Below are 57,286 nucleotides of genomic sequence, written 5' to 3' on the forward strand. Positions count from 1 at the left end.
CCTCTCGGCGGCCTTGCGAAAAACAAATCCAAGTTAGACCATTTCAAATGGTTCGATGTCTGCCCGGATGCGACACTGAAGTGAGTGTCCATCCTCGCAGTATCCGGTTCTCAAGGTGCACGCCCCGCGGCTGATCCGGTCCGACCGGGCCGCGCGGCAAGGAGATATATTGCCAGACCGGAGGGGCCCCGCGGGCGGGAATCTGGCACTCCATATTTTGTTCACAAATGAATATGTCCCTCAGTCGCGTCCCTGAGGTTATAACTGAAGCATTGGCTTCTGATATTGGCGATGACCAGCTGGTTTATAGGTGTTAAGGCATCGGTCATCTCTGGAGCGCCACTTTACTCCAAAAGCATCAGCTATTTGTTTCCCGTCGGTAAAAGGCAGGTTTTGTTCGCCAAGCGTTCTTATATATAGAGAAGTTCGGGTTCGAACCCATGCACCGGCAACAAAAAAGCGATCAACCGGAGTTGACCGTCTCAACAATCTTTGGGTGGGCCGTCAGGGGTTCAGCCTGCTTCGCAGGCGGCCGCTGCGGCGCTTTCGCGCCTTGCGCGCTGCGCTGGCAAACGCTCACGCGTTTACTCAGCTCCGCGCCCCGACGGGTTCGAACCCATGAAAGGGCGACAAAAAAGACGGCCAACCGAAGTTGACCGTCTCAACAATCTTTGGGTGGGCCGTCAGGGGTTCGAACCCTGGACCTTGGGATTAAAAGTCCCCTGCTCTGCCAGCTGAGCTAACGGCCCGCGGGTGGCATTGTACCACGGTCTGGGACTATTCCCAACTCCATTGGCCGTTCTGAAAAATCACAACTTCACGTCCATCAGGCGTAATGCCCACAATATCGATGTCGTCCGTGCCGATCATAAAATCGACGTGCGTGCTCGAGACGTTAACGCCATGCTCCAGGAGCTCCTCCTTGGACATGTCATACCCACCCTCGATGCATTCGGGGAAACCGACACCTAGCGCGAGATGGCAGCTAGCGTTCTCGTCATAGAGCGTGTCATAGAACAGAACGCCGCTTTCGCGGATCGGAGTGTTCTTGGAAATGAGCGCGACCTCGCCCAGATGAGCGGCACCTTCATCGGTGTCAATAATGCTCGCAAGCGTTGCCTTGCCCACGCGGGCGTCGTAGTCCACCACGCGGCCGCCCTCGAACTTAATCCAAAAATCTTCGACTTTATTGCCGTGGTGGATGAGCGGCATGGCCGAGTACACGATACCGTCGGCGCGCATGCGATCGGGCGAGGTGAAGACTTCCTCGGTGGGAATGTTGGGGAAGAAGGGGTGTCCATCGGGCGTCTTGCCCTTGCCGCCGGCCCACTCGTGACCCTTCGTCATGCCAATCGTCAGATCGGTTCCATTTGCCGCGGTGTAATGCAAGTAGTCGAAACGATTGTCGTTCAGGAAACGCAGGTTCTTTTCGAATGCGGCGTCATGGAGTTCCCAGTCGCTCTCCGGGTCCTGGCCATCGGCGCGCGCGGTGTGCAGAATCGCATTCCACAGTTTATAGATTGCAACCTCATCGGCGTCTCCTGGGAACACCTCGTGCGCCCAAGCCACGACCGGAGCGCCGGCGATGCACCACGGATTGATGTTGTAATCCAGTCCACGGCGGAAAACTTTGCACTGCGTATTCCTCGCCTTTGATGCCGCGGCCGGCTTGGCTGGATCGATGCCCTTGAGGGCCGCAGGATCCGCACCTTCGATAAAGACAAAGCAGGCACCATCCTGGGCCAAGGAATCCAGCTGCATGCGCTTCCACTCGGGTGTCTGCTCAAAATAGCTTTTCTCGACATGCTCGTACGTGAGCCTCGTCACGGCATCATCGGCCCAAATGACCGTCACGTGGCCGGCGGCGGCAGCATAGGCCTCCGCGACCACCACGCGCGCAAACGGCGCGCACTCGACCGGAGACTGAACGACGACCTCCTGGCCGGGCTTGACGTTTACGCCCTTGCGGACGACCAGGCGCGCGTAGTTTTTAATCTTGGGCTCCAGGGCCTTCATGCCCTCCAGAGCCTCTTCGACCGTCAGGGCAGCTCGAATCATGTGCCACTCCATCTATCTATAGAACAGTAAAAAGGCGCGCCGCAAAAACGACGCGCCTTATATCTTAGCGATAAGTATGTATGCAAACGCTACTTCTTCTTGGAGTCCTTCTGGTCCTCCTCGGCAGCCGCGCGCTCAATAAGAGCGTTGAGCTTGTTCTCGGACATGCCCTCGGCCTGCGCGCGGTACATGTTGCGCAAGGGACGAATACGAGCGAAGTCGTAGATAAAGTCACCTAGGATGATGACATAGGACAAAACGATGCCGACCATCTGGACAGGGCTGGACACCATGCCAGCGGGAGCGAAGTACAGCGAGGCCCAAATTGCCACGACGAGCACCATGCCAATGGCGAGCACAATCCACCAGATGCGACGGCGCTTGGTGTAGTCCTCGTCCTGCTTGAGGAGGATATTCGACACCGTATAGATGCGGTCCTCCTTGGCGCGCTGCTTGGCCTTGCGGGCGCGCTTCTCCTCTTTAGAGAGGCCCTCGAGGTTCTCGCCCTTCTCGAGCTCTTTGCGGCGTGCCTTAGACGAAGCCGGCACGATGCGAACGGAGCTCGCTGCTTGGCGGGCGGGCTTAGCAGATGCGGCAGACTTGCGCGCAACCCCGGTAACTTCGTGGGATTGCGTGCGCTTGTTCGTGGCGCTACGGGTACTCACTTATGCGTTCTCCTTCATGCTTGTGAACTGGGAGCCGGTGATGATCTGGAAGGCCTCGCGATAGCGCTCGGACGTGCCATCGATGACCTCGGCGGGCAGGTGCGGGGTCTCCCCCGTCATATCCCAGTTGGCCTTGAGCCAATTGCGGACGAATTGCTTGTCGTAGCTAGGCTGGATCTTGCCCTCCTCGTAGCTGGCAGCAGGCCAGAAACGGCTGGAGTCGGGCGTGAGGCACTCGTCGATCAGCGTGACCTTGCCATCAATAACACCAAACTCGAACTTGGTGTCGGCAATGATGATGCCACGGGTCGCGGCGTACTCGGCAGCGGCTTTGTAGATCTTGAGGGAAAGGTCACGAATCTGCGTGGCGATGTCCTCGCCCACGATCTCGCAGCAACGCTCGAACGAGATGTTCTCGTCGTGGTCACCGATCTCGGCCTTCGTGGACGGCGTGAACAACGGCTCGGGAAGCTTGGAAGCCTCGGTCAGGCCCTCAGGCAGCTGGATGCCGCAGACGGTGCCGTTCTCGTCGTAGGTCTTCTTGCCCGAACCGGTCAGATAGCCGCGGACGATGCACTCGATAGGAATCGTCTGGGCCTTCTTAACCAGCATGGCGCGGCCAGCGAGGTAGTCACGATACTCAGCAAACTCCTCGGGGAAATCCGCCGGGTCGATGGAAACGAGATGGTTGGGGACGATGTCGGCAAACTTATCGAACCAGAATGCCGAGATGCGATTGAGCACCTCTCCCTTAAACGGAATCTCGTCGGGAAGAATGAAGTCGAACGCAGAAATGCGGTCGGTGGCGACCATCAGCAGGTTTTCACCGGCATCGTAAATATCACGAACCTTGCCACGGGAATCCGGACGACGCTCCATCGTTGTCACGTGAGTCACTCCTTACCTAAATACGACAGAAATGCGGGTTCTTTCCCGCATGTTTTCGCAAACTCGGAGCGGCAGGGACGCGGCCCCTCCTTCACCGAATAGCGAAAAGCTAGTGCTCCATTGTAGTAGATGCCGCGTCTGCCGTGTGCTCGCGGGGCAGATGAATTGTAAAAGTCGTACCCTTTCCAAGCTCCGACTCCACGGATATGTAGCCATGGTGACGCTCGACAATCTGCTTGGTCACGGCGAGGCCGACGCCCAGGCCGCCAGCTTCGCGGGCGCGGCTGGCATCGGCGCGCCAAAACCGCCCGAAAATGCGCGACAGATCGTCCTTGGCAATACCGATGCCGGTATCAGAAACGGCAATGCTGACGTGCTTGCGGTCACTGAGCACCGACACCACGACCCAACCGCCCTCGGGGGTGTAGCGCATGGCGTTGCTCATGAGGTTGATAACACATTGCGTGATCATGTCGGGATCTGCCTCGACAACGTCATCGTGGCCCTGCGTCTCATCTGCAAAGCGCAAACGCAGGTCACGGTCGGCAAACAGGCGCTCCTGGCCATTCACAATCGATCGCACGAACGGAACCATGTCCACCGGTTCTAGATTGAGCGGAGCCGTGCTGTTTTCCATACGCGATAGGTCGAGCATCTGCTGCACCAGACGAGCCAGGCGACGCGTCTCGGAAGCAACGGTCTCCAAATGCTCATCGTCGGTGGGATACACGCCATCCTGCATGGCCTCGACCGTTGCGAGCATGGCCATAAGCGGCGTGCGAAGCTCGTGTGCAACGTCTGAGGTCAGGCGCTTCTCGTGTTTCATATCCTTCTCGAGCGAAGTGGCCATCTCATCGAAGGTCTCACCCAGCTGATCGATCTCGTCATCACCGCGCAGTCCCGTGCGAGCCGACAGGTCGCCGTCACGGATTTGCTTTGCGGTACTGGTGATGCGATGAATCGGCTTGGTGAGCATGCGCGACACGAGCGATCCGATAACGACCGAAATGCAGATTGCAACAACCGCGGCGAGGGCCATGGCGTTAAAGGTCTTCTCCCTAAACGCAGAGTCCGCCTTGGTGAGCAGAGCGTCGGAGCCGATGGCCCACAGCTTTACCTGTCCGACATGCTCGCCGGAAGACGTTACAATCTCGACGTTAGCAACGCTATCGGAGTCGGTTGGAGCAGACGAGACCGGGCTATGCGATGCCCTCTTGCCGCTCGTGTCGTCGGTCGTAGCCTGGTTTTCGCGTACATCGGCGGTGGCGCTTGCCGAGGGCCAGGAATCGTCATAAACGATCACGCCCTTTTTATTGACGACCTGCATGCCCAGATCGTCGGAAACCAAACTCGACGTTGCGACCGTGCGCAGTTCTCCCGCGGTCCAAGAGCCGTTTTCCTCATATGAGGTCGCCAACTTCTCGGCAGCGGAATTTGCGATTTCGACGATATTGGAGCGTGTGTAATCCGAAAAGACCGTGCCCCACACAACAGAGACAACGCCCACCAGCACCAATACTGTCATGAGCGATGTCAGAGCAAAAGCAAGTGCCATGCGCGAGGGATAGCTCATCGTTGGCCGTGAATCGGAACGAGGCGTGTTCCAACTAGCCTTGGAACCCGCCTCGCTCTCCTGCTTGTGCTTTTGTCCGATTTCAAAGCGCGCAGGTGTCATATGTGATTTCCCTATTTCTCGTCCGACTTATCGGTCTTGGCCGGAGCCTCGAAGCGATAGCCGACACCATGGACGGTGTAGAGCCACTTGGGCTTCTTGGGATCATCGCCCAGCTTGGCGCGAAGATTCTTCACGTGGCTATCGATGGTGCGCTCATAGCCCTCAAAGTCATACCCGAGCACTTTCTCGACCAGCTCCATGCGGTTATACACACGGCCGGGATGACGGGCAAGCGTGGTGAGCAGCTTGAACTCGGAAGCCGTCAGATCGACTTCCTTGCCCTCGACCAAGATCTTGTGGCCCGAGATATCGATGACCAGATCGCCGAAGTCGAGTACCTCGACGGCGGGCTCGTCGGCCTGATGGGCACGGCGGAACAGAGCGCGAACGCGGGCGACGAGCTCGCGCGGCGAGAACGGCTTAATCAGATAGTCGTCGGCGCCGAGCTCAAGACCGATAATACGGTCCTCGATCTCGCCCTTAGCCGTCAGCATGATGATGGGGACATCCGAGGTATCGCGAATGGTGCGGCAAACGCGCTCGCCGGGGATCTTGGGGAGCATAAGGTCGAGCACGACCAGGTCGAACTGATGCTTCTCGAACTCCTCGATCGCGGACTGGCCGTCGCCGACGCCCACAACCCAGTAGCCTTCGCGCTCGAGATAGGCAGCGACGGCGTCACGGATTGCCTTCTCATCCTCGACCAGCAGAATCTTTTTTGCATCTGAAGCCATAACACGGCCCCCCTGTCTCAATTAGCTAAGAACAAGCCCATTTTAACGCACCTGAGCCCGCCGGATGCCGCTATGACGCGGCAGCTCGGCGGGCGGTACTCACAATTACAACGCGTTTATTCCCCTGTTGGCGCCTTTTTAACCCCTCTAAGCTTAAAGAGAGAATAGACGTGCAGTGACCGTCTCTGGTATACCCTGGCTGTTGCGCACCGTGGCGTACGTAAGGAATGAGTCCGATTTTCCCGCCGTAGCTGGATAATCGCCATACTCCAAAGCGCGGTCGGGCGACAGCAGCGAGCCATAGGTCTTGGCAGAGGTGTCGATCAGGAAATGCGACGCCTGTACCTTAACAAGGTATTTATTCTTCTTGCCAGCCGCACATGCGAGCGGCTCGCGGGACAGGAAGAGGTACGGCCCTCCCTCATTACCGATATATGTGCCCATATTGCCCAGGCTGCCCACGCCACTATAGGCCGCCTCGATAGAAAACACGAAGGTATCGCCCATATATACGGCCTCGAAAGGCGAGACTGACGAGGGAAGGACTAGCTGGGCACGTTTGGTGTTGTTGCCGTCGGTCAGATCGATTGCCGTTATGCCGTAGTAGACGCCCTCGTCGTTGCGGACACGCGGCGAGATGGTCAAAATGCCGTCGCTCGCGCGCGGGGCCGATGCAAAGCGGCCCGTCGATTTCCAAATTACCTCGGCCTTGGATTCATCAAGCGAGCGACGATAGCAAAACGAATCACTACTCGTTTTATTGCCGCCTGCCGAAGGCATTTTATACCAGATGACTGATGCCCCGAACGCCGTAAACAGCGGCGGATCGTAGTCCTTGCCACCTCGATCGAGCTCAACCACGTCGCCAGAGAGCGAAGCGCCCGACAGATTTTGAGCGTAGAGCTTCCACGATGAATTGGCAAAGTTCATCTCAACCCACGCGAATACGCCGTCGCCGGCACGGACATCGTAGAATGCATATCCCGTGCCCTCGATAGGATCCTCGATTAATGTGGTAAGCGAGCCATCGCCCAGGTTGAGCACACCGAGCGTGTTGGCGTGCAGTGCCGATGCGGGCGCCATCATTGCCGCGGCGTAATCGCCGTCGCAGTAGTACAGCAGCGTACCCAGAGGCAGCGTCCACGACGCCGCCGGCTCAAGATCGATGTCGACTGCCTCGTACTCATCCGTAATCGAGATGATTTTGGAATCATCCTTGATAACCTGCGGCTCGCCGGCGGCATCATCGCTGGTGCCCGTTTTTTTCGAGCATCCGGCAAGCACCGTGGCAGCGCCCGCGGCAGCCCCACCGAGTACAAAGCCGCGACGCGATATTCCGTTCTTGATGTGATCGGCGATACCCATTAGGCGATCTCGGTGCGAGCGGCCTCGATAGCGCGTGTAAGCTGGTCGGCGCAGGAGGTCTTTTTCATACCGCAGGTATTACCGGCGAGAACCTCGATTACGCGATCGGCAGGAGCGCCCTCGACCAGCTTGGAGATAGCCTTGAGATTGCCGTCGCAGCCGCCGGTAAACTCAACGCCCATCACCTTGTTGCCGTCATCGGAAAGATCAAGGTGAATATTGCGAGCACACACGCCCTGAGGCTTGTAATCAAACGAAATCATGCGATCCCCTCTCAGAATGTTATTCGAGACGACTATTATCCCCGTCTTTCCCTAAATGCAACGAGGCGCTTTGCCGGCAACACACATTACCAGCAAAGCGCCCTAAAAAGCTAACGTTATGCCCGAACCTACTCGAAGCTCAGCTGCTCCAGACGATCAAAGACCGTGTCGATACGGGTGAGGAAGTCCCACGGATCAAAGATCTCGTCGAGCTTCTCCTGACTGACGGTGCAGCGCGGGTCGGCCTCGAGACGCTCCTTAAAGGTGGGGCCGGAGACACAATCCTGTACCTCGTGCCAGGTTGCCATAGCGTTCTCCTGCACAATGGCGTACGCGTCCTCGCGGGTGATGCCCGTGTCGACGAGGGCGAGCAGTACCTTGGAAGAGAAGATGAGGCCGCGGGTCTTATTGAGGTTGGCCATCATGCGGGCGGGATACAGTTGCAGGCCGTCGATAACGCGAATGAGGCACTGGAACATGTGGTCGAGGGCGATGAAGCTGTCGGCCTGGGCGACGCGCTCGGCAGAGGAGTGCGAAATGTCACGCTCGTGCCACAGGGCGACGTTGTCGAAGGCAACCTGCGCGTTGGCCTTCACGACGCGCGACAGGCCGCAGACCTTCTCCATGGTGATGGGGTTGCGCTTGTGCGGCATGGCGGAGCTGCCCTTTTGACCCTTACGGAACGGTTCCTCGGCCTCGAGTGTATCGGTCTTCTGCAGATTGCGAACCTCGGTAGCGATGCGCTCACAGGTGGCCGCGGTGGTGGCGAGAACGCCGGCGAGGTAGGCGTGATGATCGCGGCTGATAACCTGCGTGGACAGCGGGTCGTGAACCAGGCCCAGGTGCTCGCAGACATATTCCTCGACAAACGGCTCGATGGAGCTGTACGTGCCGACAGCGCCCGAGATGGCACCAAAGGCAACGTTCTTGCGGGCATCCTCAAGACGGTCCAGATCGCGCTTGAGCTCCCAGGCCCAAGAGCCAAACTTCATGCCAAAGGTCATCGGCTCGGCATGGATGCCATGAGTGCGGCCGGCGCAGAGCGTGTTGCGCTCCTCGAAGGCGCGACGCTTGCAAATCTCGCCGAGCTTCTTGACGTCCTCGATGATCAGGTCGCAGGCCTGGGTGAGCTGGTAGCACAGGGCCGTGTCGCCCAGATCCGAGCTGGTCATGCCATAGTGAACCCAGCGGCTGGGCTTGAGGTCGCCCTCGGGAACATCGGCATCGATGTATTCCTTCATGTTGGTCAGGAAGGCAATGACGTCGTGGCGCGTGACTTCCTCGATCTCATCGACCTTCGCCTTCTCAAAGTTGGCATGGTCGCGGATCCACTGGGCCTCGTCTTTGGAAATACCGATCTTGCCGAGCTCCGCCTGGGCCTCGCAGGCCAGAACCTCGATTTCCTGCCAAATGGCGTACTTGTTCTCGAGGGAGAAGATGTGTCCCATCTCCGGGCGGGTATAGCGATCGATCATAGCGGCTCCTTTTTGGTTATTGGCACGTTGGTCGTAACCCAACCATTGTACCGTGCGCAGGTGCAAGTATGGGCAGCAGGCATTAACCTAACATTTTGGAATTGGAACGAGCATGGGGACGTCCGCGCATTTGCTTCGCAAATACGCACCGGCTGCGGTCGGCAGACCCGGTCCGCGCACACGCACGGGCACAGCGGGTTGGACCCGACGTTCCCGAGGTCCCCCGTACTCGATGGAGCGGGCAACGGGACATCCGCGTATTTGCTTCGCAAATACGCACCGGCTTCAGGCGCCTGTCGGCGCCTTCGCCTGCTCGCTACAAACGCTTCGCGTTTGCTTAACGCTCGCACCCTGGCGGGTTCGAGTCCCGGCGCTTGGTAGTAAAAAGCACGGCAACGTAACGCTGCCGTGCTTGTGCTTTTTACTGGAGCGGGCAACGGGACTCGAACCCGCGAGTGTCAGCTTGGGAAGCTGATGCCTTACCACTTGGCGATGCCCGCTTGTGTGTTGGCTAGTATAACGCGGTTGTCTTGTTCGATACAAGGGTGGCGATGCTTGTTTTAGCTGTGGAGATTCGTTTGAAAATCGCGTCAATTGTGGAGATGAGGACCTTTGACCTCCTGTTCTCCCTATCTTCTACCTGCGCTTTTGCTTGATTGTTGTATTTGAGCTCAATTTGTCAGGAATTGGGCAAGCTTTTGGTCAGGCTCCGGTACTTACCCGCATGAACCTCGGGGGTAGCCTCATCCTACGCGTCGCAGCCTCCCCATGCGGCGCACGAGGGATAAGGAGCAGCCATGTCCAACGCACCCACGCACTCTGTCCACAGCGCAATCGCAACAGGTCCGCTGCTCCTGCTCCTCTTCCTGCTTTTCGGCTGCCTGGCACCGAGAGCCGCATTTGCCGTCGATGGCTACGACCAACTCGGCTTCCGCACTATTAGCGATGATTGTGGGCCCTTCTTCATCGGCAAGTATGAAGCTCAAGACGCCTCGATTGCCTACTGCATGAACCAGGAGCGCCCCGGCCCCACCAAGCCGGGCGGCCCATGGCTCAACTTTGATCAAGGCTGGGTGTGGCTCGACGACGAGTTCGCGGCAATCGTTTGTCACGGATATCCTACCGCCACGTCGTTTGGCGGTTACCATCTTTCACCCGATCGCGCCCGCGCCGCAACCCAGCTTGCCGTATGGATGCTCAACGACACTACCCATGTCGACGGTACCTATTCCTACACGACCGCTCAGGGCAAAACCAAGAGCGGGCACTTTACCGCCGACAATGAAGTCGTGGCGGCTGCGCGGTGGCTCCACGACAACGCAAAATCAGAAAGCATCAAAGCCGCTCCGCACCGCGCGCGGCGCTATCTAGGAGCCGTATCGGGCGGCAGCAAACGTCAAGACATGCTCTATGTACTGCCGGCAGTCTCTGTTTCCTTCAAAAAACAGTCTGCAAACGCCGCCATTACCAGCGGAAACAATACTTATCAGTTTGACGGGGCAACATTCGATATTTTTGAGAGCGCCAGCGGCGCGCATGTCGGCACCGTCCAGATGGACAGCAACGGTCGAGCGCAAGCAACACTTCTGCCCAACACGGCATACTACCTAGTTGAAACGAAGGCGCCGGCCGGCTATGTCCCCCGCCACGATCGTATTGCCTTTACCACGGGGAATGACGGCGGGCGGGTCGCCATTGATGAACAGCCCGGCACCATCAACCTGCGTATCGTAAAACTCGATGCCGCGACGAATGCCGGCCACCAGGTGGGAGCTTCGCTCGCAGGAGCAGAGTTCACGTGTGTGTCGCAATCAACCCCTGGATGGGCACAAATCCTCACGACCGACGAAAGCGGTCGGGCCACCCTCGCCGATGTCCCCTTAGGAACCTTTACCATCTACGAATCAAAAGCCCCCGAGGGCTACCTGCCATCCAACGACAGCTGGACCTATACCGTTGGAGCCGACCAGCTCGGCGATTCAGGCGTGGTCGAGATCGAATCTCGCATTTCCGATATCCCCATTGCTTTTGACCTTGAGATTTCCAAATTCAAGGATTACGGCAATAGCGACCAATCCGGCCTGGAGCAGCCGGCGGGTGGTGTTGTCTTTGAGGTTGTCAGCAACAGCTCTCAGCAGGTTGTTGGCACACTGACCACAAACATCTATGGCTTTGCCTCCACCAAAGACCAGCCCGAAGCATGGTTCGGCACAGGTAAGCGACCCGCCGGTGTCCACGGAGCCGTCCCATACGACCGTGCCGGCTACACGGTTCGCGAGGTTCCGGAAACCGTCCCCGAGGGTTTTAAACGTGCAGGGGAATGGACCGTCGGGGCCAATCAGATTTCCAACGGCGCCGAGCTTCAATATATCGTGGACAACCACGCGCTGTCGACGCATCTCCAGATTGTAAAACGCGATGCCCAAACAGGCGCTTCTGTTCCACTAGCCGGATTCACCTTCCAACTCCTAGACAGCAATCACGAACCTGTCTCACAAATTTGCTGGTATCCAGCACATAACGTAATGGACACCTTTACGACTGACGCGACCGGGACCGTCACACTGCCCGAATCGCTCGTGCCGGGCACCTATTATGTACGCGAAACCTCGGCCAAAGAGCCCTATCTTGTCGGCGAGGAGATCGAGGTAAACATACCCGCCGACATGAACCTAACGCCCGTTGCAATCGCCTCGTATTATGACCACGCCGCGACCGGAAACATCAGGATCGTTAAAACCGATGCCGTAGACGGCAGCAGCCTCGCGGGCGCCGTCTTTGAGATCCGTGCCTCGGGTGATATCGTGCGCCCCGACGGTAGCATTGCCGCGCTCGACGGTGAGACTGTCGCTACCGTCACGACGGATGAAACTGGAGAAGCACGCGCGGACAACCTCCCGCTGGGATCTGGCACCGCACGCTACGAGGTTGTCGAGACTCAAGCGCCGGCAGGCTTCTTGCTCGATCGGACAACCCATATTGTCGACCTTACTTATGCCGACCAGAAAACACCCGTTGTAGAAGCACGGCTTAACGTATCCGACGATTACACCAAGGTTGATATCTCCAAGGTCGATGCAAGCGGTGAGCAGGAAGTGGAAGGCGCACAGCTCACCTTATATGGTCCCGATAAAACCGAAATAGACTCCTGGACCTCATCCGACAAGCCGCACCGCGTCGAACATCTTGCACCTGGCACCTACTCGTTGCGCGAAATGATGTCTCCGCGGACCTATGACCTTGCCGAGGAGATAACGTTTGAAATAAAAGATACGGGAGAAGTCCAATCCGTCGCGATGAAGGATGCGCCCATCGAGATCAAGGGGCAGGTCGACAAGCGTCAGGAACTTGTCCAACCTATCGAAAAGGGCCTGTTGGCTAACGGCGATGGTAAAAACCGCGCCACGACGCAAACCAATAGTGATGGGCTTTTCTCCTATACCATCGATGCTCGAAACGATTCCACTACTTGGGTTGATGAGTTTACGATTACCGATGATCTTGAGTGCGCCAAAGACGGCACGGCGAGATTCATCTCAATCGAAACCCCCGTCGCCATCGGCGACCTCAACGGTCTGTGCAACGTGTGGTATCGCACGACGCCGTTGGACTCGACAGACGTCGATGAACCGGCGAACGCGACACTTGACGATGGGCACGAAAATCCTTGGCTTGAGTCCGACGAAGTAAAAGAGAGCCTTGGTGAGGACTGTCGCCTCGTCGATTACGACGGCTGGCGCCTCTGGAAGGCGGATGTCTCGACCACGGAATCCACCACACTCGAGGCGGAAGAGCTCGACCTTGCATCCAATACCGTCATAACGAGCATTCGAATTGAATACGGTGCGGTAGCTGCCGACTTTACGACTCGAAGCGATGCGGATTCTTGGACTCGCGATGATCTCAAAGATGAGCACGACGACCTTGACGATGCCAAAGCAATCCTTGGCACAGACGCTCGGGGCGCAGTCGTGCACATGCAGGCAACGTCGGCTTATACGCCCCAAACCGCACTCACCAACAGCGCGCGCGTCGATCTTTGCCGCAACGGCGGCGGCGATAAACTTGAGTCACATGACGAGGACCGTGTCATTCAACGCTGTACCCTACCGCAGGACCTACCGGCAACAGGATCAGTTCCCATCGCCGCTTGCATCACCGCGCTCCTGACCTCGGGTGCCGCAGCCCTATGGTTCGCTCGCCTTAGGTCGATCCCAAAGAACCGCTAGCACGATGAAAAAGCGGGCGAGCCAGTCCCCCGGCTCGCCCGCTTTCAATCATTTGAATCGCCGTATCTACTCTGCAGACGAAGATCCACCATCAACGATTGCCTGCTCGGACTCAGGAATCCCATCGGCACCCGTGCTCTGTTCTTGCTCCACCTCTTCGCTGATTGCGGAGGCGGGGGTCGAGCCCTTCGCACCCACGATATAGGCAGCCCCAAATCCTAACGCAATGGCAATCAAGGTCAAAATCACGTAGACAGGCCAATGGCGCTTAATATACGAAAACACGTTGACTCCTTAGAGCTCCGTCTACGAACGGCGGATAACCTCGGTCACGACCTCGGATACCGTAGCAATGTTCGTCGGGTTGACATTGTGGGGCAGGTCGTCCTCGGTACGAGCGCAAGCCAGACGCGTGCCGTCCACGCCGGCGATGGTGAGGGCTCGGCGGCTCGCCTCGAGCGCGGCATAGGCATCGGTCTTGGCATAGGGCATCTCGAGCGCGCCACAATCGACATGGAACGACTTCCAGACCTTGCTGACCAGGTTCATGATGCGGCGATCGCCCTTGAGCAGTTGTTGTTCGCCCTCGACCGTCACAACCGAAAGCCTACCGGCGCCGACGGATTCAAGATTGATAAAGAATACGCCGCGGAGCTTATCGCGATGCGAAGCCAAGAAGGCCTTCATGCCGGCGCCATCACAATCCGAGGCGCCCGTTGCCACAAACCAGATATCGTGACCGAGCAGCTCATCATCGCCCATAGAGGCGACAGCCGCGAGCATATCTTCGGAAGAAGCGCCATCGGAAGACGTAGCGCCACCCTTCCAGCCATCGTTATCGTCCTCGAAGTTATCCCACGAACCGATACCGCGACCGGACTTCTTGGCATCGTAATCGTCTTCGACGCCCAGCCAGTCACTCATGCTGTCCTGCTCGTTTTTCTTTTTACGGCCGAACAGGCCACCCAGGCCGCGCTTACGAGACTTGGGTGCCGCCGGGGCGGGAGCCGAAATGGTCTCAATCGGCTGCGCGGCCGACGCAACGGGCATAGGAGGCGCAACGGGTGCCGATGTGGGTTCGGGACCTTGGGCGGTAGCAAAGGGGTCGTTGACCTGGGCAGAGGGATCGGGAAGGTCGAACAGCGACGTGCGAGACGCAACGTTTGCCTGCTTCATAGACGGCAGCGACGGATCGGGGACCGAAGCCAGCGGAGACGAGGAAGGTGCAGGCGACGGTGCCGACGCCGGATCGGGAACATTCATCTGCGGACGCGGCGATGCTTGGGAGGAAATCTGGGCCATAAGGGAATCGACCGTTTCGTCCTGGGTGGGAGCGACATCGGCAACCGTGGCACCGGAACCACTCGGGGTCGGCATGGTGAAAATCTGCGTGGAGTAAGGCCTCGACTCATCCGTTTCGAGAGTCTCGGAAACCACAGACACTTCCTCCTGCTCGGCCTCGGTCGAATCACCTTGATCGGCTGCCGCGTATTGCTCTTCGCCAGAGTTGGCCTCGACGGGCTCGTCCTCGGCGGCATCCTGAATTTCGGCAGCATCAATAGGCTCGTCATCGTCTGCCGCGTCGCCCTGCTCATCGGAAACAGGAAGGGGCTCGGCAATCGCGGTGCCTTGCTTTTCAAACGTTATCGTGGAATCGAACTGCGCGGCATCAAACGACATGGTGCTATCGACGTGCTGCTGAGCCTCGAAAGACGTCGTCGCCTCAACAACATCCGCGGACGCCGGTTGCTGGGACTCAAAGGACGTTGTTGCTTCGGCGGCGTCGACGGGCGCGGACTGCATAGCCTCGTTCTGCTCGAACTCTTGCGCCGCGTGCTCACGTGCCGCCTCGGCTGCCTGTTGCTGAGCGATAGCCTCCTGCTCGGCAGCCTCGCGTGCGGCAGCGCGCTTCTCCTCGAAATCGTCGACAAATTTCTTGCCCTTTGCAAGCGCACCCTTAAAGAAGTTGGAAGCGCTGGCGCCAATCGACGAGAACGCGGATGCAACGTCTTGTGCCAGCGCGGCGGGAGCCAAAACGTCCAGTCCTGCCGCGGGATCGATCGCGGACACCGCCTCGGGCTCGGCAACGGCAGCGGCAACCGCGGCAGACTCATCATCCACGGTGACAGCGGGCGCAGGTGCAGTCACGACGGGGGCAGGCTCGGGCTCAAACGTCGGCTCCTCGCCCTCCTCGTAATCGAGCGTGCAGGACTCGGGAAGCATTCCGAGCGCACGGATGGCATCCGAACCAAAGCGGATGTTGCCGGCGGCATTGCGATAGAGCTTGGGCTCGGGCTCGGCCGCGACAGGCTCCTCCACCGGCTCGGCAGCGGAAACCTCGTCATTGAACTCTTCAGCCTGGACAGCCTGATTCTGATCCTCGGGCACGATGGCGCCGATCAGCGTCTCGTCGGCAGACGCACCCTCAAAGCCCTCGATCTGCTCGTCGAAAGCCTCACCCTGTTCGGGCTCGGTCTGAGTGTCGGGAGCAATCGGCTGACCGAACTCGTCCTCGGCGTAGGTAGGCTCTTCGTACTCGATGGTGTTGCCGTAGTCGTTTTGCTGCTGGGCCGCGGCATATTCCGCCGCTGCACGCGCCATTTCCTCGGCACGGCGCTTTTGCTCCCCAAAATAGGTATCGAACGGAACATCGTCGGGAAACTCGTTTTCGCCCTGGAAGGGAGCAACGTTGTCCATAACGCCGAGCATAGCGGCGACAGAAGACTTGTTGCACACCGCGCCGGACGTATAGGGAAGAATGTGGCGGTTAGAGATGATGTTTGCCGCGTTGGCGAGCGCAACGAGGGAAGCGAGGATCGCGACAATCCACAGCAGAACCTTGAGCGCGCCGGGGAGCGGCAGGATGCGCAGGATGGCAACGGCAGCGGGGGCAACCGTGGCAACGGGCAACAGCTTGGCGATGAGCGCACGATACGAAGCATAGGGCTCGCGGGCGAGCAGCTCAGCACGGGGAGAGTCGTAGTGTGCGACAACGACCACCGGGCGGTTGCGCGGAGACGCGAGCGGGCCCGAGGCCTTGTGGTAGGCGATGACATTTTGGCTCACGCCCGTCTTGCCCAGGCGCGAAACCACGGGATGCCCTGTGCGCTCGAGCACGTAGAGCACGGCACCGACAATGGCCAGCAAGGTGCCGACCAAGCCGATACCGCCGCCGATGCCCATCAGCAGGGCGCCGGCAAACGCAAGAATACCGGTAACGGCAAATGCCAACCTACTGGGCGCCGGGGCATTGAACTCCTGAACCTCGGGGTCAAAGCCGTGGTTGCGGAAGATCTGAGCGATATCCTCGGCAGCCAAGCGCTCTTCTTCGCTGCATGCCGGCGTAATGCCGGTGTTCTGCAGCAGGTGGTTAATATAGTTCTGGGTGTTCGCCATGTGCGCTCCACATCCATAATCCGACAAATAGGCCCAATGCATGCACATTAGAACCGTATATAGTCGAAAGTATACCCCGAGCGAGCGCAAACGACCGAATTCGGGCCATCTTAACGCCCTGAGCGGACAAGGATATAGCCTAATCTCCATATCGGACTAAAATCATGGCAGCAAACCACCTTCTCATGCGAGGACTCTATGACGGCAAGCGACACGACCGAGACAATTAAAAAGGGAAATTCGGAGCCCAGTTTCGATAAAACGGCTCAGCGCATCCTCAATCTTTTCTTTGTGCTCAATAGCTCCCCCGAACCGCTGACGACCGAGCAGATCGTCTTGGATTCTGACCTGGGATATGGCTCGGGCAATATCGACTCGGATAAGCGCAAGTTTCGACGCGATCGTGACAAACTGCTCGAACGCGGCATCTTAATCAAGGAGGTTCGCCCCACCGGCGCGCAGGAGACCGAGGAAAGCTCGTGGACAATCGACCGCGAGCACACGTTTGCGGCAGGCGGCCTCATTACCGCAGACGACGCCGATATCCTGCTCAACGCCATCGACCAGACACTAGCGGCCGGCTCATCCACTTTTGCCGCACCGCTTGCCGATATTCGCTCCAAGATTGCCTATCTCACCGGCAGGACGACGGTAGACGAGGCGCCGATCAGCCGCTCTCCCACCGTCGATGCGGTTTGGAGCGCCTTTGCCGAGCGTTGTGCGCTGCGATTTTTATATCAGAACGGACGCGGCGAGCAGAAAGAACGTACCGTCTGCGTCTACGGCATGTTCGAGCGCGAGGGCGTGGCGTACTTCTGTGGCCTCGACAACGTCACCGACGACATCAGGACATTCCGCTGCGACCGTATCGTACGCGCTTGGCGTCCTTCGAAGGCCTACGTCATCCCCGCGAACTTCAATCTCAACGACTATCTGTTCTTTGAATTCGATTTTGCCGACCGACCGCCCGTTGCAGCCACGTTCTCGTTCGCCCCTCAGACGCAGATCGATATGATCAACGGCCTCACGCGCGGGCGAGGTGAGCTCGCACACACCGATGTGGGATGGACCTGGACCGTTGACGTGCGCGATCTTGAAGCCGCCGCCTCATTTTGCATGGCCCACGCCATGGACGGCATGAGGCCCATGGCCCCCAAATCGCTCAAGCAGGCGTGGAACCACCTCATCGAAAGGACGGTGCACGAGTATGCCCGTGCGTAAACTCACCAGCGAGCAGAGACTCTCGCGCGCCATCGACATCATGGAGGCCCTCTACGCCGCCGGCGAGAGCGGCATGACACGAGCCGAGATTTGCAGTCGCTTTGACATCACGGGGGTGTCGCTCGACGAGATTCTCGAGATCGTCTCGACGCTCGCGGACCGAGAATCGGGCGCGCGCATCATCTGCGAATGCCACGGCGAGCGTGTGGTCCTCACCGGCGACGCCGGGCGTGTTCTACCGTTGCGCCTGAGTGCCGCCGAGGGCGCTGTGCTCAACCACGAACTTGAATCGTTGGGGATCGAGCCACAGACGGCAGCCCGGATTCGGCATGCTCTTCTACCCGAAGAGCTCGGCTATAACCAGCGCGTCTTTGACACCGTCAACCACGGGTCGCACTGGCAGCAGCTGAGCTGCGCCATTCAGGACGGCGTTCGCTGCCGCATCTCGTATCGCTCGATGGACGATGCACGGCCACGCGAGCGTCTGGTCGACCCCTTGCGCATTACGGCAAACGGCGACCAAACATACTTGATTGCCTGGGACATCGCAATCGATGAGCAGCGCACCTATCGCATGGATAAAATCGAGGGACTCACCTTGACGGAAGACTCCGTCGTGTCTCACGCACCGGACGTCGCATCCCTCCACGATTCCCTTGCCCGGACGCAGCATAGCGCAAAGCTCCTGATGCCATTCGATATGGCGGAGCATCTGGACTGGGCCGGCATCACCCTAATCGAGCGCAGCGGGACAGACACGGCAACGGTAACCGTGCATTACGGCTCCGAGCGTTGGCTACTGAGCCAGATAATCGCAGCGGGCGGAGCCATCCGCATCTTGGATGACCCCGCCCTGTCAAAGCGTCTGTGCGATATGGCAAAAACCCTCGTCTGTCCGCTTTAGCGCCGCCGCTCGTGGCGTGCGCGCCACAGTTGCAGATAGTGCCCGATCTGCGCCGATTCGATGCGCTGGTAGGAGCTCGTGGGCAGCGACGTTAAGAACTTCTTTCCGTAGCCCTTCGTCACCAGGCGCGGGTCGGCCAGAATCAGCACGCCGCAATCGGTCGACGAGCGAATAAGGCGGCCGGCCGCCTGCTTGACCTCGAGCACCGCCTCGGGCAGCGAATAGCGCGCCCAAGCGCGGTCTTCGCGCAAGTTGCGCTCGCACGAGAGCGGGTCCGTGGGGCTCGAGAACGGCAGCTTGGGAATGATGACGCAGCGCAGCGTCTCGCCGCTGGCGTCGAATCCCTCCCAGAAGGCCTTAAGCGCAAAAAGCGACGAGGTCGGCTCGTTGATAAACCGGTCGCGCAGGCGACGAGGAGATGAGTTGCGCTGCTGGCAGTTGAGTTCCAGACCCGCACGGGCCATCTTGGGCTCAACGCGGGTGTACAGGTCTTCCATGTCGCGCCGATTGGTGAACAGCGTGAGCACCGATCCGCCCATGGCAAGATGGGCGTCGACCAGCACGCGCTCGAGCGCCGTAAGATAACTCTCACGATCGCGCGGATCGGGTATATCGCCCGCAACGACTACAGCCATGTTCGAATCAAAGTCGTAGCTCGAGTCCAAGTGCAGCGATGAGGATGTTGAAGCACCGATGCGATCGAGGCCGACCGCGTGGTTAAAGTGTTCAAAGCTTTTGGACACCGTCATGGTCGCCGAGGCAAAGATAGCCGTGTGAACCTCGGGCAGCCACTCGGTTGCCAAGGCCTCGCCAATGTCGATGCGCTCTGCGGTCATTGACTCTCCGCCGGCACGCAACCTGCGATTGACCTGCAGCGAATACACGTAGTGTTCATCGGTGCCGTCGATGATGAGTTTGAGGTTCTCGGCCAGCTCGTGCAGGCGGCGCGAGATATCGCCCAAGTCGACAACAACCTCGGGCTTGTCGGCGGCGACGGCCTGCACCAGCGCGTCGACGCACTTGTCAGCTTGTTCCAATGCATCGATGGCAGCGTAGGCCGACTGTAAGAAATCATGCCAGTCGTCAGATTCGCGCAGCTCGGGGCCAATCCATAGATTGGCATTGTCATAACCCCCACGGGCACGGCGGCCGAGCTCGCGAACGCCATCGAACACGTCGGCGATTGCCATGCTCGCGCGCGCAACCGTCGACGTCGCCTTGGCAGTAAGGCCCAGATAGAGCGTAGAGCCATCGGAGGTTGCCAAATCACGGGAAACCTGGCTTAGCGCACCGGTGCTCGAGCCACCCAGGCGCTCAAACAGAACGCGTGATTCGTCCGCCGACACCACGCGCGCCCACTGACGGCGCGCCTCGCGCTCGATGGAATGGGCCTCGTCGATTACCCAATGACGAATCGGAGGTAAAATCCTGCCCTCGGCCGCGACATTGCGGAACAGCAGGGAATGGTTGGTGACCACCACGTCGGCATGCCCTGCACGACGACGAGCGCCGTGGACCAAACATTTATCAGGGAAAAACGGGCAGAGGCGACGAGCACACTCGCGCGAGGCCGTCGTAAAGTCGGGGCGGTTGACGCTGCGCCACCGAATGCCGAGCGAGTCGAGGTCGCCATCGGCTGATTGGCAGACGTACGCCATAATGACCGCGACCGCCGTGAGCGTGTCCGCCGGATCGCGCTTGGTGGTAATCTCGACCTGGCCGCGGCTCATGCGCTCAAGCTTGCGCAGGCACGGATAGTGGTCATAGCCCTTGAGAGCGCAAAATGACAGGCCACCGTCCAGTTGCTCGGCAAGTTTTGGCAGCTCATGGTACATGAGCTGGTCGGCAAGATTGTTCGATTTGGTCGCAATACCAACCGTGATGTTGTTGCGGCGTGCTGCCTCGGCAAAAGGCACCAGATAGGCCATCGATTTGCCGACGCCCGTGCCCGCCTCAATTACACGATGAGTGCCCGTGACCAGCGCATCGCGGACCTCGAGCGCCATCGCGATCTGCTCATCACGCGGCTCGTAGGTGGGATACATGCGATTGACCAGGCCACCTGGCGCATAGTCTGCCTCAATCTCCTCACGACTCGGCATCTTGAGTACCGGCAGTTCGTCGGCGTCCACCCGATCGTCGGCGCGATCGGCCTTGAGAACGTCAGCACGAGCGGCGCTGAGAGAGAAGATAGAACCAGGGTTCTGCCCCGCCAATAATGAGAAGATTGGACGATAGGACCAAGGCACGTCCGGATGCATGTCGGCTAGGCGCGCCATGAGGCCCTGGGGCAAGTCGGTGAGCGCCACGAGCAACACGCGCCATACGCCACACAGGGCGTCGACGTCGGCATTGGCACGGTGTGATACCGAGTCACAGCCAAACAGATCGGCCATAAAAGACAGCTTGTGCGAGGCCAGGCGCGGAAGCGCGATGCGCGACAGCGCCAGCGAATCGATCCAGATATCGCTCACGTTGACGCCGCCTTTGACCGACTCGATAAACGAGCGGTCGAACGTGGCGTTATGTGCGATTACCGGGCAACCACCGACAAAATCGGCGAGAGCGGCTATGGCCTCAACGGCCGACGGGGCATCTGCCACATCGGCATTTGTAATGCTCGTGAGCTCGGTAATCTCGGCGGGAATCAGCTGCTTGGGATGCACGAAGGTATCGAAGCGGTCGACGATCTCGCGGCCCGAAAGACGGGCCGCCGAGATCTCGATCAGCTCGTTGTCCTGCACCGAAAGACCTGTGGTCTCGGTATCGAGGACAATCACATCTTCCTCGATAAGGCCGAAGGACTGCGTTTTGGCGCGTTCGGCAAGCGTGGCATAGGAGTCGATGACAAACTGCGGCGTTCCTGACGAAACCGCGTCCTCGATTAGCATGCAATGCCCGCTCGACGAAGGCCCATACGGATCAGGCTGTCACAGACCTGCGGGAACGTCATGTCGTCTGTGTGGCGAATCTCATCCGGATACAGCGACGTATCGGTCATGCCGGGAATGGTGTTGGTCTCGAGGATGACGGGGCCGTCCTCGCTCACGATAAAATCGCTGCGCGAGATGCCCAGGCAACCGAGGGCCTTGTGAGCAGCACAGGCAAGCTCCTGGGCGCGAGCGTAATTCTCGGGTGAAATCTGCGCCGGAATACGATGGATGTCCGTAGGGTCGACATACTTCACGTCCAGATCGTAGAACTCACAGTCCTCGGGCTTGCGAATCTCGACAATCGGCAGGGCGCGCACGTCGTCCTCGCCGTACACGCCGACGGTGATCTCGGTACCCTCGATGCACTTCTCGACCAGCACTTTGTCGCCGTACTCAAACGCCTTGGCAATTGCCGCGGGCAGCTCGGAGGGCTCATGGACCAGGGAAATGCCATAGCTGGAACCGTTGACGGCCGGCTTCACAAAGCTGCGCTCGCCACAAACCTCGACGATATGATCGATATCGACTTCATCGCCCACCTCGAGCGCAAGGCCGGGGGCAATGGGAATGCCCGCCTTGGCGTACAGGAGCTTAGAGACCTCTTTGTCGGCACCGCAGGCGCTAGCAAGCACGCCCGAGGCCGTGTAGGGGATACCCAGGGTCTCCATGGCGCCCTGCATGGCACCATCCTCGCCGCCGGCACCGTGCATGGCGATAAACGCCACGTCAAAGCCGCCGGTTGCCATGGTTACCATAAAGTCATCAGCGGCCGTATCGAGCAGCTCCACCGAGGTGTAGCCGGCTTCCTTCAGTGCCACCACAACGTTCTTTCCCGAATTGAGCGAGATCTCGCGCTCAGCGGAATGACCGCCCGCCAAGACCGCTACGTGCATGTTCTCTAGGCTTTTACCCGGCATGGGCAGACTCCTCCTCTATAATTTCTGCAGCTGATATCATATTGTAGCGATACCCTCTACGTTTCCCCAAAATCGAAAGGCTTCCATGAATCCCAGGACTAAATCTCAGGACATTCGCGACTTGAGCCAAAACGATATTCGCGAGCTCGTGGCCGAACTTGGCCAGCCCGCGTTCCGCGCGAAGCAGCTCATTGAATGGGTCTTCGAGAAGAACGTTTGTTCGTTTGACGATATGACCAACATTCCCAAGGCTTTCCGCGAGCAGCTTAAAGAGGCTTTTGCCTTTGACACGCCCACTGAACTCACCAAGCAGGTTTCCAAAGATGGCTCGCGCAAGTATCTGCTCGAATACCACGACGGCGTTTCCGTCGAGACTGTCGGCATGCCCCGTCGTAACAAGCTTTCCGTCTGCGTTTCCACCCAGGCAGGCTGCGGCATGGGCTGTGCCTTTTGCGCTACCGGTCTCAACGGCCTCAAGCGCTCTCTGACCGCTCAAGAGATCGTCGACCAGGTACTTCATGTATCCAACGACTTTGGCGAGCGCGCCACGAGCGTTGTCTTCATGGGCCAGGGCGAGCCGTTTGCCAACTACGACGAGGTTCTCAAGGCGCTGCGAATCCTCAACGACCCCGATGGCATCGGTATCGGCGCTCGTCACCTCACCGTCTCTACCAGTGGCGTTATTCCCGGTATTCGCAAATTTGCCGACATCCCCGAGCAGTTCACGCTTGCTGTTTCACTGCATTCTGCCATCCAGTCGACGCGCAATAAGCTCATGCCCGGTGTTAAGAAGTACACGCTGCTTCGCCTTCACGAAGCGCTTCAGCTCTACACCGAGAAGACCGGCCGCCGCCCAACCTATGAGTATGCCATGATCGAAGGCGTCAACGATACGAATCCGGAAATGCAGGCGCTCTGCGACTTCTGCGAGGGAACGCTGTGCCACGTTAACCTCATTCAGCTTAACGACATCGAGGGTAGCCCGCTCAAGCCTTCGCCGATTCATAAGGTTGAGGATCTTCAGCGTCGCCTTGAGTCCCGTGGCATCGAGACAACGATTCGTAACTCCCGTGGTAACGATATTGACGCCGCTTGCGGACAGCTGAAGCAGCGCTTCAAAGTTCAGAAGAACGCATAGGGGAGTCGCACCCAAAACGTTTCATGTGAAACATCGAACGACCCCGGTTGCAGGATATGCAACCGGGGTCGTTTCATTTATTGACCTTAATTTTGAATCAGCTGCTACTGGTCCCATTTTTACGGCCAAAATAAGGGGTCCTTGTCTCGTGAATCAGACAAGGACCCATCACAATATGCTAAGTAATTGTTAGGTACCTAATAGCCTACATTTTCCCATTGGTTGCTGACCCAACCCTGATTAATCTTGGGATTCTTCGTTACCTGAGCAGTACGCATTGCAACATCTTCTGTCATAACATCCATTTTCTTCTTGGATGTATCGATAATATCTTGCACACTACGAAGCAAACGACCTCGAAGTTCATCGTCTGTCGCGATCTTATAGCCAGCAAAGGCACCAGCCGCGACAGTCGTCGCCAATGCAATCGCAGTTAAAATTCTATTCCTCATCTTGGCCTCCTTGATCAAACTGAATCATTTCGCCAAGAATACGAGAGAGCTCTTCCTCGTCTTTAAACTCAATCTCAATCTTATTCTTTCCACGCGAGCTCTTCACACGCACGTTGGTATTAAAAACCTGACGAAGCACGCGGGCTGCCTTTTTAAAAGACTGAGGGGTTGCAGGCCTCGGCGTCTTAGGTGTCTCTCCGGCAGAAAACAACGGAGCAAGATTTTCTGTCGCTCTTACGGAAAGGCCCTCTGCAACAACCTTCTCTGCAAGTCGAATTCGAGCATCCTCATAGGGAACTGCAAGAATCGCACGTGCATGACCAGCAGTAAGTTTACCCTCAAAAATCATCTGCTGAACTACTTCGGGGAGATCGAGAAGACGCAGTGAGTTTGTAATTGCAGAGCGTGACTTGCTTACTGCCTTCGACAATGCCTCCTGGGTCATACCGCTGGCATCGATGAGCTGTCGATAGCCCTTAGCCTCTTCGACGGGATTCAGATCTGAACGTTGAAGGTTTTCGATAAGAGCAAGAGCCAGCATCTCTTCATCATTTACCTCTTTAATGATGACTGGCAATTCTTCAAGGCCAGCAAGCTTTGACGCCTGGTAACGACGCTCACCAGCGATGATCTCATAGCCGTTTCCATGCTTGCGAACCAAAAGCGGCTGCAAAACGCCATGTTCTTGGATTGACTCGCTCAACTCGCGAAGTTCAGTTTCGTTAAAGTGAATTCGCGGCTGATTAGGGTTGGGAACGATATCCTCAATAGGTAGTTTTGTTTCAGATGCAGCATTAGAAGCCGATGCAGCCGAACCGCCTGTCTCATACTCGGCCTCTGAAACCAAAGCATTCAGTCCACGTCCCAATCCGCCACGTTTCTTTACACTAGGCACGCTTGATCACCTCTTTTGCAAGGTTCATATATGCTTTTGCACCCTTATTTTGAGGTGCATAGGTAATTACTGGTTCTCCAAAAGACGGAGCTTCGGAGATTTTAACCGTACGGGGGATTAGCGTCTTAAACGCCTTATCACCAAAGTACGATTGAACCTCCTCAACAACCTGATTCGATAGTGAAGTACGCGAGTCATACATGGTCATAAGCACACCATAAGTGTCTAAGTCCTTGTTCAGCCTTGATTTGACCATCTTCATTGACTCAAGCAGCTTCGTAACGCCCTCGAGTGCGTAATATTCGCACTGGATCGGAATCAAAACGCTGTCTGCTGCGGTCAAAGCGTTGATAGTAAGCAGGCCGAGCGAAGGAGGACAGTCAATGAAAATAAAATCGAACTCGTCCTGAATCGGCTCAAGCAAATCTTTGAGGCGGGTTTCACGTGCAATTGCGCTTACGAGCTCAATTTCGGCGCCTGCAAGCTGAATTGTAGCTGGAATTACGAATACCTTTTTGCAATTTGTATCAAGAACAAGTGATTCTGCCGGCACATCATTCAACAATGCATCATAGATGCAGTGATCAAGGTCTTCTTTTTCAATTCCGAATCCACTGGTGCTGTTTCCCTGCGGATCAAAATCGACAATCAGTGTCTTACGACCCTGCTCACCCAGTGCTGCTGCAAGGTTTACAGCCGTCGTTGACTTACCGACGCCGCCTTTTTGATTGATGATTGCAATGATACGCGTGTCTTTTGCGCTCTTTGAACGCTTAACGTCGTGAAATCCCACGGTCCCTCCTGGTGTGTATTAAAGCTGTCAAACGGAGGATGTTTCACGTGAAACATTCCGAATCGATATCAACCGCCATGTTTCACGTGAAACACTGCAAGTTGTTAGTATCCATTATGTTTCACGTGAAACATCTAGGCAAGCGGATTCTTCTTTGCCACGCCATTTGCACGAGGCAATGAAACGGATGCTGGATGACTCTTCTTAAGAACAATGAACTCCCTGTGACCCAAGCCTTCAGGCAAATCAATTGCGTCATTCAGAAGCAAAGTGAAGCCGCAAATCTTAGCTGCTGACATGCCGGAAGCAAGCTCCTCATCCGAAGGATTGCCCTTGGTTATAACAAATAGCCCTCCATCCTTCAGATACGGAGCCGCATACTCAACAAGAATCGGTAGAGGAGCCAGTGCGCGGGCGGTTACAACAGAGAACTGCTTCTTATGGCTCCGAGCATATTCTTCAAGACGATCATGAACCGCATGGGCATGTTTCAATCCAAGAGCATGGACAAAGGAATTTACCGCATCAACCTTCTTGCCAACAGAGTCAATATAAGTAGCTTTACGATGCGTGGTTATGGTTAATGGAATACCAGGGAAGCCCGCACCTGTTCCCAGATCGAGCAAAGCTCCCTCAGGAGCCTTGTTGATATAGGGGAGCAAAACAAGTGAGTCGAGGATATGAAGTACTGCAGCATCTTCTACGTTAAGAATACGGGTGAGATTGGTTGTCTTATTTGTTTCTAGAACCAAATCCAAATGCTGAATACATTTCCTCAGCTCAACATCAGTTACGTTCAAGGAATACTCTTTGCAATAGAAAGCTAGACGACTCAACATCTCGTCAGCTTGCTGATCAGTAAGTACTAACAACGAAAGCTCCTTTCTGACAAAAATCAGCGTATCGAGAACTTTTGACAAAAAAAGGGGACGTGGAAACCACGTCCCCTTAGCATAAACTCGAGTAGATTATCGAGCAACAATCACCACATGGCGATCAGGGTCAGAACCCTCAGAATGAGTATCGACGGCATCATTGCCACGAAGTGCAATGTGAACCAGTCGACGCTCGTAGGCATTCATGGGCGGAAGCGAAACACTCTTATGAGTGCGAATGGCACGCTCGGCAGCAGACTGAGCCATGGAGGCAACCTTGTCCTGACGGCGGCTCTTGTATCCCTCGACGTCCACTACAACCGGATACCTAAAGCCAAGTTTGCGGCTCACCAGCAAAGAGAACATAACCTGAAGGGCATCAAGGGTGCGACCATGACGGCCAATGAGAACAGCAAGGTCGGGAGCCGTTACATCCAAAATCAGCTCACCTTCGTCGCCCTCATACTCATCGATAGGAGAGTTGGCGGCATCGAAGTGCGAAAGGATGGAACGCAGGATGGAAATAGCAACATCGGCAATGGTGTCGAGCTCCTCATCGGTCAGCTCTTCACCAGCCTTGTAGCGCTGTGCAATCTCGGGATAATCGCCCGCGACCTGCGGGGCAACCTCCTCAAGCATATCCTCGATGATCTCTTCAGACATAACGTACTCCAAAAGTTAGGTACCTAAATAAGATTGATATCCCACTACTTCTTCTTGTGCGGGCGCGGCTTCTTCTCTCGACGAGTGACCTCAACCTGCAGCGGAGCGTTCTTAAGACGCTCCTCCTCATCGGCCTTCGCCTTGTCGATGACCTTCTGCGTCACAAAAATCTGCTGGATAACCTGCCAAGCAGACGAGACGTCGTAGTACAGCAGAACACCAACGGGAAGGCTCCAGCCCATCCAAAGCATCATGACCGTCATGACAACGGCCATCATACGCATGCTCTGAGCCTGCTGGCCGGTCTGGTTGCGCGACATATAGAGCTGCGGAATCAGGGTCAGGACGGCGAACAGGATCAGGCAAACCAGCGCAGGCAGTGCAACCATAAAGCCACCGGCAAAGGAAGCACTCGGCGTGGTGGTCAGGTCGGGCAGAATGTTGAAGAACGAGAACGTGCCGTCGTTAAAGTACTGCGGCAGGTTGCGCAGCAATGTAAACAGGGCGAACAGGATAGGCATCTGAATCAGCAGCGGCAGACAGCCAGCCATGGGGTTGAACTTGTTCTCGCTGTAGAACTTCTGCATCTCCTCGGCCTGACGCTGGGGATCGTCGGCATAGCGCTCCTGGATCTCGAGCATCTTGGGCTGCAGCACCTGCATGCGAGCCGTCGACTTGGTCGACTTGAGCATGAGCGGCGTTAGCAGCAGACGGATGATGACCACCAGGATGATGATGGACAGGCCCCAGTCGACCGCAAAGGTCTGGATGAGCTTGAGCAGCTCGAAAAGGATGTTAACGATCCAATCCCACATGTAAGTTTTCCTCCGATAGCGAGTGCCCGCTAGGGCACAGGGTCATAACCGCCGACGTGCAGGGGATTGCAGCGAGCGATGCGCCTCACGGCAAGCCAGCAGCCTCTCAAAATACCGTGCTTCTCAATCGCCTGGATGGCGTATTGCGAGCACGTTGGGTAATAAATGCAGGCGTCAGGCAATAAGGGCGAAATAACCTGTTGATATATGCGAATAGGAGCGATGGCAACACGTCGCAAAACGTGATTGCTCATCGCTCCTCCCCGGCAACGCCGGCGCGCTTCATAAGCGAACGCAACGCCTTGTCCATCTCCTGCGGCGAGGAAACCCTCGTCTTGGGAGTTGCAAACAAGATGATGTCATAACCCGTAACGGGAAATCCGCAGCTGCGGGCGGCCTCGCGCATCACACGCTTAGATCGGTTGCGCACGACGGCACAACCGAGTCGCTTAGCACCAACGAAGGCGACCCTTCCGGAGTCGCCTTCGCCAACCGATTCACATATGGTCATTCGAATCAGAGGGTGATTGAAACGACGCCCCTGACTGAACACATGCTCGAAATCTTGCCGAGACTTAATAGTCTTCATGCGAGATGTGTGTATCGCTGCTAGACAGTGAGACGCTTGCGGCCCTTGGCGCGACGACGGGCGAGCACGGCACGACCACCCTTAGTGGCCATACGGGCACGGAAGCCATGGGTCTTGGCACGCTTACGCTTATTAGGCTGATACGTACGCTTCATCTTAAGTTCCTCCTGCTGCATTTCGAGTGTCCGCGGGGACGCGGACGCAGATATAGACACGTGAGCTTGAAGATTGTAGGGAAATCAATGTTCAAATGTCAAGAAATCAAAGGTAAAAGGTTGCGCAGTTCACACGGTTCCCCCATAAGCCAAGCTCGATTTAGCGGTGCATGGCAACTTTTCACGATATTTCATCGAGTTTTCAACAGGTCATGTTGGCAATGTTGAGAACTTTTCGCCCATTTTCCAAAGTTTTCAACAAGTTTTGAAAAGTTGTCGAAAGATGAGAAACGTTGCACGGTGAGCTACTATTTGTTCGGAACCTTTTGAAAGATTGCGAGCGGCATGTCTGACGACTTTTACACCATGGTCGATTCCGGAGACCCGGCACCCGACAACGAGCACATCACCGGCGTGCGCGAAGAGCGTGCGGAAGGCGAGCAGACGACCACGCAGGCGCCAAAAGCCATGTACGCCGCGCGCATCGCCGTCTATGACGACATGCTGTCGACACCGCGGGTGATCGTCATTGATCCGCAAGATGTCCGCACGTATTTGGAAGAGACGACCAACACCGTCTACCAGTGCATGAAAGAACAAGGTGGCCATATCTCGCTCATGGTCATCCGCGAGATTGTCGAAAACTTTATCCACGCACACTTTGCCGAGCCCATCATCTCGATTCTGGACGGCGGAGACACCATCCGCTTTGCTGACCAAGGACCCGGCATCGACGACAAGGAACGTGCTTTCGACTTTGGCGTTACCAGCGCAAACAGCAAGATGAAGCGCTATATCCGTGGAACCGGAGCAGGGTTTCCCATGGTGCAGGAGTATTTGGAAAACGCCGGCGGTGCCGTATCCATCGAGGACAACATGGGCAACGGCACCGTGGTTACGGTAAGCCTGAACCCTAAACGCGTGCAGGAAATCGAGCGTGCCGGCGGACGCGGCGCTGCCGTGCGGCCCGAGACGGAGCAGCCCACATATCCCCTGCCGGGAGCTTTTGCGCAGCAGCCCATGGCAACGCAGCAGATGCAGCCCACCGTGGGACAGATGCAGCAGCCCGGAATGCCTCCTACACAAGAACCCCAAGCGGCATCGATGTCGATGCCGCCAAGCATGCCAGAGGCCATGCCGGTGGTGGATCAGGATGCAGCAGCAATGCAGCAGGCGACGGGGGCGCCGGGTGGCCAGCAAATGGGCTATCAGCCGTACCAACAGGGATATCCATATCAGCAGATGCCGCCACTGGGGTATGGCCAGCAGTTCCCGCAGCAGTACCAGCAGGGATATCAGCAGCCGTACCAGCAGATGCCGCAGCAGCAGTACAACCCCTGGGTCCAGCAGACGCCTCCGCAGCCTTACCAACAATGGCCTCAAAGTTTTCAACAGCAAATGCCGCCGACGCAGAGTTCTCAACAACCAGCAGCTCAAATGATGTATCCTAATGCAGCAAATCAGTATGCGCAGCCACAACCGGACGTGTTCGTAAGCGATCGCGGCAACGCCGCGCTGGGCTATCTGGCGCAAAATCAAGCGTGCGGTGCAACCGATCTGGCGAGGGCGTTTGGAAACTCGGCCCCCACTTGGTCACGCACGCTCAATGACTTGGCGCAGGCCGGCTTGGTCATCAAGCATGGCCAGAAATACCATCTGACCGAACTCGGCGCCGCTCGCGTGCGAGCTCAGAGCTAAAGAACGGGAGAGACAGTGGACGAGGAAGCAAGCATCATCCTGGGGGATGCTATCGCCTTTTGCCAGCGCGACGGCCAAGATGCACGCCTCATCAACATGCTGGGGCAATCGCGCGCCATAAACCTGACCGAAGATACGCTCACGATCGAGGCCCCCTCGCGCTTTGCCATCGCGCAGCTCAAAAAGCATCAGCCGACTATTGAGGCCTATCTGGAAGAAATCGCCTTTGCACCGATTGCGCTCGACATCGTGGCGCCGCAAGGCGCCGCGACGGAATCCGTTGCCGCGACGGAATCCGCCACGGCTCCCGCTGTTTCCCCGGCGGCGCCGGCCTCCGCAGGCGACGTGACGACAATCGAGCACCAGCACAGCGATGTTTCCCGTGAAACCATGGCACCGTTGCCGACCGCGGCGGCGACGTCAACGAACGCACCCGTCACGCACATGCCCATCGCTCACGACGCAGCGGCGGGCGCGGATTCGGGCATTGCAATCAAGAACACGCTCTCGGCCGATGATTTTCGTCGCATGATGAACCAGATGAAGGGCGGAGCGCCGACTAAATCCACGCAAGCTGTGGCCCCCGCTTCACCCATGCCAGCGCCGACCGTGCCGGCCGAGCAGAATACGGATGGAGCCCCACTCGCCGCGAACTCAAAATTTACCTTTGAGAACTTTGTCTACGGCCCCGAGAACAGCCACGCCTATCGCTCGGCACTCAAGTTTGCCGCCCTCGCGGACGAACGCGGCACGTGCACATCACTGTTCATCTACGGCAAATCGGGCCTGGGCAAGACGCACCTGCTGCTTGCCATCAAAAACGAGCTCGCCGAGAAGTCGCCCGAGATCAAGGTCAAGTATGCCAACTCCCAGGCATATCTGGACGACCTGATGACCGAGTTCGACCGCCAAAAGAAGAGCAACGCTCCCATCATGCAGGCGTACCACGGCGTGGACGTACTCATCATCGATGACATCCAAAACATCATCGGCAAGCGAGCGAGCGTGGACTACTTTTTCCAGCTCATGGACGAGTTCATCCGCAATAACAAGAAGGTCGTCATCGCGGCAGATCGCGCCCCCAAGGACCTGAGCATGGACGAGCGTCTGACCAGCCGCTTCAACGCCGGCATGCTCTGCCTGGTCGCAGAGCCCAGCTACGAGATGAAATACAAGATCTTGCAGCGCTATTACGAGAACACCATCGTCGCCGCTCCCGAAGCAGGCGACGACTCGCTGCTGGCGGCCTATGGGGGCGACGGCGGACACCTGACCGACGAGCACTTCAAACACATGGCCGAGGTCTCGGGCACCAACATCCGCGAACTCGAGAGCTTTTGCGAGCGCTGCGCCGGCGAGGCGGGGGACCGCGAGCGCGAGGGCGGGGAGCTCACCTTTGACGATATCGACGCCATCGCCAGCCAGTACTTCGATACGTCGGCCAAAAAGATCAACGTCCAGACGGTTCAGTCCGTCATTGAAGAGCAGTACGGCGTGACGCACGAGGAGCTCATCGGCCCGCGTCGCAACGCCAATATCGCCAAAGCACGCCACATTGCCATCTACCTGGCCATCGAGATGTGCGAGATGACGACCACGGCGGTGGGCGCCGAATTTGGCAACCGCAACCACTCGACCGTCAGCACGAGCTACAAAAAGGTCCAGAAGATGATCCAGGAAGACCGCACCGTCACCGAAGACCTTAAGTCGCTGCGCGATAAAATTACACTGCGCTCGTAGGGAAATAGAGACACCTGTTGAAAACTTGTCGAAACCACGGGCATAAGGTGTCTAAAACCCAACCCGCGTTGATGAAAAGTTTTGCGCAGGTTTTGAACGTGGAAAACCACCCCTGTTGCACACAGGTTGCTGTCGATTCTCTTTCTGGGTCTGACCTGCGTCTTTGGGAGTAATCAACAGTTTCGTCAGTGCTATTACTATTATTAAGATATTTATATCTATAGAAAGGTATTAAAAGATGAAGTTCACCGTCAGCCAGAGCTCGCTTACACAAGCCATCGGCGTCGTTATGAAGGGTGTCGCTTCGGCATCCACCCTTCCCATCCTGTCGGGCGTGCTCGTTAAGGCGCAAGACGGCATCTTGGAATTCCAGACCTCTAACTACACCATCTCGATCCGTCATCGCATCGCGGCACATGTCGAAGAAGAGGGCGAGATGGTTATCCCCTGTAAGATGCTCTCCAATATCACCAAGACCCTCCCCGATGCCCCGGTCACCTTTGAGCTGTCCGAGCGCCAGGTGCTGATCGGTTGCGAGAAGAGCTCTTTCCGCCTGAACACGCTCGATGCCAATGACTTCCCCGAGTTTCCGGCCTATGCCATCGAGAGTGCCGTGGAGCTGCCGACCGATATCTTGTCCGAGATGGTCGGCCGCGTGTGGCGCGTCACCTCGACCGACAAGGCCCGCCCCATCCTGGGTGGCGTGCACATGAAGGTCGAGAACAACACCGTGCGCCTGGTGGCGACCGATTCCTTCCGCTTGGCCGTGTGCGATACGCAGGTCGAGACCTCGACCCTCGAGGGCTCCTTTGAGCTCAACGTTCCGGCCGACGCCTTTAACGACGCGCTGAACATCATGGCCAGCCAGGCGACCATCATGATCGGGGCTACCGACACCCAGGTTGTCTTCGAGGCCGGCAACACCACCTACGTGTCGCGCCGCATCGAGGGCGTGTACCCCAACTACAAGCAGCTCATCCCCGATTCATGCGTGACGAGCGTCAAGATCGACGTCGCCGCCTTTAACGCCGCCCTCAAGCGCGTGGCCGTTATCGCGAGCGCCAACCCCGCTGTCAAGTTCGAGATTGATGTCGAGAACGGGCAGATGGGCCTGTCCTCCATTTCTAATGACCAGGACCTTGCGCAGGAGACGATCGATGTCGAGGCCGAGGGCGAGTCGGGTACCATCGCCTTCAACTACCACTACATCTTCGGCTGCCTCAACGCCCTGTCCAAGGAGAAGGAGATCACGCTGGAGCTCAAGAGCTACTCGCAGGCGGGTATCTTCAAGTCCTACGACAAGATCAACTACCTGTACCTGGTCATGCCGGTCCGCATCTAGCGCTGCGCCATGACCATGTTCGCCCGCGATCTTTCCGTCGCGCACTACCGCAGCTTCGATAGCTATCGCCTTGCCCTGGACGAGGGCGTGACGATACTTGCGGGACCCAACGCGGCGGGAAAGACCAATCTCATAGAGGCGCTGCAGCTGCTGACGAGCGGCGCCTCGTTTAGGCATCCGACCGCCGCCGAGCTCGTCCATGACGGCGCGGGCTTGTGCAAGGTCGAGCTGAGGCTCGAGGGCGACGGCCGCGTGCTTGATATGGGATTGAGCGCGGAGGACGGTAAGCGCTCGTTTAGCCGCAACGGCAAGAGATGCTCTGCCGCCGGTGTGCGCGGGGCTCTGCCGAGCGTGCTGTTTTGCCCCGACCATCTGGACATGGTTAAGCGAGGCGCCAGTGTGCGCCGCGCCGCCCTCGATGACTTTGGCATGCAGCTGAGCGCACGTTATGCCGATCTTGCGAGCACCTATGGACGCTGCGTGACCCAGCGTAACGCCCTGCTCAAGGAGACCTGGTGCTGTCGCGAGATGCTCGGCGCGTGGAACGATTCGATTGCCCGCGCGGGCTCGGCCCTGCTTGTGCACCGGTTGGCCCTGCTCGACCGGCTGGCGGGCCATGTGCACACTGCCTACGGGCAAGTGGCATCCGGTGAGGCTGCCAACGTGACCTATACGTCCACGCTGGGGGATTTGCCCCAGGTCGATGATCGCGAAGAGCTGAAGGGCTGGGCGTACGAGCGCATGCTGGCTGCCCTTGATGAGCACGCCGACGAGGAAATTCGCCGCGGCGTGACGTTGGTGGGACCGCATCGCGATGAGATTGAGTTTACCGTGGCGGGTCGCTCCGCCCGTTCATTTGCCAGCCAAGGTCAGCAGCGAACGTTGGTTCTGGCCTGGAAGGTGGCGGAGGTGGCCGTGGCTCGCGATGTCCTGGGCACCGCCCCGTTGCTGCTTTTGGACGACGTGATGAGCGAACTCGACGGCGAACGCCGCGGTGCTTTTCTGCGGCTGATCGGCGATGATATCCAGACGGTCATAACCACGACCAACCTGGGGTATTTTACCGATGACCTGCTTGATCGAGCCAAGGTGGTGAGCATGGGTGAGACGTGCTAATTACGAGCGCGAGAGCGAAACGGTTGCCTTCAGTGGATTTTTGAACGCAGAGCGTCAGCGCATCCTGGCGGCCGCGACACCTGAGCGCCGCGCGCAGATGGAGGCTGCCGAGGAGTCGCGCGCGGTCTATCGCGCGTGGAACGCGGTGTGCTCGGGCACGCGCGAGGGGCGGCATGTGACGGGCTTGCGCTACCTGCCCGAGTCCAATGAGCTGCTGGTATATCTCGATTCGCCCTCGTGGACGCAGGAAATGACGCTGTTGCGCGAGATCATCCGCGCGCGCATGGAGCGCGCCGGTGCGCATGTGGACGGCCTGGTGTTCAAAACCACCGCGCCGGGTCACACGCCGCCCGCCGCCAAGCAGCGCCTGCGCCCGGCGACGACCGAGCGCCCGCCGGCCCCGCACGCCGACCTAAGTGAGGCCGAGCGCACCGAGATTGAGCGCCAAGTGGCGCCCATCGAAGACCAAAAACTGCGCGAGGCCCTCGAGAATGCCATGAGAGCCAGTGCCGAGTGGGCCAAGGGCGTAGAAAGCAAAAAAGAGCCTTAAATCGCATCTGGTGGCCTTGTAGAGCCAAATACCCTCGTTCCCGAGGGTATTTTTTTACGATAAACTAGTAAGGCTGTACACATTTTCTTGACTGAAGGAGGACGTGTGGCAAACGAAAACGATTACGATGGCGGCGAGATTAAGATTCTCGAAGGTCTCGAGGCCGTTCGTAAGCGCCCGGGCATGTATATCGGCTCGACGAGCGCCAGCGGTCTGCATCACCTGGTGTGGGAGATCGTTGACAACTCCGTCGACGAGGCCATGGCCGGTTTCTGCACCGAGATCCAGGTGACGGTCCACGCCGACAACTCCATCACGGTCGTCGACAACGGGCGCGGTATCCCCGTCGACGAGCACCCTGTTAAAAAGATCCCGACGCTCGAGGTCGTCATGACGATTTTGCACGCCGGCGGTAAGTTCGATAATTCGGCCTATAAGGTCTCGGGCGGCCTGCACGGCGTTGGCATCTCCGTCGTCAACGCACTGTCCAAGCGCGTGGTCGTTCAGGTTCGTCGCGACGGCAACACCTACGAGATGGAGTTCTCGCGCGGCAAGACCGTCAAGAAGATGGAGGTCGTGGGCACCTCGGATTCGACGGGCACCACCGTCACCTTCTGGCCCGACGACGAGATCTTCGAGACCTGCATTTACGATTTCGATACGCTGCACAACCGTCTGCAGGAGACGGCGTTCCTCAATAAGAACCTCAAAATCGTGCTGACTGACGAGCGCGAGTCTACTCCCCACGTGGAGGAGTTTTGCTACGAGGGCGGCATCATCGACTTCGTCAAGTTCCTTAACGAGGGCAAGGACGTCCCCGAGGCCTTTAAGGAGCCTATCTACATCGAGGGCAAATCGGACCCGGACGCACCTGTGGCCAAGATGGGCGAGGTTGAGGTTTCCCTGCAGTGGAATAGCGGCTACGGCGAGAACGTCATGTCGTTTGCCAACGACATCTACACCCCCGAGGGCGGCATGCACCTTGAGGGCTTCCGCACCGCGCTCACCCGCGTGATCAACGACTATGCGCGCAAGCAGAACCTGCTCAAGGAAAAAGACGCCAATCTGACCGGCGACGATGTGCGCGAGGGCCTTTCGGCCGTTATCTCGGTCAAGCTGCCCGATCCGCAGTTTGAGGGCCAGACCAAGGCCAAGCTCGGCAGCTCCTATATGCGCGCGCTGACGCTCAAGATCGTGACCGACGGCCTTGCCGATTACCTCGAGGAGCACCCTAAGCCCGCTCGCGAGATCGTCAAGAAGGCGCAGCAGGCCTGCAAGGCGCGCAATGCCGCCCGCAAGGCGCGCGAGGCGACCCGCCGCAAGAGCCTGCTCGAGACGGCGTCCCTGCCCGGTAAGCTCGCCGACTGCTCGGTGCGCGATGCCGAGCTGACCGAGCTCTTCATCGTAGAGGGCGACTCGGCAGGCGGTTCGGCCAAGGACGGCCGTCGCCGAGACATCCAGGCGATTCTGCCCCTGCGCGGCAAGATTTTGAACGTCGAGCGCGTTGGTGACCATCGCGCGTTCTCGAGTGACACCATCCAGTCGCTGATTACCGCGATCGGCTGCGGCGTCACGACGAGTGCCGGCGACGGCGGCGATTTCGATATCACCAAGGCGCGCTACCACAAGATCATCATCATGACCGATGCAGACGTCGACGGCGCGCATATCCGCATCCTGCTGCTGACGTTCTTCTACAAGTACATGCGTCCGCTGATCGATGCCGGCTACGTCTATGTTGCCTGCCCGCCCATCTTTGGCATTAAGGTGCGCAACAAGATCCACTACGTGTATCCCAACGGCCGCCAGCCCGAAGACGAGATCCTGCGCGATACCATCCAGAGTCTGGGCCTGAACCCCGATGATAACGACGAGGACGGCAAGGCCAAGGACGGCAAGATCACCAAAAAGCGCAAGGGCTATACCGTCCAGCGCTACAAGGGCCTGGGCGAGATGGACCCCAAACAGCTTGCCTCGACGACGATGGACCCAAAGACCCGCATTCTGCAGCGTGTGTCGATCGAGGACGCCGTGGTGGCGGACCGCGCCGTGCGCGAGCTGATGGGTTCCGAGGTCGGCTATCGCCGCGAGTACATCGAGAAGCATGCACATGATGCACGATTCCTTGACGCTTAAGAGGAGGTAACGTGGCAGACGATATCAACAATAACGAGGGTATGGACGAGGCCGGCGATGCCGGTATGCCCGATGATCTGAAGCGCCTGCTTGCCCGTGCTGAGCAGGGCGAGGACGGCGATCCGGACGCCTATAACCCCGATGCCGATGATGATGAGGAAGAGGACGACGACGGTGAGCTCGAGGAGAGCTTTGGCGAAGTCGATCGTGGCGTCTCGGCCGGCGAGGACATCAACGGCGGCCAGCTCCAGATTTCGGAGTTCGGTCGCGAGATGAAGCAGTCGTTCATCGAGTATTCGATGTCGGTTATCACAGCGCGTGCCCTGCCGGACGTGCGCGACGGCTTAAAGCCGGTACACCGCCGCATCCTGTACGCGATGAACGAGAGCGGCATCTACCCCAACCGCCCACACAAAAAGTCGGCCTGGACGGTCGGCGAAGTTATCGGTAAGTACCACCCGCACGGTGACTCTGCGGTCTACGAGGCCATGGTCCGCCTGGCGCAGTGGTTCTCCATGCGCACGCCGCTCATCGACGGTCACGGCAACTTCGGCAACATCGATGGCGACGGCGCGGCGGCCATGCGTTACACCGAGAGCCGCCTGGCCAAGCCCGCCATGGAACTGCTGCGTGACTTGCAGAAGGATACCGTCGACTGGCAGCCCAACTACGACGAATCGCTCGCCGAGCCCGTGGCACTGCCTGCGCGCTTCCCCAACCTGCTGGTCAACGGCAGCCAGGGCATCGCCGTCGGCATGGCCACCAACATCGCCCCGCATAACCTCACCGAGGCGATCGAGGCCACCTGCTACCTGATCGACAACCCCGACGCCACCGTCGACGAGCTCATGCAGATCATGCCCGGTCCGGACTTCCCCACCGGCGCCATCATCATGGGCAGCGCCGGCATTAAGCAGAGCTACGAGACCGGCCGCGGCTCCATTACCGTGCGTGCCAAGGCACATGTGGAGTCCACCAAGACCGGCCGCAGCCGCCTGGTCTTTACCGAGATTCCCTACATGGTCAACAAGGGCACCCTGCAGGAGAAGATCGCCCAACTCGTCAACGACAAGCGCATTGAGGGCATCTCGGATATGCGCGATGAGTCCAACCAGAAGGGCATCCGTCTGGTCATCGAGCTCAAGAAGGGCGTCATTCCGCAGGTCGTGCTCAACAACCTGTATAAGTACACCTCGCTGCAGACGACCTTTGGCGCCAACAACCTGGCACTCGTCAACGGCGTTCCCAAATGCCTGAGCCTGCGCGAGATGCTGCAGCACTACATCGACCACCAGGTCGACGTCGTCACCCGCCGCACCCGCTTCGACCTTAAGAAGGCCCAGGCCCGCGCGCATATCCTCGAGGGCTACCTGATGGCCCTTGACCATATCGACGAGGTCATCAGCATCATCCGCTCCTCGCAGACCGACTCCGAGGCCAGCAGCCGACTGATCGAACGCTTTGGCTTTACGCCCGAGCAGACCACGGCCATCCTCGAGATGAAGCTGCGCCGCCTGACCGGCCTGGAGCGCGACAAGATCCAAGAAGAGTTGGACGGCTTGCGCCGCGCCATCGCCTACTACGAGGACCTGCTGGCGCACGAGGAGAAGATTCTGGGCGTCATCAAGGAAGAGATGCGCGAGATCTCCAAGAAGTTTGGCGACAAGCGCCGTACCGAAATCAGCCAGGTTGAGAAGGACCTGGATGTCGAGGACCTCATCGCCGACGAGGATATGGTCGTGACCATCACCCACACCGGCTACGTTAAGCGTATCCCAGTGGCTGCCTACCGTGCCCAGAAGCGCGGTGGCAAGGGCGTGTCGGGCGTCAACCTCAAAGAGGACGACGTTATCGATGAGATGTTCATCGCGTCCACGCACGAGTACGTGCTGTTCTTCTCGAGCAAGGGCAAGGTCTATCGCCTGAAGGTGCACGAGCTGCCGGTGGGTACGCGCCAGGCGCGCGGTACCGCGATCGTCAACCTGCTGCCCTTCGAGGAAGGCGAGAAGATCGCGAGCGTCATCAGCTGCCGCGAGTTCCCGGCCGACGAGTACCTGATGTTTGCCACCAAGAGCGGCATGGTCAAAAAGACCGTGATGAGCGCATATGACCGCAGCCGTCGCGACGGCCTGATCGCTATCAACCTGCGTGACGACGACGCGCTGCTGAACGTGCGCCGCGTGCGCGAGGGCGACAAGATTATCCTGGCCACCACCGCGGGCAAGGCGATCATGTTCTCCGAGGAGCAGGTGCGCGCCACCGGCCGCGATACCAGCGGCGTTCGCGGTATCGGTCTGAAGGACGGCGTGAGCGTTCTGGGCATGGAAGTCACTAACGGCAACGGCGATCTATTCGTCATCACCGAGCGCGGCTACGGCAAGCGCACGCCGGTCGCGGACTACCCGGAGCAGAATCGCGGCGGTCAGGGCGTCTACACCATTCAAATGACCGAGCGTAAGGGTAACCTCGCGGCCATGAAGACGGTGGGCCCGCAGCACGAGCTGTTCATCGTGACGGAGGGCGCGACGGTCATTCGCGTCAAGACCGACGAGATCAGCCAGACCGGCCGCGCCACCCAGGGCGTCAAGATGATGACCGTCGACGACAACGACCGCGTATGCGCCGTAGCCCGCATGACGGCAGCCAAAGAGAAGCCCGAAGGCGAAGCAACAGAAGACGGTTCTGCCCCCGAAGAAGCCCCAGTCGATCTAGGCGACGGCAACGACATGCCAGAAGATCTCCTCGACGAGTAAGAGGCTCTAGCTGGTAAAAATCATCAGACCCCATATATCGGCAGTCGGCACACTGCGCGCCGACCGCTTTTTTGAAAACCTTGGGACCCCATGGTCGCTGGGCTGGCGAGGTGGTTTTGGTTTGTCGCGAGTTCCGCACGCAAAGAAGGCCACTTAATGTGGCCTTCGTCTTGCGCAGGACTGTCCGAGCAGCAAACCAAAACCATCTCGCCAGCCCAGCGACCACCCCTCCCAAAGATTTTCAAAAAAGTTGTTGACGCGCGCGTAACGACTCGTCTAATATATCCCTTGCGCGATGGACCTGTAGCTCAGTTGGTTAGAGCGTCCGGCTGATAACCGGGAGGTCACAAGTTCGAATCTTGTCAGGTCCACCATCAAAACTGTTAAAAGCCTCGGGGCAATTGCCTCGAGGCTTTTTTCTTAGCCACAGAAGGTAGTCAAAAAAGCTCTGTCCCAAATTAACTACTTTGATTTTGTGTGCTACGCGAAAGTTTGGGTAGTATAGCTATTCAACGCGGCGGGCCGCCGCGTGTTAACCGCTACGTACCGGAGGTGTTCCATGGTTCGTGTCGACATAGAGACCATCGTCATGGCCGCCGGTCCCGTGCCATCGCTTATCGTGCTTCGCGAACGCTGCAGCAAGTCGGATTCCCCCGCGCCGCTGCGCTCCCTCTCCATCCAGACTGGCTCGTTTGAGGCTGCGGCAATCAGCCGCGGCATCGACAGCGGACGCGCCGATCGCCCGATTACCCATGACCTGTTGCTCGATACTGTTGGCGCCCTGGGCGCCAAGCTCGAGCGCATCGAGATCGTTCGCGCCGAGCCGCCGGTGTTCTACGCGACGATTGTCGTACTGGCCGATGGTGACGAGCGCAAGATCGATGCCCGTCCCAGTGATGCCATTGCCCTTGCCGTGCGCAGCAATGCCCCCATGTTTGTGGAGGACGACATCATGAATCGCCTGGGCACTGTTTCTGCCCATACCGAGGAAGTTGACGACGAGCAGGAGTTCGAGAAGTTCGACGAGTTCGTCCATACGCTCTCGCCCGATGACTTCTAAATGCGGGGCGGCCAGGATGCGGAGCGTTCGCTGATGGCCGGCGGTATGTCGGCTGAGGCGGCTGCGATCGCCCGCGAGGCCCAGATGCGCTCGGAGGCTTCTGAGGCGGCTCGCATTGCCTATGTGACGCAGGCCCGCACGCTCCGCGAGCGCCGCGGCTCGTTTATCAAGATGGTTGTCGTCTCCGCCCTTGTCGCGGCAATCTGCTCACGCCTTCGTGGTACAGTTGGTGCGCTTGGGTTTTCGATCTCTACGGGCCTGGTGATCTGGGGCGTGGTCGATGCAGTCATGCTGACCAGTCAGATCAAGGTGCTCGACAAGCGCGCGGCGGACATGATGCGCACCCGTGACGCTGCCGCCAAGATCGCCGCCGAGGCACAAGAACTGTAACGACGTCAGACTCGATGGGAAGGTCTAAAGATGGCACAGGATATGCAGGATGCCGGTAACGTCTCCGCCGAGCTCGACGCCATGGTGTGCGATCTGGTCGGCGCGTTCTTGGACGACCTTGCCGCCGGTGAAAACCCTGGCGTGGTCGTGGCAATTGAGGATGCTGCCTCCAACCGTTATCTGGCGGCGCTCGACGAGGACGGCGAAGAGGCGTGCCTGGAGGCGGCCACCAACTTTATCTCCGAGCACAAGATGGGTCTTAAGGACGAGGGCCTGGGCCGTATCGTCCGCTATGCCATCGGCTACACCGGCTGCGTCGAGATTGACGGCGGCTATCACGATGCTCTGCTCGTGAGCTTCTTTGAGACTACGCTCGAGAGCGGTTTTTCGGCATATGTGCTGTATGAGGGCATGGGCGCCGGCGATGGTTTTATGTGGAGCGACCCTGAACCTGCAGGTGAGGAAACCCCTCTTATCTAAAATCGCTAAAATAAACGAGTTTTCGGTAAAAGGCTCAATATTCCCGCTGAGCGTTGTATCGCTGGGCGGGCCGCATACGCGTGCCGTTTGTATATGGATAGAAGATAGGGGAACTACATGCGCGTAGACAATCTGAGGAACATCGCCATCATCGCCCACGTCGACCACGGCAAGACGACGATGGTCGACAAGCTCCTGCGTGCCACGGACGCCTTCCGTGCCAACCAGCAGGTCGAGGACCGCGTCCTGGATTCCAACGACCAGGAGCGCGAGCGCGGCATTACGATTCTCGCCAAGAACATCTCTATCGAGTATAAGGACGTCAAGATCAACGTCATCGACACCCCGGGCCACGCCGACTTCGGCGGCGAGGTCGAGCGCGTGCTGCGTATGGCCGACGGCGCCCTGCTGCTGGTCGATGCTTTTGAGGGCCCCATGCCCCAGACCCGCTTCGTGCTGCGTCACGCTATCGACACCGGCCTTAAGATCATGATCGTCATCAACAAGATCGACCGTCCGGGCGCCAACCCCGAGAAGGCCTACAACGACTGCCTGGACCTCATGGCCGACCTGGGCGCCACCGACGACCAGCTTGAGTTCGCCATGGAGCACGTGGTCTACGCCAGCGCCATGAATGGCTTTGCCCGCCTTGATCCCAACGACGGCAACATGGACATGTATCCGCTGCTCGATATGATCATCGACGACATGCCCGCGCCCGAGGTTGACGAGAACGCTCCGCTGGCCATGCAGTGCGTGACCATCGACCACTCCAACTTCGTTGGCCGTATCGGCATCGGTCGCGTGTATTCCGGCGCCATCCATCAGGGCGACCAGATTCTGGTTGTGAAGAACGACGGCTCCAGCGCCACCGCTACCGTCAAGCAGCTCTTTACCTTCGACTACCTGGGCCGCACCGAGTGCCAGGAAGTCGGCGCCGGCGACATCGCCGCCGTCGTGGGCATCGACCGCACCGATATCGGCGATGTCTACACCGATCCCGAGAACCCCGTCGAGCTCGAGCCCATCGAGATCGACCCGCCGACCCTGTCCATCGTCTTCGAGGCTTCGACCTCCCCGCTCGTCGGTCGCGACGGAGACATCGTGGGCGCCCGTCAGCTCAAGGAGCGCCTGTTCAACGAGGCCGAGAACAACGTGACCATGAAGATCGAGGAGCTCGAGGACAAGAGCGGCGTCGAGGTCTCGGGCCGCGGCATTCTGCACCTGTCCGTTCTGATGGAGTCCATGCGCCGCGAGGGCTTTGAGTTCCAGGTCGGCCGTCCCCGCGTTCTGTTTAAGAAGGACGAGAACGGCAACAAGATGGAGCCTGTCGAGCAGGCCGTCGTTGAGTGCCCGGACGAGTACTCGGGCAAGGTCGTTGAGGTCTTCGGTACCTCCGGTGGCATCATGACGAGCATGGATACCTCGGGTATCGTGACGCACCTCGAGTTTAAGATCCCGACCCGCGGCATCATGGGCCTTAAGAACCGCATCATGAACGTCACCCACGGCGAGGGCGTGTTCTACCACACCTTCCTGGAGTACGGTCCCTACGCCGGCGAGATCGGCAACCGTCAGAACGGCGCAATGATCTCCATGACCACCGAGAAGGCCGTTGCCTATGCTCTGGGTACGCTGCAGGAGCGCGGCCAGCTTTTTGTTGAGCCGGGCACCGAGTGCTACGAGGGCATGATCGTGGGCGAGCGCAGCAAGGCTGGCGACATGGTCGTCAACATCGCCCGTACCAAGAACCTGGGCAACCAGCGTTCCTCGACCTCCGATATCTCCGTTCAGCTGGTGCCGCCCCGCACCTTCTCGCTGGAGGAGGCGCTGGAGTACATCGCCGACGACGAGCTGGTTGAGATTACCCCCAAGAACATCCGCCTGCGCAAGCGCCTGCTCAACGCCACCGACCGCAAGAAGGCCGCCGTCCGCGCCGGCCAGGTCAACAAATAAGCGCTGGACTTTATAGCGTCTAACAAGAAAGGGCGTCGACCGTAATGGTCGGCGCCCTTTTTGTGCATAGGGACTGAGCTGGTCTGCACCACCACAAAGGTGCCTGGTCCCTTTGTGGTGGTTGGCGGCTAAGCGGTGGGGAGTCCTGGCGTGTTAGCCGGCTGCTGCGGCTTGACGCGGGCGTTGCGCCAGATGATTTGGATGATGTAACCGAGCATAAAGACAAAGGCCACGCCGCTGATGAAGTCACCTACGAGGGGAAGCCCCGTGAGGGCGCCTGCGATTACGCCGCCCACGGCTGCCATGGCGTAGCGGTTTTGGTTGTGTCCAACCATGCGGGCGATCGCGCACCCCGCAAAGGCACTCGACATCAACGCGATGCCGATAACGCCGCACAAGAGGGTTCCGGCAAGCGACAGACCAGCGATAGAGATAATCAGCAGTAGGACGGCGGGGACGATAGCAATCGTGCCCAGAAGACCGCTCACCCACAGGGGCATGGAGCGCTGGTGGAGCATGCCGGCGGCGCTGGCGGTCGCGCGCGGAAAGATGAGCTCGAGCAGCAGAGCGACAAAGCAGGTCGAGAGTGCCGCGGCGACGATACCGCCGATGACATCGTTAACGGTGGAAGTATCCTCGTTCTCGGTGCGGTCGATCTTGAGCGCACCGACCTCGGCTCCCGCGGCGCGCTCGGGGTCCTCGGAGACGTGCGCGTTCACGGTGCCGGTGATGTGGGCGTTCTTGCCCAGGATGAGCTTGTCGGCCCAAACCTCGACATCGCCCTTGACGGTGCCATCGATGGTCACCGTGTCGCCCGCAAGCGCTGCCGACTTGGTGGAGCCTCGCAGGGCAACCGTCTCGCCTATCGCGTAGAAACAGTTGGCGGTGCTGTCGGAATTGAGCACGACATGCTGGCCAGCGACGGTCACGCTGCCATCAACCGTGGTCTTGGCAATGTCGATGGTGCGTGCCGCCAGACGGACGGCGCCGCCCACTGTGCAGTCACGGATCGAGAGGGTATCGCCCGCGGCGATGATATCGCGGCCGATGGACACATCATCCAAGTTGAGGGCCTGACCTGCCCAGTACAGGTCACCTTCGACGCCGGACGGATTGGCGTCATTGTCGGTCGCAAGTACGTTTCCTGCGGTGTCCGTGCCGGCGAACGACGCCGTGGGAAGCACGGTGATCGCCAGCGCGATGAGCGCGAATAGGATGGTGATGCGGCCCCATGCTTTACGGCGCTGGGTCAACGGGAGTTGATTGCAGGGCATAGTGAATCCTTCGTTAGATACTCGGCATATACCTAACAGGGTACCCAACGCGTGGGCGCTCTAAAAGAACCTCTCGGTTGCATTTCGAAGGATGAGCCCGCGCTACCTACTTTTTGCGATGCAAAAAGCGTGCGATGTCATCCTCGGTGGGGCTTTTGATATCAAAGCGCAGCGACAGCCAGCGTAGTCCCATGGTCACCACGACGCAAACGACCAGTGCGACGACATTGCTGACCAAGCCGCTCATGACAAGGCAAACATAGCTTGCCGATCCGGCGATGGCCGCGATGGCATAGAAGTTGGTGCGCTGGAAGATACCCGGCACCACACCCATAAAACCATCTCGCAGCATGCCGCCGCCCACCGCGGTAAAAAAGCCCATCATGATGCACACCGCCGGCGCAAAGCCGTAGACCAGCGCCTTGTCTGCGCCGGTTGCCGCATAAATACCCACCGAGATGATATCGAGCAGGGGAATGAGCTTTTCGGGCTTGTCGACGATTGCCGGGAAGATGTAGATGATGGCCGCGGTGGCGATGGAGAGCGGGAGCGCCATCGGTTGGTTGAGGATGTAGACGTTGCCCACCTGCAGCGTCATATCGCGCAAAAGACCGCCGCCCAGTCCACAGACCACGGCGAGCGCGACGGCGCCCACCAGGTCGAGTTTGTGCTCGCGTGCGACCAACACGCCCGAGATCGATGCCGCGACGACGGCGAACATCTCGAGCCAAAACGGGATGGCAACCATGGCATCCGAGGCGTGTGCGGTAACGATCATAGCGGCGGCAACGGGCAAGATGGGGTCCTTTGAGTTACGGGTTTAGACAATGCCCGTACATAGTACATGTTCGGCGCCGATTGCGACCCTATTGCTCGGCAAACGGTCGGGACTGGGTACGGTCATAGGTTCCATGTTTGGGGATCCGGGTTGATGCTGAACGCGATGGGGGCGTGGTCGAATAGGAGGGATGTCCAAATTTTGAGCTTTGCTCAAAATTTATCCGGTCGGCTTACGCCGACCGCGCTGCGCTAAAAACGCGCCACTGGCGCGTTTTCTTTACGCTTTGCGCCCTGGCGGGTTCGAATCCCTCCTCCTCCGCCGTATTTGCTTGTAAGGGACTTAAAAGAAAAAAGCCCCCGATCTGGGAGCTTTCTCAACCAAAATGGCGGAGGAGGAGGGATTCGAACCCTCGTGACCTTATACAGGCCAAACGGTTTTCGAGACCGCCGCATTCAACCACTCTGCCACCCCTCCGCGTGGGATAAAAACAAAGCAGGCTCGAAGGCCTGCTTTGGAATTAACTGGCGGAGAGTCAGGGATTTGAACCCTGGAGACGCTTTTGACGCCTACACGATTTCCAATCGTGCTCCTTCGGCCACTCGGACAACTCTCCGTTAAATGCGAAAGTCAGTATACACGAGGAATCGCAAAGTGCAAACAGAAAAGTTGGCATTTTTTAAAACGCTTGGCCGCGTTTGGCGTTGCAGCGGGGTTTGAGATGCCAAAAAACGGCTTCCGACCAGCGTAGTTGATCAACTCAATTGTTCAAAAGGGGTATTTATAAGCGATTTGGCAATGAATTTAAAAATCTTTGGGTGGTGCTGTGGGCCACTGGTATGCATTTTGCGACCACAACCATGCGCCCGTTGACCTGCGACTTGGCTCAGCTTGTCCTCACGGCACCGTATCTTGTCCACAGATCCGTCAAGCTTTTGGTCAGCATTTGGTTGGAATGCGCATGAAACGTCGTGCGAGTATGGGCATATGTGGAGGTCATGAGGTTGTAGCTGCATATTCTTGCAGCCTAGGAGGTTGAAAGATATTATTACCAAGTCTTTTCCTGCTTCAGGCGCACCTTCACGACCTGAAGCCACATTTGCCCAGAGGAGGTGACAATATGAAGGCTTATGAACTGCTGTTCTTTGTTGACCCGTCGCTCGACCCCGAGACTCGTCTCGCTGTTATGAAGCGTATCGATACCACGATCGCTGAGGGCGCTGGCAAGGTCGACTCCGTTGACGAGTGGGGCAAGCGCAAGCTCGCCTACGAGATCAACGACCTCACCGATGGTGACTACACCCTCATCAACTTCCACGCAGATCCTACCCAGATCGCCGAGCTTGATCGCGTCCTGCGCATCACCGACGCTGTGGTCCGCCACATGATCGTCCGTCGCGACGACCAGGAGTAAGACTGTCGTTTTGGACTGGGCTTGTGCCCCAAGAGGAAGTAGTGAGTTATGAGCATCAATCGAGTGAACATCACCGGTAACCTCACCCGCGATCCCGAGCTGCGCGCCACCGCCGGCGGAACCCAGGTTCTGTCCTTTGGCGTTGCCGTGAACGATCGTCGCCGCAACGCGCAGACTGGCGAGTGGGAGGACTATCCCAACTTTGTCGACTGCACCATGTTCGGCACCCGCGCCGAGGCCGTGAGCCGTTTCCTGGCAAAGGGAAACAAGGTCGCGATCGAGGGCAAGCTGCGCTACAGCTCTTGGGAGCGCGACGGCCAGCGCCGGAGCAAGCTTGAGGTCATCGTCGATGAGATCGAGTTTATGAGCTCCCGTGGTGGCCAGGGTGGCTACGATCAGGGCGGTTACGCCCCCGCAGCTCCCGCGCCCGCAGCACGTCCTGCCGCGCCGGTGGCTACGCCGCCCGCGGTCGACGTCTACGATGAGGACATCCCGTTCTAAGGGTTGTTCACCTATTTTTGAGTGAGAGGCGGCTTCGGTTCGCCGAAGTTGCCAAATGAAAGGTATTTTGACATGGCTAATGATTTTTCTGCACGTCAGCCGCGTCGTAAGTACTGCCAGTTCTGCAAGGAGAACACTGAGTTCATCGACTATAAGGACACTCAGCTTCTCCGTAAGTACATGACCGACCGTGGCAAGATCAAGCCCCGTCGCGTCACTGGCGCTTGCACGCAGCATCAGCATGACATCGCCAACGCCATCAAGCGCGCCCGCGAGATGGCTCTCCTGCCGTACACCGTCCCCGTGGTTTCCTCTCGTGGCAACCGCGACCGCGGCTAAGAAGGGAGACGCATCATGAAGGTTATTCTTCTCGATGAGATCAAGGGCAAGGGCGGCGAGGGTGACGTCGTAGAGGTCGCTCAGGGTTACGCTGAGAACTTCCTGTTCCCCAAGAAGCTCGCTGTTGCCGCCACCAAGGGCAACCTCAAGCAGCTTGACGAGCGTCGCAACAACATCGCCAAGCGCGAGGCCGTCCGTCTGGCTACCGCCAACGAGACCAAGGCTGCCTTCGAGGGCAAGACGGTCACCGTTGACGTCAAGGTCGGCGACGAGGGCATCCTCTTTGGCTCCGTTACCGCCGCTATGGTCGCTGACGCCATCAAGGCTCAGCTCGGTATGGACATCGACCGCAAGCGCGTCGAGCTCGGTAAGCCCATCAAGGTTGCCGGTGCCCACACCGTTGCCATCTCGCTGTACCGCGAGATCAAGGCCGAGGTTGTCGTTCTCGTCGGCGTTACCGCCGAGGAGCTCGCTGCCGAGGCTGAGGTCGAGGAGGCCGCTGAGGTCGCCGAGGCCGAGACCGCCGAGGTCGAGACTGAGGCTGCTGCCGAGTAGCATTTGCTGCAACGCAACAATCTTGTTCTAAGAAGGGCGCTCTGGGAAACCAGGGCGCCCTTTTGTTTTTTGCGCTGAGTGAGTGTCATGGTGAACGTTGCGTCGAAGTCCTATATACAGGACCGTTCATCCGTTTGGTTCGGTGATGATTGGCGGCGCGCGGCGCGTTTTGGGACCGTGGCTGATACTATGGATGCTCGCAAGCGATATGAATGAGGATGCTCATGGCATATGACGATAGGGAGACGGGGCTGACGGTCGAGGACCGCGGCTCAAAGTTGGGTCTTCCCCAAAACCAAGATGCAGAGGCCAATGTACTGGCCGCTATGCTGCTATCGCCCGAGGTGGTCGAAGAGGCCCAGGTCGAGCTGCAGCCCGATGATTTCTACCGGCCCATTCATAAGACCATCTACACCGCGATGGTCGATATGTACAACAGCCGCATTCCCATCGACTCCATCTCGCTGATCGATTACCTGCGAAGCATCAACAAGCTCGATGCCGTGGGCGGCGAGGCCTACATTTTGGAGCTGATGGGTCAGACTCTGTCGCTCGTGAACTGGCAGCACCATGCCGCCATCGTTCGTCGCGATTCGATGCTGCGCGAGCTGATCGGCGCCACCAACGAGATCAACGCGCTGGCATATAACGCCCCCACCGACACCAAAGAGGTCGTGGAGCTAGCCGAGAGCAAGCTGCTCAAGGTCACGGCACGCGAGGTCAAGTCGAGCTACAAGACGCTGACCGAGTTTATGGTTGAGGCCTATAACGAGGCCGAGGAAGTGTGTCAGGCCGGTGGTCAGGCTGCGGGCGTGCCCACGGGCTTCCCGTCACTCGACCGCATGCTCATGGGCTTCCGCGAGGGCCAGCTCATCATTATCGGCGCCCGCCCTGCTGTGGGTAAGACGTCGTTCGCCCTGAATCTGGCGCTCAACGCTGCCGCTGCCGGTTATACCGTCGGCTTCTTCTCGCTGGAGATGTCGGGCAAAGAAATTGCCCAGCGTCTGATTTGCGCCTACGCCATGATCTCGATCAGTGACTTCCGCATGGGCCGCATTAGCCCCGAGCAGTGGGCCAATATCAACGAGGCCACGCAGACCTTGTCCAAGCTCGATATTCTGATTGACGATACGCCCGGCACCACAGTGACCGAGATTCGCGCCAAGAGCCGCCGCATGCTCCATAACAAGGAGAAGGCAATCATCATCCTGGACTACCTGCAGCTGGTGAGTCCTCCGCCGGGACGCCGCTCCGAGAGCCGTACCGTCGAGGTTTCGGAGATGTCGCGTGGTCTGAAGATCATGGCCAAGGAGCTCAAGATCCCGCTCATCGCGCTGTCGCAGCTCTCGCGTCAGGTCGAATCCCGTACCGGCAAGCGCCCGCAGCTTTCCGACCTTCGTGAATCGGGCTCCATCGAGCAGGACGCCGATATCGTTATGTTCTTGGACCGCTCCGCCGACGAGGCCGAGGCCTCGCGCGACGATCGACCCGACGAGGGCGTTACGCGTATCGTCGTGGCCAAGAACCGTTCGGGCCCGATCGGCGACGTCGATCTGATGTTCCTGCCGGCATCCACCAAGTTCTATGAGCTTGATGGGGCACATGCCGAGGAGTAGGACAGGCGCCCGTTGCACGGGTATACTGGGAATGTTTTGTGCTTCTGCGTGCCGGCGTGGCGCGTAGACAGTCCATGAATGTAAGGAGTAAACATGCCGTCAACCGTTTTGGTCGGTGCCCAGTGGGGCGATGAGGGCAAAGGTAAGATTTGCGACCTGGTCGCCGGCGACTTCGATGCCGTCGTGCGCTACTCGGGAGGCAACAACGCCGGCCACACCATCGTCGTCAACGGCAAGAAGTACGGCCTGCACCAGGTGCCCTCCGGCATCATGTATTCCGATCACGTGTCGGTGATCGGTAACGGCTGCGTCGTCAACCCCAAGGTTGTCCTTGAGGAGATCGATATGTTCGAGGCCGACGGCATCACCACCAAGAACCTCAAGATTAGCGGCAACGCGCATGTCATCATGCCGTACCACATCGATCTGGATGGCGCCTTTGAGCAGAAGCTCGGCAAGAAGAACATCGGTACCACCAAGCGCGGCATCGGTCCGTGCTATCAGGACAAGATGGCGCGCATTGGCCTGCGCATGCAGGACATGCTGGACGAGGCACTGTTCCGCGACAAGCTGGAGACCGCTCTCGCCCGCGTGAACCCCGAGCTCGAGCTCATCTACAACCTGCCCACCTACACCGTGGACCAGATTTGCGACGAGTACCTGCCGATGGCCGAGCGCCTGCGTCCCTACATCACCGAGACGAGCCTGCTGCTCAACAACATGATCGATGAGGGCAAGAACCTGCTGTTTGAGGGCGCCCAGGCGACGCTGCTCGACATCGACCACGGCACCTATCCGTACGTGACGTCTTCCAACTGCACCGCCGGCGGTGCCATCACCGGCTCTGGCGTGGGCATGAAGAACGTCGACCGCGTGCTGGGCGTCATGAAGGCCTATATCACCCGCGTCGGTTCGGGCCCCATGCCCACCGAGCTTTCCTATGAGTCCGAGGCCGGCCACACGCTGACCGAGGAGGGCTATGAGTACGGCGTGACCACCGGTCGCCGTCGTCGTTGCGGCTGGTTTGACGGCCCTATCGCCAACTATGCCTCGCGCGTCAACGGCCTCACCGACATCGCCATGACCAAGCTCGACGTGCTTTCGGCCTTCGACACCATTAAGGTGTGCGTGGCCTACGACGTCGATGGCGAGCGTTACACGAGCGTGCCCGAGCACCAGGTGCGCTTTGAGCATGCCAAGCCCATCTACGAGGAGCTTCCTGGCTGGAAGTGCGACATCACCGGTTGCCGCAGCTTTGACGAGCTGCCGCAGGAGGCTCAGGACTACGTGGCGTTTATCGAGGATCTGGCACACACCCGCGTGACGTTCATTGGCGTTGGCGCTGGTCGCGAGCAGATCATCAACCGATTCTGGAAGTAATCGGGACTATTTGGTTATTGCGATATACCCCTTTGCAGCCCGGACGGGCGGCCGAGGGGTATATTTGCTTGCAAAGGGCTCGCGCGGAGCGGGCCGTTCATCCATAGAGGAGGCACCCTTGAAGGCGGACACTCAAACCATCGACATCCTGTTGTTGGGCAGCGGCGGCCGTGAGCATGCTTTGGCAGCTAAGCTCGCAGCATCACCGCGCGCCGGCAAGCTCTACATCGCGCCGGGTAACGGCGGCACCGCGAGCTGCGGCGAGAACGTTGTTCTCGACGACTGCGATCCTGCGGCCGTGGCGGCGTTTGCGCAGAGCCACGGATGCGGACTCGTGGTAATTGGCCCCGAGGCTCCGCTCGTGGCGGGCGTGGCCGACGCCGTGCGCGCGGCGGGTATTCCCTGCTTTGGCCCGGGTGCCGAGGGCGCCCAGATGGAGGGCTCCAAGCTGTTCTCCAAGCAGCTCATGGAACGTGCGGGCATTCCGACGGCAGCCTATGGTTCGTTTACCGACGAGGCTTCGGCTCTCGCCTACGTGCGCGAGCAGGGCGCCCCGCTGGTCGTGAAGGCCGACGGCCTTGCCGCGGGCAAGGGCGTTATCGTGGCGACCGAACTTGAGCAGGCCGAGGAGGCCGTGCGCGAGTGCTTTGGCGGCACCTTTGGCGATGCCGGCAATACCGTGGTCATCGAGGAGATGCTGACCGGCCCCGAGTGCTCGCTGTTGGCCTTTACCGACGGCAAGACCGTGCGCCCCATGGCCACCTCGCAGGACCACAAGCGCGCGCTCGAGGGCGACAAGGGCCCCAACACCGGCGGCATGGGCGTCTACAGCCCGGTGCCCATCGTGACCGACGAGGAGCACGCCACCATGGTGAAGGTCATGGAGCAGACCGTGGCCGAGCTTGCTGCCGAGGGTATCGACTACCGCGGCTGCCTGTACGGCGGCTTTATGCTCACGCCTGCCGGTCCCAAGGTACTGGAGTTCAATGCCCGCTTTGGCGACCCCGAGACGCAGGTCGTGCTGCCGCGCCTTAAGAATGACCTGGTCGAGGTCATGCTGGCTTGTGCCAACTGCGAGCTCGATCAGATTGAGCTCGACTGGCGTGACGAGTGGGCCGTGGCCGTTGTCCTGACGAGCGCGGGTTATCCCGGCAGCTACGAGAAGGGCAAGGTCATCACCGGTATCGCCGATGCCGAGGCCATGGAGAACGTGACCGTGTACCACGCGGGCACTGCCGTGGTGGACGGCCAGCTCGTGACCAATGGTGGCCGCGTGCTTGCCGTGACCGCTCTGGGCGACACGTTCGAGAACGCTCGCAACCTTGCCTACGAGGCCTGCGAGAAGATTGATTTTGAGGGCAAGACCCTGCGTCACGACATCGGCCTGCGCGCGCTGCGCGGCCGCGACGCCTGGGATGCCTAAAATCCGAGAGGAATGAGACGGATGGACGAGAAGAACGAAGAGCTCGTGGACGCGCAGATCGTCGAAGAGGACAGCCGCATGTATGGGCACGCCGAGGGCGAGCCTGGTGGCGAGGTCGCTGACGAGCCGGCACTGGTGCTGGGCGACGACGACCCGCACGATGCCGAGCTGCACGAGAAGATTCTTTCGGAGGAGTGCGCCTGGAAGGGCAAGATCCTTGACGTCCACCGTCTTGAGGTTGAGCTGCCCAACGGTCACCGCAGCGCCCGCGATATCGTTCGCCATCCGGGTGCGGCGGCCGTTGTGGCACTGACCGAGAGCGGCAAGATCGTACTGGTGCGTCAGTACCGCACCGCCATCGACCGCGTGACGGTCGAGATTCCCGCCGGCAAGCTCGATCCAGGCGAGGACCCGCTCGATTGCGCCAAGCGCGAACTGCACGAGGAGACGGGCTTTAGGGCTGGTCGTATTCGCTTTTTGACGTCGATTGTCACGTCCTGCGGTTTTTGCGATGAGATCATCCACATCTACTTGGCCACCAAGCTCGAGTTTGATGCGCCCAACCCCGATGATGACGAGTTTGTCAACGTGGACCTGGTGCCGCTGCACGAGCTGATCGACGCCGTGCTCGACGGCAAGATCGAAGACGCCAAGACCGTCGTGGGCGCCTTGGCCTGCGATAGCATCGCGCACCGCTTAGGTGGGGCCGAGCTGTAACGAGCGGGAATAGCCCTGGGACAAGAACTACTGATTACTTTGTCCCAGGGCCTTATGTTGCTGATATTTCTTTGAGGATCACATGTTTAAGAGGTTTCTTTCGTATTACGAGCCCCAGATGGGGCTTTTTGTTGCTGATACTGTTTGTGCTCTGGTGCTTGCCGCCATTGACCTGGCGTTCCCCATTATCCTGCGCAATTTGACCGGTGGGCTGTTTACTCAGGGTCAGGCTGCTATTATGCAGGCGCTCGGCATGATCGCGGTGGGCTTGGTGCTGATGTATGCCGTCCGCTGCGCCTGCCGCTATTTTGTGAGCTATTGGGGTCACGTGATGGGCGCGCGTATGGAGTCCAAAATGCGCGAGGACCTGTTTGACCAGTATGAGCGCTTTAGCTTTGCATACTTCGACCGCAACAGCTCGGGCGACATGATGAGCCGCGTGGTCAACGACCTGTTCGATATCTGCGAGGCGGCGCACCACGTGCCCGAGTGGATCATCATCTGCGGCATCGAGATCATCGGCTCGTTTGTGATCCTCTTTACCATTGCCCCGGTGCTGGCGCTCGCCATGGCCGTGGTGACGGCGGCGTTTGCGGTCATCATGTTTTGGCAGAACATGCGTATGCGCGAGGTTTTTAGCGACAACCGCAAAAAGATCAGCGGCATCAATGCGCAGCTGCAGGATTCGCTTGCGGGCATGCGCGTAGTCAAGAGCTTTGCCAACGAGGAGACCGAGCGCGCCAAGTTCCGTGCCTCTAACGATCGCTACCTTTCGTCCAAGGAGAACATGTATCACGCCATGGGCGTCTATACCGCGACGTATGGCCTGCTCTCGGGTGTGCTCTATGTGATCGTGGTGCTGCTGGGCGGCTGGCTGGTCGCCCAGGGACAGCTGCAGGCGGTCGATATGGCGACCTTTGCACTCTATATTTCGCTGTTCTGCACGCCGCTCGAGACACTCGTCAATTCGGCCGAAACGTATCAGAAGGCTATCGCCGGCTTTAAACGTATGGACGAGGTGCTCTCGACCGCGCCGGATATCCAGGACAAGCCGGGCGCTACGGATCTGCAGGTGACTGCCGGCGCCGTGGAGTATCACGACGTGTGCTTTAACTACGAGGATGTCGAGCTGGGCGAGGGCTATGCCGACGAGCGTCCCGTTATCGACCATATGAATCTGTCCATCAAGCCCGGGCAGACCATCGCGCTGGTTGGCCCTTCGGGCGGTGGCAAGTCCACGACCTGTTCGCTGCTGCCGCGCTTTTATGACGTGGCTGCCGGATCCATTAGCATCGACGGCCAGGACGTGCGCGATGTGACGCAGCAGAGCCTGCGCCGCGCCATCGGCCTGGTGCAGCAGGATGTCTATCTATTTGACGGTACGATTGGCGAGAACATCGCCTACGGCAAGCCGGGCGCCACGGCAGAAGAGATCGCCGAGGCCGCCCGTCGCGCCAACATCGATGCCTTTATCGAGTCGCTTCCGCAGGGCTACGACACCGTGGTGGGCGAGCGCGGCAGCCGTCTTTCGGGCGGACAGAAGCAGCGCGTTGCCATCGCGCGCGTGTTTCTCAAGAACCCCAAGATCCTGATTTTGGACGAGGCGACGAGTGCTTTGGATAACGAGAGCGAGGAGGCGGTGCAGGAGTCACTCGAAGAGCTGGCACGCGGCCGCACCACGATTATTATCGCCCACCGTCTTTCGACCATTAAGCATGCCGATGAGATTGCGACCGTTGAGCATGGTCGCGTTGTGGAGCGTGGCACGCACGAGGAGCTTCTCGCCCGTGGCGGCACCTATGCCCGTTACTATCGAATGCAGTTCGAAGGTGCGCGTGCGCACGAGCTCGACTGATTGATATGACAGGAAGTTTATGGCTGACAAGAACCCTTTGACTCCGGAAGAAGTGACGGAGTTATTCTCCGAAATCGATGCATCCGGCGTCTTGGATCCCACGCTCGCCAAAAAGCGTACCGAGCGCATGCGTGAGAAGGAGGCTGCGGCCAAGCGCGGTGACAAAGCGGCGCTAGCACAGCTGCGCAGCGAGGACCGCGCGAGCCAGGCAAAACATATCGACCCGCTGTCCGAGGACGATCCTTCGGGCTCGCAGGTGAGCCATACCATTACGAAGACCGCGATGGCCGTGGTCATCGGTATTTTGGTGCTGATCGTGGGCATGCAGATCGGCTACGGCGTGATGCGCCGTCTGAATACCGCCAACCTGTCCGAGAGCGTTTCGGTTGATACCGTTTCGACCGCACTCAAGGGTGGACTCGAGTGGGGCAACGGCTTTACGCAGTTCCCGCTCGACTTTACCGTCGATGAAGCCGATGAGCGTACGGGCACGGTCGAGGTGACGGTGTTGGACACATCGTCTGCCAACGAGCTCGAGCTGCTGTCCAACGGGCAGATCCAGGCCGCGGCGCTTGCGACCAACGCGCTGCTCAACGACAAGATCGACCGCGTGGTGTATAACGTTCACGCCTATATCGACGAGGATAGCAACATTCAGCACGATTCCTTCTTTGGCATGTTCCCCGCGCGGGGCCACCAGAGCGCCATTTTGACGTTCGTGTGGACCAAGAGCTCATCCAACGCCACGAGTATCGACTGGAAGATGCGCATCGTGAGTATGGATGACACCATCGCCGAGCGCATTCAGAAGCAGGTGAACTCGGTGTCGTCGTTGATTGAGGACCCGGTGGTGAGCCAGACCAAGATTGACGAGGAAAAGGCCGAGCGTGACCTGGAACATCGTCTGCATGGCCGCGAGATTTTCCGCGGCGGCAAGCCCGATCGCACACCGTCCGAACTGCTGGAGCAGGACAAGAGAAAGTGAGACGTCATCATCCCGCGTGAGCCACAAGCCTCGCGGGATGATTTTTCTGGGACGTCTCTATAGTTTTGTCAACCGCGTGCTTCGCGCCATTTCGGCATGACGCATCCGGGCGCCTGGCGCCCCCGCTTGG

Annotated in this window: 48 protein-coding genes and 5 tRNA genes; 26 read left to right on the forward strand and 27 right to left on the reverse strand. The window is 58.7% G+C overall.

Annotation, left to right across the window (positions count from 1 at the left end; translation table 11 throughout):
* Nucleotides 1-676: 676 nt before the first annotated feature.
* The 10 genes from I2F59_RS05795 to I2F59_RS05840 form a co-directional block, all read right to left on the reverse strand.
* Nucleotides 677-749 (reverse strand) — tRNA-Lys (locus I2F59_RS05795).
* Between the two features lie 28 nt (nt 750-777).
* The gene (locus tag I2F59_RS05800) at nt 778-2,058 is read right to left on the reverse strand and encodes an aminopeptidase (protein ID WP_195503547.1); all 1,281 of its coding nucleotides are present in this window, start codon (nt 2,056-2,058) and stop codon (nt 778-780) included.
* 89 nt (nt 2,059-2,147) lie between these two features.
* Nucleotides 2,148-2,723 carry an ABC-2 transporter permease gene (locus I2F59_RS05805; RefSeq protein ID WP_117746996.1) on the reverse strand — a complete coding sequence of 192 codons (576 nt, stop codon included), beginning with the start codon at nt 2,721-2,723 and terminating at the stop codon, nt 2,148-2,150.
* Complete coding sequence (locus I2F59_RS05810; protein ID WP_035136481.1) at nt 2,724-3,602, reverse strand: phosphoribosylaminoimidazolesuccinocarboxamide synthase; 879 nt, start codon at nt 3,600-3,602, stop codon at nt 2,724-2,726.
* A 118-nt stretch (nt 3,603-3,720) separates the two neighbouring features.
* Nucleotides 3,721-5,286 carry a sensor histidine kinase gene (locus I2F59_RS05815; protein WP_117848469.1) on the reverse strand — a complete coding sequence of 522 codons (1,566 nt, stop codon included), beginning with the start codon at nt 5,284-5,286 and terminating at the stop codon, nt 3,721-3,723.
* 11 nt (nt 5,287-5,297) lie between these two features.
* Nucleotides 5,298-6,020, reverse strand: a complete 723-nt coding sequence (locus I2F59_RS05820; protein WP_006236208.1) for a response regulator transcription factor — start codon at nt 6,018-6,020, stop codon at nt 5,298-5,300.
* Nucleotides 6,021-6,173: 153 nt separating this feature from the next.
* Nucleotides 6,174-7,385 (reverse strand): twin-arginine translocation signal domain-containing protein, encoded by a 1,212-nt coding sequence (locus I2F59_RS05825; protein ID WP_035136485.1) that lies wholly within the window; start codon nt 7,383-7,385, stop codon nt 6,174-6,176.
* Nucleotides 7,385-7,648: a TIGR03905 family TSCPD domain-containing protein gene (locus tag I2F59_RS05830; RefSeq protein WP_006236206.1), complete on the reverse strand. Its 264-nt coding sequence runs from the start codon at nt 7,646-7,648 to the stop codon at nt 7,385-7,387. Before I2F59_RS05830 ends, I2F59_RS05825 begins: the two co-directional genes overlap by 1 nt.
* Before the next feature lie 128 nt (nt 7,649-7,776).
* Nucleotides 7,777-9,123 (reverse strand): adenylosuccinate lyase, encoded by a 1,347-nt coding sequence (gene purB / locus I2F59_RS05835; protein WP_195503548.1) that lies wholly within the window; start codon nt 9,121-9,123, stop codon nt 7,777-7,779.
* Between the two features lie 425 nt (nt 9,124-9,548).
* Nucleotides 9,549-9,623, reverse strand: a tRNA-Gly gene (locus I2F59_RS05840).
* A gap of 297 nt (nt 9,624-9,920) precedes the next feature.
* Here I2F59_RS05840 and I2F59_RS05845 point away from each other — a divergent pair.
* Nucleotides 9,921-13,352 carry a SpaA isopeptide-forming pilin-related protein gene (locus I2F59_RS05845; protein ID WP_195503549.1) on the forward strand — a complete coding sequence of 1,144 codons (3,432 nt, stop codon included), beginning with the start codon at nt 9,921-9,923 and terminating at the stop codon, nt 13,350-13,352.
* Between the two features lie 66 nt (nt 13,353-13,418).
* On the opposite strand, the gene I2F59_RS05850 is transcribed toward I2F59_RS05845, so the two are convergent.
* The gene (locus I2F59_RS05850) at nt 13,419-13,637 is read right to left on the reverse strand and encodes a hypothetical protein (RefSeq protein ID WP_022094153.1); all 219 of its coding nucleotides are present in this window, start codon (nt 13,635-13,637) and stop codon (nt 13,419-13,421) included.
* 21 nt (nt 13,638-13,658) lie between these two features.
* Entirely contained in the window at nt 13,659-16,748 is a 3,090-nt protein-coding gene (locus I2F59_RS05855; protein ID WP_195503550.1) for a hypothetical protein, read from the reverse strand.
* A 198-nt stretch (nt 16,749-16,946) separates the two neighbouring features.
* On the opposite strand from I2F59_RS05855, the gene I2F59_RS05860 reads away from it, so the two are divergent.
* Both I2F59_RS05860 and I2F59_RS05865 read left to right on the forward strand, forming a co-directional pair.
* Nucleotides 16,947-17,969, forward strand: coding sequence for a helix-turn-helix transcriptional regulator (locus tag I2F59_RS05860; RefSeq protein ID WP_195503551.1), 1,023 nt, complete (start codon nt 16,947-16,949; stop codon nt 17,967-17,969).
* Nucleotides 17,956-18,873 (forward strand): helix-turn-helix transcriptional regulator, encoded by a 918-nt coding sequence (locus I2F59_RS05865; RefSeq protein WP_195503552.1) that lies wholly within the window; start codon nt 17,956-17,958, stop codon nt 18,871-18,873. Before I2F59_RS05860 ends, I2F59_RS05865 begins: the two co-directional genes overlap by 14 nt.
* On the opposite strand, the gene I2F59_RS05870 is transcribed toward I2F59_RS05865, so the two are convergent.
* Entirely contained in the window at nt 18,870-21,764 is a 2,895-nt protein-coding gene (locus I2F59_RS05870) for a helicase C-terminal domain-containing protein (protein WP_195503553.1), read from the reverse strand. The two genes, I2F59_RS05865 and I2F59_RS05870, sit on opposite strands and share 4 nt — an antisense overlap.
* A complete protein-coding gene (locus tag I2F59_RS05875; protein WP_124786668.1) occupies nt 21,758-22,723 on the reverse strand; it encodes a D-alanine--D-alanine ligase family protein in 966 nt (321 codons plus the stop codon). Before I2F59_RS05875 ends, I2F59_RS05870 begins: the two co-directional genes overlap by 7 nt.
* Nucleotides 22,724-22,808: 85 nt before the next feature.
* Here I2F59_RS05875 and rlmN point away from each other — a divergent pair, with 85 nt between their 5' ends.
* On the forward strand, nt 22,809-23,861 hold the full coding sequence (gene rlmN, locus I2F59_RS05880) for a 23S rRNA (adenine(2503)-C(2))-methyltransferase RlmN (RefSeq protein ID WP_195444053.1): 1,053 nt from the start codon (nt 22,809-22,811) through the stop codon (nt 23,859-23,861).
* A gap of 197 nt (nt 23,862-24,058) precedes the next feature.
* Here the strand turns inward: rlmN and I2F59_RS05885 are convergent, their stop codons facing one another.
* The 9 genes from I2F59_RS05885 to rpmH form a co-directional block, all read right to left on the reverse strand.
* Complete coding sequence (locus I2F59_RS05885) at nt 24,059-24,313, reverse strand: hypothetical protein (protein ID WP_195503554.1); 255 nt, start codon at nt 24,311-24,313, stop codon at nt 24,059-24,061.
* A complete protein-coding gene (locus I2F59_RS05890; protein ID WP_195361607.1) occupies nt 24,303-25,208 on the reverse strand; it encodes a ParB/RepB/Spo0J family partition protein in 906 nt (301 codons plus the stop codon). Before I2F59_RS05890 ends, I2F59_RS05885 begins: the two co-directional genes overlap by 11 nt.
* Entirely contained in the window at nt 25,201-26,001 is an 801-nt protein-coding gene (locus I2F59_RS05895) for a ParA family protein (RefSeq protein ID WP_195503555.1), read from the reverse strand. The genes I2F59_RS05890 and I2F59_RS05895 overlap by 8 nt, the downstream gene beginning before the upstream one ends.
* Nucleotides 26,002-26,135: 134 nt before the next feature.
* Entirely contained in the window at nt 26,136-26,873 is a 738-nt protein-coding gene (rsmG, locus tag I2F59_RS05900) for a 16S rRNA (guanine(527)-N(7))-methyltransferase RsmG (RefSeq protein ID WP_229065362.1), read from the reverse strand.
* 96 nt (nt 26,874-26,969) lie between these two features.
* A complete protein-coding gene (locus I2F59_RS05905) occupies nt 26,970-27,539 on the reverse strand; it encodes a Jag family protein (RefSeq protein WP_022093802.1) in 570 nt (189 codons plus the stop codon).
* A gap of 44 nt (nt 27,540-27,583) precedes the next feature.
* Nucleotides 27,584-28,354 carry a YidC/Oxa1 family membrane protein insertase gene (locus tag I2F59_RS05910; RefSeq protein WP_195503557.1) on the reverse strand — a complete coding sequence of 257 codons (771 nt, stop codon included), beginning with the start codon at nt 28,352-28,354 and terminating at the stop codon, nt 27,584-27,586.
* Between the two features lie 29 nt (nt 28,355-28,383).
* A complete protein-coding gene (gene yidD / locus I2F59_RS05915) occupies nt 28,384-28,608 on the reverse strand; it encodes a membrane protein insertion efficiency factor YidD (RefSeq protein ID WP_195503558.1) in 225 nt (74 codons plus the stop codon).
* On the reverse strand, nt 28,605-28,943 hold the full coding sequence (gene rnpA, locus I2F59_RS05920; RefSeq protein WP_118373078.1) for a ribonuclease P protein component: 339 nt from the start codon (nt 28,941-28,943) through the stop codon (nt 28,605-28,607). The genes yidD and rnpA overlap by 4 nt, the downstream gene beginning before the upstream one ends.
* Nucleotides 28,944-28,963: 20 nt before the next feature.
* Nucleotides 28,964-29,098 (reverse strand): 50S ribosomal protein L34, encoded by a 135-nt coding sequence (gene rpmH / locus I2F59_RS05925; RefSeq protein ID WP_019127408.1) that lies wholly within the window; start codon nt 29,096-29,098, stop codon nt 28,964-28,966.
* Between the two features lie 345 nt (nt 29,099-29,443).
* Between rpmH and I2F59_RS05930 the strand changes: the two genes are divergently transcribed.
* From I2F59_RS05930 to typA, 12 genes are all read left to right on the forward strand, one after another.
* Nucleotides 29,444-30,796, forward strand: a complete 1,353-nt coding sequence (locus I2F59_RS05930; protein ID WP_195503559.1) for an ATP-binding protein — start codon at nt 29,444-29,446, stop codon at nt 30,794-30,796.
* 15 nt (nt 30,797-30,811) lie between these two features.
* Nucleotides 30,812-32,536 (forward strand): DnaA ATPase domain-containing protein, encoded by a 1,725-nt coding sequence (locus I2F59_RS05935; RefSeq protein ID WP_324249582.1) that lies wholly within the window; start codon nt 30,812-30,814, stop codon nt 32,534-32,536.
* Between the two features lie 238 nt (nt 32,537-32,774).
* Complete coding sequence (gene dnaN / locus I2F59_RS05940; protein WP_022094338.1) at nt 32,775-33,878, forward strand: DNA polymerase III subunit beta; 1,104 nt, start codon at nt 32,775-32,777, stop codon at nt 33,876-33,878.
* Between the two features lie 9 nt (nt 33,879-33,887).
* Nucleotides 33,888-34,994, forward strand: coding sequence for a DNA replication/repair protein RecF (gene recF / locus I2F59_RS05945; protein ID WP_195503560.1), 1,107 nt, complete (start codon nt 33,888-33,890; stop codon nt 34,992-34,994).
* The gene (locus I2F59_RS05950; RefSeq protein ID WP_117746866.1) at nt 34,981-35,544 is read left to right on the forward strand and encodes a DciA family protein; all 564 of its coding nucleotides are present in this window, start codon (nt 34,981-34,983) and stop codon (nt 35,542-35,544) included. The genes recF and I2F59_RS05950 overlap by 14 nt, the downstream gene beginning before the upstream one ends.
* 105 nt (nt 35,545-35,649) lie before the next feature.
* On the forward strand, nt 35,650-37,680 hold the full coding sequence (gene gyrB / locus I2F59_RS05955) for a DNA topoisomerase (ATP-hydrolyzing) subunit B (protein ID WP_022094340.1): 2,031 nt from the start codon (nt 35,650-35,652) through the stop codon (nt 37,678-37,680).
* Between the two features lie 41 nt (nt 37,681-37,721).
* The gene (gene gyrA, locus I2F59_RS05960) at nt 37,722-40,433 is read left to right on the forward strand and encodes a DNA gyrase subunit A (RefSeq protein WP_195503564.1); all 2,712 of its coding nucleotides are present in this window, start codon (nt 37,722-37,724) and stop codon (nt 40,431-40,433) included.
* Between the two features lie 297 nt (nt 40,434-40,730).
* Nucleotides 40,731-40,807, forward strand: a tRNA-Ile gene (locus I2F59_RS05965).
* A 185-nt stretch (nt 40,808-40,992) separates the two neighbouring features.
* On the forward strand, nt 40,993-41,493 hold the full coding sequence (locus tag I2F59_RS05970) for a bifunctional nuclease family protein (protein ID WP_055310297.1): 501 nt from the start codon (nt 40,993-40,995) through the stop codon (nt 41,491-41,493).
* Nucleotides 41,494-41,883 (forward strand): hypothetical protein, encoded by a 390-nt coding sequence (locus tag I2F59_RS05975; RefSeq protein WP_055287540.1) that lies wholly within the window; start codon nt 41,494-41,496, stop codon nt 41,881-41,883.
* Nucleotides 41,884-41,913: 30 nt separating this feature from the next.
* Nucleotides 41,914-42,363, forward strand: coding sequence for a hypothetical protein (locus tag I2F59_RS05980; RefSeq protein ID WP_195503561.1), 450 nt, complete (start codon nt 41,914-41,916; stop codon nt 42,361-42,363).
* Nucleotides 42,364-42,480: 117 nt separating this feature from the next.
* On the forward strand, nt 42,481-44,319 hold the full coding sequence (gene typA / locus I2F59_RS05985; protein ID WP_055287536.1) for a translational GTPase TypA: 1,839 nt from the start codon (nt 42,481-42,483) through the stop codon (nt 44,317-44,319).
* Between the two features lie 128 nt (nt 44,320-44,447).
* Here typA and I2F59_RS05990 read toward each other — a convergent pair whose 3' ends face one another.
* The 4 genes from I2F59_RS05990 to I2F59_RS06005 all read right to left on the reverse strand — a co-directional run bounded on the left by I2F59_RS05990 (nt 44,448) and on the right by I2F59_RS06005 (nt 46,987).
* Nucleotides 44,448-45,593 carry a bactofilin family protein gene (locus I2F59_RS05990; protein WP_138113613.1) on the reverse strand — a complete coding sequence of 382 codons (1,146 nt, stop codon included), beginning with the start codon at nt 45,591-45,593 and terminating at the stop codon, nt 44,448-44,450.
* A gap of 106 nt (nt 45,594-45,699) precedes the next feature.
* Nucleotides 45,700-46,389, reverse strand: a complete 690-nt coding sequence (locus I2F59_RS05995; protein WP_229065363.1) for a trimeric intracellular cation channel family protein — start codon at nt 46,387-46,389, stop codon at nt 45,700-45,702.
* Nucleotides 46,390-46,757: 368 nt separating this feature from the next.
* Nucleotides 46,758-46,848, reverse strand: a tRNA-Ser gene (locus I2F59_RS06000).
* A gap of 48 nt (nt 46,849-46,896) precedes the next feature.
* Nucleotides 46,897-46,987, reverse strand: a tRNA-Ser gene (locus I2F59_RS06005).
* A gap of 504 nt (nt 46,988-47,491) precedes the next feature.
* On the opposite strand from I2F59_RS06005, the gene rpsF reads away from it, so the two are divergent.
* The 10 genes from rpsF (at nt 47,492) to I2F59_RS06055 (ending at nt 57,156) form a co-directional block, all read left to right on the forward strand.
* On the forward strand, nt 47,492-47,785 hold the full coding sequence (rpsF, locus tag I2F59_RS06010; protein ID WP_006235831.1) for a 30S ribosomal protein S6: 294 nt from the start codon (nt 47,492-47,494) through the stop codon (nt 47,783-47,785).
* Between the two features lie 48 nt (nt 47,786-47,833).
* On the forward strand, nt 47,834-48,286 hold the full coding sequence (locus I2F59_RS06015) for a single-stranded DNA-binding protein (RefSeq protein WP_006235830.1): 453 nt from the start codon (nt 47,834-47,836) through the stop codon (nt 48,284-48,286).
* 72 nt (nt 48,287-48,358) lie between these two features.
* The gene (rpsR, locus tag I2F59_RS06020; protein ID WP_006235829.1) at nt 48,359-48,625 is read left to right on the forward strand and encodes a 30S ribosomal protein S18; all 267 of its coding nucleotides are present in this window, start codon (nt 48,359-48,361) and stop codon (nt 48,623-48,625) included.
* A 15-nt stretch (nt 48,626-48,640) separates the two neighbouring features.
* Nucleotides 48,641-49,180 carry a 50S ribosomal protein L9 gene (gene rplI, locus I2F59_RS06025; protein WP_138113615.1) on the forward strand — a complete coding sequence of 180 codons (540 nt, stop codon included), beginning with the start codon at nt 48,641-48,643 and terminating at the stop codon, nt 49,178-49,180.
* A 218-nt stretch (nt 49,181-49,398) separates the two neighbouring features.
* A complete protein-coding gene (gene dnaB / locus I2F59_RS06030) occupies nt 49,399-50,796 on the forward strand; it encodes a replicative DNA helicase (protein WP_006235827.1) in 1,398 nt (465 codons plus the stop codon).
* Nucleotides 50,797-50,889: 93 nt separating this feature from the next.
* Entirely contained in the window at nt 50,890-52,176 is a 1,287-nt protein-coding gene (locus I2F59_RS06035) for an adenylosuccinate synthase (protein ID WP_195503562.1), read from the forward strand.
* A 118-nt stretch (nt 52,177-52,294) separates the two neighbouring features.
* Nucleotides 52,295-53,599: a phosphoribosylamine--glycine ligase gene (gene purD, locus I2F59_RS06040; protein WP_035136518.1), complete on the forward strand. Its 1,305-nt coding sequence runs from the start codon at nt 52,295-52,297 to the stop codon at nt 53,597-53,599.
* A 21-nt stretch (nt 53,600-53,620) separates the two neighbouring features.
* Nucleotides 53,621-54,316: an NUDIX domain-containing protein gene (locus tag I2F59_RS06045; protein WP_195232596.1), complete on the forward strand. Its 696-nt coding sequence runs from the start codon at nt 53,621-53,623 to the stop codon at nt 54,314-54,316.
* An 82-nt stretch (nt 54,317-54,398) separates the two neighbouring features.
* The gene (locus I2F59_RS06050) at nt 54,399-56,171 is read left to right on the forward strand and encodes an ABC transporter ATP-binding protein (protein WP_138374284.1); all 1,773 of its coding nucleotides are present in this window, start codon (nt 54,399-54,401) and stop codon (nt 56,169-56,171) included.
* Between the two features lie 19 nt (nt 56,172-56,190).
* A complete protein-coding gene (locus I2F59_RS06055; protein WP_138374285.1) occupies nt 56,191-57,156 on the forward strand; it encodes a hypothetical protein in 966 nt (321 codons plus the stop codon).
* Nucleotides 57,157-57,286 lie beyond the last annotated feature (130 nt).

It is taken from the genome of Collinsella aerofaciens, assembly GCF_015556945.1.
Lineage (GTDB): Bacteria > Actinomycetota > Coriobacteriia > Coriobacteriales > Coriobacteriaceae > Collinsella > Collinsella aerofaciens_AO.

Coding starts and splice junctions, on each gene's coding strand:
- I2F59_RS05800 (WP_195503547.1), bottom strand. CDS start 2,058: ATGATTCGAGCTGCCCTGACGGTCGAAGAGGCTCTGGAGGGCATGAAG.
- I2F59_RS05810 (WP_035136481.1), bottom strand. CDS start 3,602: ATGGAGCGTCGTCCGGATTCCCGTGGCAAGGTTCGTGATATTTACGAT.
- I2F59_RS05815 (WP_117848469.1), bottom strand. CDS start 5,286: ATGACACCTGCGCGCTTTGAAATCGGACAAAAGCACAAGCAGGAGAGC.
- I2F59_RS05820 (WP_006236208.1), bottom strand. CDS start 6,020: ATGGCTTCAGATGCAAAAAAGATTCTGCTGGTCGAGGATGAGAAGGCA.
- I2F59_RS05825 (WP_035136485.1), bottom strand. CDS start 7,385: ATGGGTATCGCCGATCACATCAAGAACGGAATATCGCGTCGCGGCTTT.
- I2F59_RS05830 (WP_006236206.1), bottom strand. CDS start 7,648: ATGATTTCGTTTGATTACAAGCCTCAGGGCGTGTGTGCTCGCAATATT.
- purB (WP_195503548.1), bottom strand. CDS start 9,123: ATGATCGATCGCTATACCCGCCCGGAGATGGGACACATCTTCTCCCTC.
- I2F59_RS05845 (WP_195503549.1), top strand. CDS start 9,921: ATGTCCAACGCACCCACGCACTCTGTCCACAGCGCAATCGCAACAGGT.
- I2F59_RS05855 (WP_195503550.1), bottom strand. CDS start 16,748: ATGGCGAACACCCAGAACTATATTAACCACCTGCTGCAGAACACCGGC.
- I2F59_RS05860 (WP_195503551.1), top strand. CDS start 16,947: ATGACGGCAAGCGACACGACCGAGACAATTAAAAAGGGAAATTCGGAG.
- I2F59_RS05865 (WP_195503552.1), top strand. CDS start 17,956: ATGCCCGTGCGTAAACTCACCAGCGAGCAGAGACTCTCGCGCGCCATC.
- I2F59_RS05870 (WP_195503553.1), bottom strand. CDS start 21,764: ATGCTAATCGAGGACGCGGTTTCGTCAGGAACGCCGCAGTTTGTCATC.
- I2F59_RS05875 (WP_124786668.1), bottom strand. CDS start 22,723: ATGCCGGGTAAAAGCCTAGAGAACATGCACGTAGCGGTCTTGGCGGGC.
- rlmN (WP_195444053.1), top strand. CDS start 22,809: ATGAATCCCAGGACTAAATCTCAGGACATTCGCGACTTGAGCCAAAAC.
- I2F59_RS05885 (WP_195503554.1), bottom strand. CDS start 24,313: ATGAGGAATAGAATTTTAACTGCGATTGCATTGGCGACGACTGTCGCG.
- I2F59_RS05905 (WP_022093802.1), bottom strand. CDS start 27,539: ATGTCTGAAGAGATCATCGAGGATATGCTTGAGGAGGTTGCCCCGCAG.
- I2F59_RS05910 (WP_195503557.1), bottom strand. CDS start 28,354: ATGTGGGATTGGATCGTTAACATCCTTTTCGAGCTGCTCAAGCTCATC.
- yidD (WP_195503558.1), bottom strand. CDS start 28,608: ATGAGCAATCACGTTTTGCGACGTGTTGCCATCGCTCCTATTCGCATA.
- rnpA (WP_118373078.1), bottom strand. CDS start 28,943: ATGAAGACTATTAAGTCTCGGCAAGATTTCGAGCATGTGTTCAGTCAG.
- rpmH (WP_019127408.1), bottom strand. CDS start 29,098: ATGAAGCGTACGTATCAGCCTAATAAGCGTAAGCGTGCCAAGACCCAT.
- I2F59_RS05930 (WP_195503559.1), top strand. CDS start 29,444: ATGTCTGACGACTTTTACACCATGGTCGATTCCGGAGACCCGGCACCC.
- dnaN (WP_022094338.1), top strand. CDS start 32,775: ATGAAGTTCACCGTCAGCCAGAGCTCGCTTACACAAGCCATCGGCGTC.
- recF (WP_195503560.1), top strand. CDS start 33,888: ATGACCATGTTCGCCCGCGATCTTTCCGTCGCGCACTACCGCAGCTTC.
- gyrA (WP_195503564.1), top strand. CDS start 37,722: ATGGACGAGGCCGGCGATGCCGGTATGCCCGATGATCTGAAGCGCCTG.
- I2F59_RS05970 (WP_055310297.1), top strand. CDS start 40,993: ATGGTTCGTGTCGACATAGAGACCATCGTCATGGCCGCCGGTCCCGTG.
- I2F59_RS05975 (WP_055287540.1), top strand. CDS start 41,494: ATGCGGGGCGGCCAGGATGCGGAGCGTTCGCTGATGGCCGGCGGTATG.
- I2F59_RS05980 (WP_195503561.1), top strand. CDS start 41,914: ATGGCACAGGATATGCAGGATGCCGGTAACGTCTCCGCCGAGCTCGAC.
- typA (WP_055287536.1), top strand. CDS start 42,481: ATGCGCGTAGACAATCTGAGGAACATCGCCATCATCGCCCACGTCGAC.
- I2F59_RS05990 (WP_138113613.1), bottom strand. CDS start 45,593: ATGCCCTGCAATCAACTCCCGTTGACCCAGCGCCGTAAAGCATGGGGC.
- rpsF (WP_006235831.1), top strand. CDS start 47,492: ATGAAGGCTTATGAACTGCTGTTCTTTGTTGACCCGTCGCTCGACCCC.
- I2F59_RS06015 (WP_006235830.1), top strand. CDS start 47,834: ATGAGCATCAATCGAGTGAACATCACCGGTAACCTCACCCGCGATCCC.
- rpsR (WP_006235829.1), top strand. CDS start 48,359: ATGGCTAATGATTTTTCTGCACGTCAGCCGCGTCGTAAGTACTGCCAG.
- rplI (WP_138113615.1), top strand. CDS start 48,641: ATGAAGGTTATTCTTCTCGATGAGATCAAGGGCAAGGGCGGCGAGGGT.
- dnaB (WP_006235827.1), top strand. CDS start 49,399: ATGCTCATGGCATATGACGATAGGGAGACGGGGCTGACGGTCGAGGAC.
- I2F59_RS06035 (WP_195503562.1), top strand. CDS start 50,890: ATGCCGTCAACCGTTTTGGTCGGTGCCCAGTGGGGCGATGAGGGCAAA.
- I2F59_RS06045 (WP_195232596.1), top strand. CDS start 53,621: ATGGACGAGAAGAACGAAGAGCTCGTGGACGCGCAGATCGTCGAAGAG.
- I2F59_RS06050 (WP_138374284.1), top strand. CDS start 54,399: ATGTTTAAGAGGTTTCTTTCGTATTACGAGCCCCAGATGGGGCTTTTT.
- I2F59_RS06055 (WP_138374285.1), top strand. CDS start 56,191: ATGGCTGACAAGAACCCTTTGACTCCGGAAGAAGTGACGGAGTTATTC.